This window comes from Caulobacter sp. GW821-FHT12A07 (assembly GCF_058807655.1).
On the sequence record NZ_JBXAQX010000017.1, the window covers coordinates 1 to 57,671 of the forward strand.

At 68.6% G+C, this 57,671-nt stretch carries 42 protein-coding genes and 1 tRNA gene (1 of these 43 running past the window's edge); 11 read left to right on the forward strand and 32 right to left on the reverse strand.

All coding sequences use genetic code 11. The features are described 5' to 3' along the window. The 4 genes from AC1RRS_RS23930 to rpsL all read right to left on the reverse strand — a co-directional run. Window positions 1–76, reverse strand: a 76-nt coding sequence (locus AC1RRS_RS23930) for a hypothetical protein (RefSeq protein ID WP_334349513.1), incomplete at its 3' end; no start/stop codon positions are given. Window positions 77–194: 118 nt separating this feature from the next. After that, window positions 195–2,273: an elongation factor G gene (gene fusA, locus AC1RRS_RS23935; protein WP_110121625.1), complete on the reverse strand. Its 2,079-nt coding sequence runs from the start codon at window positions 2,271–2,273 to the stop codon at window positions 195–197. Between the two features lie 114 nt (window positions 2,274–2,387). Continuing rightward, entirely contained in the window at window positions 2,388–2,861 is a 474-nt protein-coding gene (gene rpsG, locus AC1RRS_RS23940; protein ID WP_007661568.1) for a 30S ribosomal protein S7, read from the reverse strand. Between the two features lie 13 nt (window positions 2,862–2,874). Next, complete coding sequence (rpsL, locus tag AC1RRS_RS23945; RefSeq protein ID WP_058350131.1) at window positions 2,875–3,246, reverse strand: 30S ribosomal protein S12; 372 nt, start codon at window positions 3,244–3,246, stop codon at window positions 2,875–2,877. A gap of 343 nt (window positions 3,247–3,589) precedes the next feature. Between rpsL and AC1RRS_RS23950 the strand changes: the two genes are divergently transcribed. Beyond that, window positions 3,590–4,324 carry a hypothetical protein gene (locus AC1RRS_RS23950; protein ID WP_492857386.1) on the forward strand — a complete coding sequence of 245 codons (735 nt, stop codon included), beginning with the start codon at window positions 3,590–3,592 and terminating at the stop codon, window positions 4,322–4,324. A 17-nt stretch (window positions 4,325–4,341) separates the two neighbouring features. Here AC1RRS_RS23950 and AC1RRS_RS23955 read toward each other — a convergent pair whose 3' ends face one another. The 5 genes from AC1RRS_RS23955 to rpoB form a co-directional block, all read right to left on the reverse strand. Further along, the gene (locus AC1RRS_RS23955; RefSeq protein WP_492857387.1) at window positions 4,342–6,336 is read right to left on the reverse strand and encodes an alpha/beta hydrolase family protein; all 1,995 of its coding nucleotides are present in this window, start codon (window positions 6,334–6,336) and stop codon (window positions 4,342–4,344) included. Window positions 6,337–6,457: 121 nt separating this feature from the next. Continuing rightward, a complete protein-coding gene (locus AC1RRS_RS23960; protein ID WP_492857388.1) occupies window positions 6,458–8,254 on the reverse strand; it encodes a methyl-accepting chemotaxis protein in 1,797 nt (598 codons plus the stop codon). A 117-nt stretch (window positions 8,255–8,371) separates the two neighbouring features. After that, window positions 8,372–8,893 (reverse strand): hypothetical protein, encoded by a 522-nt coding sequence (locus AC1RRS_RS23965; RefSeq protein ID WP_492857389.1) that lies wholly within the window; start codon window positions 8,891–8,893, stop codon window positions 8,372–8,374. Between the two features lie 158 nt (window positions 8,894–9,051). Beyond that, window positions 9,052–13,242 (reverse strand): DNA-directed RNA polymerase subunit beta', encoded by a 4,191-nt coding sequence (gene rpoC / locus AC1RRS_RS23970; RefSeq protein ID WP_487292082.1) that lies wholly within the window; start codon window positions 13,240–13,242, stop codon window positions 9,052–9,054. Between the two features lie 98 nt (window positions 13,243–13,340). Further along, on the reverse strand, window positions 13,341–17,411 hold the full coding sequence (rpoB, locus tag AC1RRS_RS23975) for a DNA-directed RNA polymerase subunit beta (protein ID WP_110121629.1): 4,071 nt from the start codon (window positions 17,409–17,411) through the stop codon (window positions 13,341–13,343). A 354-nt stretch (window positions 17,412–17,765) separates the two neighbouring features. Between rpoB and AC1RRS_RS23980 the strand changes: the two genes are divergently transcribed. Continuing rightward, on the forward strand, window positions 17,766–19,496 hold the full coding sequence (locus AC1RRS_RS23980; RefSeq protein ID WP_492857390.1) for a tetratricopeptide repeat protein: 1,731 nt from the start codon (window positions 17,766–17,768) through the stop codon (window positions 19,494–19,496). Window positions 19,497–19,562: 66 nt separating this feature from the next. Further along, entirely contained in the window at window positions 19,563–20,093 is a 531-nt protein-coding gene (locus AC1RRS_RS23985; protein ID WP_492857391.1) for a YcxB family protein, read from the forward strand. 47 nt (window positions 20,094–20,140) lie between these two features. Here the strand turns inward: AC1RRS_RS23985 and AC1RRS_RS23990 are convergent, their stop codons facing one another. The 9 genes from AC1RRS_RS23990 to rplK form a co-directional block, all read right to left on the reverse strand. Further along, the gene (locus AC1RRS_RS23990; protein WP_492857392.1) at window positions 20,141–22,489 is read right to left on the reverse strand and encodes a glycoside hydrolase family 31 protein; all 2,349 of its coding nucleotides are present in this window, start codon (window positions 22,487–22,489) and stop codon (window positions 20,141–20,143) included. A 327-nt stretch (window positions 22,490–22,816) separates the two neighbouring features. Further along, window positions 22,817–23,197: a 50S ribosomal protein L7/L12 gene (rplL, locus tag AC1RRS_RS23995; protein WP_487292085.1), complete on the reverse strand. Its 381-nt coding sequence runs from the start codon at window positions 23,195–23,197 to the stop codon at window positions 22,817–22,819. 46 nt (window positions 23,198–23,243) lie between these two features. Then, a complete protein-coding gene (gene rplJ / locus AC1RRS_RS24000) occupies window positions 23,244–23,762 on the reverse strand; it encodes a 50S ribosomal protein L10 (RefSeq protein WP_110117853.1) in 519 nt (172 codons plus the stop codon). A 329-nt stretch (window positions 23,763–24,091) separates the two neighbouring features. Continuing rightward, on the reverse strand, window positions 24,092–24,409 hold the full coding sequence (locus tag AC1RRS_RS24005) for a hypothetical protein (RefSeq protein ID WP_492857393.1): 318 nt from the start codon (window positions 24,407–24,409) through the stop codon (window positions 24,092–24,094). 32 nt (window positions 24,410–24,441) lie between these two features. Further along, window positions 24,442–25,662: a BaiN/RdsA family NAD(P)/FAD-dependent oxidoreductase gene (locus AC1RRS_RS24010; RefSeq protein WP_492857394.1), complete on the reverse strand. Its 1,221-nt coding sequence runs from the start codon at window positions 25,660–25,662 to the stop codon at window positions 24,442–24,444. After that, window positions 25,659–26,054, reverse strand: coding sequence for a type II toxin-antitoxin system VapC family toxin (locus AC1RRS_RS24015; protein ID WP_492857395.1), 396 nt, complete (start codon window positions 26,052–26,054; stop codon window positions 25,659–25,661). Before AC1RRS_RS24015 ends, AC1RRS_RS24010 begins: the two co-directional genes overlap by 4 nt. Further along, window positions 26,054–26,293, reverse strand: a complete 240-nt coding sequence (locus AC1RRS_RS24020; protein ID WP_492857396.1) for a type II toxin-antitoxin system VapB family antitoxin — start codon at window positions 26,291–26,293, stop codon at window positions 26,054–26,056. The genes AC1RRS_RS24015 and AC1RRS_RS24020 overlap by 1 nt, the downstream gene beginning before the upstream one ends. Before the next feature lie 139 nt (window positions 26,294–26,432). Continuing rightward, a complete protein-coding gene (gene rplA, locus AC1RRS_RS24025) occupies window positions 26,433–27,122 on the reverse strand; it encodes a 50S ribosomal protein L1 (protein ID WP_110117857.1) in 690 nt (229 codons plus the stop codon). A gap of 4 nt (window positions 27,123–27,126) precedes the next feature. Beyond that, on the reverse strand, window positions 27,127–27,558 hold the full coding sequence (gene rplK / locus AC1RRS_RS24030; RefSeq protein ID WP_007661528.1) for a 50S ribosomal protein L11: 432 nt from the start codon (window positions 27,556–27,558) through the stop codon (window positions 27,127–27,129). Window positions 27,559–28,059: 501 nt separating this feature from the next. Here rplK and AC1RRS_RS24035 point away from each other — a divergent pair. Together AC1RRS_RS24035 and ggt are read left to right on the forward strand one after the other, a co-directional pair. Beyond that, on the forward strand, window positions 28,060–30,915 hold the full coding sequence (locus tag AC1RRS_RS24035) for a TonB-dependent receptor domain-containing protein (RefSeq protein ID WP_492857397.1): 2,856 nt from the start codon (window positions 28,060–28,062) through the stop codon (window positions 30,913–30,915). Window positions 30,916–31,070: 155 nt separating this feature from the next. Beyond that, window positions 31,071–32,768, forward strand: coding sequence for a gamma-glutamyltransferase (gene ggt, locus AC1RRS_RS24040; protein WP_492857398.1), 1,698 nt, complete (start codon window positions 31,071–31,073; stop codon window positions 32,766–32,768). Window positions 32,769–32,924: 156 nt separating this feature from the next. On the opposite strand, the gene nusG is transcribed toward ggt, so the two are convergent. From nusG to AC1RRS_RS24055, 3 genes are all read right to left on the reverse strand, one after another. Then, entirely contained in the window at window positions 32,925–33,482 is a 558-nt protein-coding gene (nusG, locus tag AC1RRS_RS24045) for a transcription termination/antitermination protein NusG (protein WP_110117861.1), read from the reverse strand. Window positions 33,483–33,496: 14 nt separating this feature from the next. Beyond that, complete coding sequence (gene secE, locus AC1RRS_RS24050; protein ID WP_110117862.1) at window positions 33,497–33,811, reverse strand: preprotein translocase subunit SecE; 315 nt, start codon at window positions 33,809–33,811, stop codon at window positions 33,497–33,499. Between the two features lie 63 nt (window positions 33,812–33,874). Beyond that, window positions 33,875–33,950, reverse strand: a tRNA-Trp gene (locus tag AC1RRS_RS24055). Window positions 33,951–34,207: 257 nt separating this feature from the next. On the opposite strand from AC1RRS_RS24055, the gene AC1RRS_RS24060 reads away from it, so the two are divergent. Then, a complete protein-coding gene (locus AC1RRS_RS24060; protein ID WP_492857399.1) occupies window positions 34,208–34,381 on the forward strand; it encodes a hypothetical protein in 174 nt (57 codons plus the stop codon). Between the two features lie 41 nt (window positions 34,382–34,422). Here the strand turns inward: AC1RRS_RS24060 and AC1RRS_RS24065 are convergent, their stop codons facing one another. Then, complete coding sequence (locus AC1RRS_RS24065) at window positions 34,423–34,800, reverse strand: hypothetical protein (protein WP_487292092.1); 378 nt, start codon at window positions 34,798–34,800, stop codon at window positions 34,423–34,425. Between the two features lie 304 nt (window positions 34,801–35,104). Here AC1RRS_RS24065 and AC1RRS_RS24070 point away from each other — a divergent pair, with 304 nt between their 5' ends. Next, the gene (locus AC1RRS_RS24070) at window positions 35,105–35,938 is read left to right on the forward strand and encodes a ferredoxin--NADP reductase (protein WP_492857400.1); all 834 of its coding nucleotides are present in this window, start codon (window positions 35,105–35,107) and stop codon (window positions 35,936–35,938) included. A 60-nt stretch (window positions 35,939–35,998) separates the two neighbouring features. Here AC1RRS_RS24070 and AC1RRS_RS24075 read toward each other — a convergent pair whose 3' ends face one another. Both AC1RRS_RS24075 and AC1RRS_RS24080 read right to left on the reverse strand, forming a co-directional pair. Beyond that, window positions 35,999–37,168 (reverse strand): serine hydrolase domain-containing protein, encoded by a 1,170-nt coding sequence (locus AC1RRS_RS24075; protein ID WP_492857401.1) that lies wholly within the window; start codon window positions 37,166–37,168, stop codon window positions 35,999–36,001. Window positions 37,169–37,242: 74 nt separating this feature from the next. Then, the gene (locus AC1RRS_RS24080) at window positions 37,243–38,460 is read right to left on the reverse strand and encodes an MFS transporter (protein ID WP_492857402.1); all 1,218 of its coding nucleotides are present in this window, start codon (window positions 38,458–38,460) and stop codon (window positions 37,243–37,245) included. A gap of 92 nt (window positions 38,461–38,552) precedes the next feature. Here AC1RRS_RS24080 and AC1RRS_RS24085 point away from each other — a divergent pair, with 92 nt between their 5' ends. From AC1RRS_RS24085 to AC1RRS_RS24095, 3 genes are all read left to right on the forward strand, one after another. After that, a complete protein-coding gene (locus tag AC1RRS_RS24085) occupies window positions 38,553–39,347 on the forward strand; it encodes an AraC family transcriptional regulator (RefSeq protein WP_492857403.1) in 795 nt (264 codons plus the stop codon). Between the two features lie 55 nt (window positions 39,348–39,402). Then, window positions 39,403–40,617, forward strand: a complete 1,215-nt coding sequence (locus AC1RRS_RS24090) for a molybdopterin molybdotransferase MoeA (protein WP_492857404.1) — start codon at window positions 39,403–39,405, stop codon at window positions 40,615–40,617. A gap of 87 nt (window positions 40,618–40,704) precedes the next feature. Continuing rightward, window positions 40,705–42,579 (forward strand): polysaccharide biosynthesis protein, encoded by a 1,875-nt coding sequence (locus tag AC1RRS_RS24095; protein ID WP_492857405.1) that lies wholly within the window; start codon window positions 40,705–40,707, stop codon window positions 42,577–42,579. Window positions 42,580–42,724: 145 nt separating this feature from the next. On the opposite strand, the gene AC1RRS_RS24100 is transcribed toward AC1RRS_RS24095, so the two are convergent. The 7 genes from AC1RRS_RS24100 to AC1RRS_RS24130 all read right to left on the reverse strand — a co-directional run bounded on the left by AC1RRS_RS24100 (window position 42,725) and on the right by AC1RRS_RS24130 (window position 52,908). Further along, complete coding sequence (locus AC1RRS_RS24100) at window positions 42,725–46,075, reverse strand: error-prone DNA polymerase (RefSeq protein WP_492857420.1); 3,351 nt, start codon at window positions 46,073–46,075, stop codon at window positions 42,725–42,727. Window positions 46,076–46,183: 108 nt separating this feature from the next. Next, window positions 46,184–47,857 (reverse strand): DUF6504 family protein, encoded by a 1,674-nt coding sequence (locus tag AC1RRS_RS24105; RefSeq protein ID WP_492857406.1) that lies wholly within the window; start codon window positions 47,855–47,857, stop codon window positions 46,184–46,186. Continuing rightward, window positions 47,769–48,545: an ImuA family protein gene (locus AC1RRS_RS24110; protein ID WP_492857407.1), complete on the reverse strand. Its 777-nt coding sequence runs from the start codon at window positions 48,543–48,545 to the stop codon at window positions 47,769–47,771. The genes AC1RRS_RS24105 and AC1RRS_RS24110 overlap by 89 nt, the downstream gene beginning before the upstream one ends. 85 nt (window positions 48,546–48,630) lie before the next feature. Further along, window positions 48,631–50,562, reverse strand: coding sequence for an HWE histidine kinase domain-containing protein (locus AC1RRS_RS24115; protein ID WP_492857408.1), 1,932 nt, complete (start codon window positions 50,560–50,562; stop codon window positions 48,631–48,633). A 103-nt stretch (window positions 50,563–50,665) separates the two neighbouring features. After that, window positions 50,666–51,370 carry a 2OG-Fe dioxygenase family protein gene (locus AC1RRS_RS24120; protein WP_492857409.1) on the reverse strand — a complete coding sequence of 235 codons (705 nt, stop codon included), beginning with the start codon at window positions 51,368–51,370 and terminating at the stop codon, window positions 50,666–50,668. Then, window positions 51,367–51,765: a group III truncated hemoglobin gene (locus AC1RRS_RS24125; protein WP_492857410.1), complete on the reverse strand. Its 399-nt coding sequence runs from the start codon at window positions 51,763–51,765 to the stop codon at window positions 51,367–51,369. The genes AC1RRS_RS24120 and AC1RRS_RS24125 overlap by 4 nt, the downstream gene beginning before the upstream one ends. A gap of 210 nt (window positions 51,766–51,975) precedes the next feature. Further along, the gene (locus AC1RRS_RS24130; protein ID WP_492857411.1) at window positions 51,976–52,908 is read right to left on the reverse strand and encodes a BON domain-containing protein; all 933 of its coding nucleotides are present in this window, start codon (window positions 52,906–52,908) and stop codon (window positions 51,976–51,978) included. A gap of 218 nt (window positions 52,909–53,126) precedes the next feature. On the opposite strand from AC1RRS_RS24130, the gene dnaG reads away from it, so the two are divergent. After that, the gene (gene dnaG / locus AC1RRS_RS24135; protein WP_492857412.1) at window positions 53,127–55,034 is read left to right on the forward strand and encodes a DNA primase; all 1,908 of its coding nucleotides are present in this window, start codon (window positions 53,127–53,129) and stop codon (window positions 55,032–55,034) included. A gap of 160 nt (window positions 55,035–55,194) precedes the next feature. Here the strand turns inward: dnaG and AC1RRS_RS24140 are convergent, their stop codons facing one another. After that, window positions 55,195–57,671: the 3' portion of a PAS domain S-box protein gene (locus AC1RRS_RS24140; RefSeq protein WP_492857413.1), read on the reverse strand. 307 nt of this gene lie beyond the right edge of the window; only the last 2,477 of its 2,784 coding nucleotides appear in the window; its start codon lies off the right edge, out of view; the stop codon is at window positions 55,195–55,197.

The window sequence follows — 57,671 nt, forward strand, 5'->3', positions numbered from 1 at the left end:
TCTTGCCATGGTCAACGTGACCGATGGTGCCGATGTTGCAGTGCGGCTTATTACGTTCGAACTTTTCCTTGGCCATCTTCTTAGCTCCAGGACCCCAGAGGGGCCGTTGGTTGAACTTCTGGGGTTTGGGCGGGCGGATCCCAAAAGGACCCGCCCTACTCTTCCGCTAAACGTGTCGTCCGGGGACGAAACGCTTAGGCGTACTTCTTGATCACTTCGTCGGCGACGTGCTGCGGCACCGGCTCGTAGTGATCGTAGACCATGCTGAACTGGGCGCGGCCTTGCGACATGCCCCGCAGGGTGTTCACGTAACCGAACATGTTGGCCAGCGGAACGAAGGCGTTCACGACCGTCGCGTTGCCGCGCATGTCTTGACCCTGGATCATGCCGCGACGGCTGTTCAGGTCGCCGATGACCGAACCCAGGTACTCTTCCGGGGTCACGACCTCGACCTTCATGATCGGCTCGAGCAGCTTGGGGCTGCCCTTTTCGCGCAGTTCCTTGAAGGCGGCGCGCGAGGCGATTTCGAAGGCCAGGACCGACGAGTCGACGTCGTGGTACTTGCCGTCCGTCAGGGTCGCCTTGAAGTCGATCAGCGGGAAGCCGGCCAGCAGGCCGTTGTCCTTGACCGATTCCAGGCCCTTCTGGACGCCCGGGATGTATTCCTTCGGCACGGCGCCGCCGACGATGGCGCTTTCGAAGATGAAGCCCGAACCCGGCTCGCCCGGCTCGAAGGTGATCATGACGCGGGCGAACTGGCCCGTACCACCGGTCTGCTTCTTGTGGGTGTAGTCGATGTCGACCTTGCGGCCCAGCGATTCACGATAGGCAACCTGCGGCGCGCCGATGTTGGCTTCGACCTTGTAGGTCCGCTTCAGGATGTCGATCTTGATGTCCAGGTGCAGTTCGCCCATGCCCTTCAGGATCGTCTGACCGCTTTCGAAGTCGGTCGAGACGGTGAAGGACGGATCTTCGGCGGCCAGCTTCTGCAGGGCGACGCCCAGCTTCTCCTGGTCGGCCTTCGACTTGGGCTCGACGGCGATTTCGATGACGGGCGCCGGGAATTCCATGCGCTCCAGGATCACCGGCGACTTCAGCGGATCGCACAGGGTGTCGCCCGTGCGGGTGTCCTTGAGGCCGGCCAGGGCGACGATGTCGCCGGCGTAGGCTTCCTTGATGTCTTCGCGGTTGTTGGAGTGCATGAGCAGCATGCGGCCGACCCGCTCGCGCTTGTCGCGCGTCGAGTTCAGCAGGCTCATGCCGGTTTCCATCTTGCCCGAGTACAGGCGGCAGAAGGTCAGCGAACCGACGAAGGGGTCGTCCATGATCTTGAACGCCAGAACCGACAGGGGCTCTTCGTCCGAGGCCTTGCGGGTGATTTCTTCTTCGGTCTTGAAGTCGATGCCCTTGGTCGGCGGGATGTCCAGCGGCGACGGCAGGTAGTCGACGACGGCGTCCAGCAGGGGCTGCACGCCCTTGTTCTTGAAGGCCGAGCCGCAGAGGATCGGGTAGAACGCGCCGTTCAGCACGGCCTTGCGGATGCACTTCTTGATGGTTTCTTCCGAGGGCTCTTCGCCGCCCAGATAGGCTTCCATCGCGTCGTCATCGAGCTCGACGGCGTTCTCGACCAGATAGGCGCGGGCTTCCACGGCCTTGTCCAGCAGGTCGGCCGGGATTTCTTCGTCGCGGTAGGTCGCGCCCAGGCCGTCGTTGTCCCAGACCACGGCCTTCATGCGGACCAGGTCCACGAGGCCCTTCAGGTTCGATTCCGAACCGATCGGGAATTGGATCGGCACGGCCTTGGCGCCGAGGCGGTCGCGGATCGACTCGACCGACTTGTCGAAGTCGGCGCCGATCTTGTCCATCTTGTTGACGAACACGATACGCGGCACGCGGTACTTGTCGGCCTGGCGCCAGACGGTTTCGGTCTGCGGCTCGACGCCGGCGTTACCGTCCAGCACCGTTACGGCGCCGTCGAGAACGCGCAGCGAGCGCTCGACTTCGATGGTGAAGTCGACGTGCCCGGGGGTGTCGATGATGTTGAGGCGCTTGTCGTTCCAGAAAGCGGTCGTCGCGGCCGACGTGATGGTGATGCCGCGCTCTTGCTCCTGCTCCATCCAGTCCATGGTGGCGGCGCCGTCGTGGACTTCGCCGATCTTGTGGGACTTACCGGTGTAATACAGGATCCGCTCGGTCGTCGTCGTCTTGCCCGCGTCGATGTGGGCCATGATGCCGAAGTTGCGGTAGTCTTCGATTTTATGCGTGCGGGGCATAGCGATCGCTCTGCGAAACGGGACGGCCCTGACGGACACGACCGGGATTTAAACGTGCGGCGCGGGCGGTTTATCGCAAACCGCCCGCGCCTGAAAGAGTGCTGGTAAGAAAGCTTACCAGCGGTAGTGCGAGAAGGCCCGGTTGGCTTCAGCCATCTTGTGGGTGTCTTCGCGCTTCTTCACCGCGGTGCCGCGGTTGTTGGAAGCGTCGAGGAGCTCACCAGCCAGCTTTTCGGTCATGGTGTTTTCGCCGCGCTTGCGAGCGGCGGTCACCAGCCAACGGATGGCCAGGGCGCGACGACGGTCCGGACGGACTTCCACCGGCACCTGATAGGTGGCGCCGCCGACGCGGCGCGACCGGACTTCGATCGCCGGGGCGACGTTGTCCAGGGCGGAGTGGAAGGTCTCAAGCGGACCTTGGTCCTTGCGCTTGTTTTCCAGGATGTCGAAAGCACCATAGATGATGTTTTCAGCGACGGCTTTTTTGCCCTCGTACATCACGTAGTTCATGAACTTCGTGACGATCAGGTCCCCAAACTTGGGATCCGGCAGGACTTGGCGTTTCTCGGCGCGACGGCGGCGGGACATCTTCTTCTATTCCTTACTTCGGACGCTTGGCGCCGTAGAGCGAACGACGCTGCTTACGATCCTTGACACCTTGGGTGTCGAGGACGCCGCGCAGGATGTGGTAGCGGACGCCGGGCAAGTCCTTGACGCGGCCGCCGCGGATGAGCACCACCGAGTGCTCCTGCAGGTTGTGGCCTTCGCCCGGGATGTAGCACACGGCTTCGATGCCGGTGGTCAGACGGACCTTGGCGACCTTACGCAGAGCCGAGTTCGGCTTCTTCGGGGTCGTCGTGTAGACGCGGGTGCAGACGCCGCGACGTTGGGGGCAGCCCTTCAGGGCGGGCACCTTGTTCCGGACCGGCTTCGGAGAGCGCGGCTTGCGGATGAGCTGGTTGACGGTAGGCATTAAGTCTCTGCTCTGATGGAAGCGTGTGCCTTTCGGCCGAGGCGCTTCAGGGTCCTTGTTGTTCTTCTTTCCGGCTTCAAGGCTCCGGTTGGAGACCCGATAAACACGAAACTCGCCGGGACGCGGAAAGCGTTCCGGCGGGCCTGCCGTCGGTTTATGGACGGACGCTCATCAGGACGGGCGCAAGACCCACCTCGAAAAGAGCGCGGAACCTACTCGCGAAGGCGCTCCACGTCAATCGCCGGCTTCCGCGTCGGTTAATGGAGCGTTTAGAGGGCCACGCTTTCGCCATAGGCGATCGCCAGCCTCGCTTCACAACCCGTCCTTGTTCGCCGAGTCATTCGTGGTCCAAGCCGCCGCGCCGTCCATAACACGCCTGCTGGATCAACGGAGCGAACCCAGGCGCGACAAGCGGTTCTGGGCGCTGGCCGGCGGGTCGGCGGCGCTGCACCTGCTGGTCCTGGCCTGGCTGGCCCTGCCGGTGCGGGCGGTGTTCCCCGACCTGGACGCGGTCTCGACGGTGACCATCGACCTGGTCGGTCCGACCCCGCGCGAGCGGCCCCGCGAGGCCGTCGAAACCCCGGCCGCGGCCCCCTCTTCCGCCCTCGCTTCGCCCCTGGCGAATCCGCGCGAGGCCCGGCGGCCGGCCCCGGCGGGAATCGCCCCCTCCCCCTTCGTGGCGGCGCCGGCGACCGACGCGCGCGGACGCGGGAACGCCGAGCATCCGGCGCCCCTGCCCGCCGCCCAGCCCGGCGGCGACGCCAGGACGGCCCTGCGCGGCAGCGGGACCGGCTGCGCCAACGCCCGCGCCGTCGGCCTCAACCGGCGCGAGGAGGAGCGCTGCGACGAGCGCTGGGGCGAGGCCGCCCGCAAGGCCCCGGAATACGCCGCCCCGATCGAGGCGGCCAAGCGCGCCGGCTTCGACCAGCAGGCCGCCCGGCAGGAGGCCGACAGGCGCTATCGGGAGTCGCCGATGGGCATGGGCGTCGACCATCGCAGCCGCGACGGCCTGGGCAAGATGAAGGAGATCCCCCTGGGCCTGCCGGGCACGGACGCCCTGGGCAGGCCCAGGAACTAGGCCAGGAACTAGCGCGATCAGCCGGCCGGCTTGACCGGCAGGTTCTGCGCCAGGAAGGCCTCGACCTCCTCCAGCATCTTCGTCCGCGTGGCCGAGGTGGAGAGGTAGTGGTCGTCGCCTTCGAGCACGACGCTCCGCACCGGACGGCCGGCGGCCGTCAGGGCGTCGCGCATGCGCTCGGACTGGGCCGGGGCGACGGTGGTGTCCTGGTCGCCCCAGACCAGCAGCACCGGCGGGGTGGCCTTGCTCACCTGACGGGCCGGCGAGACCGAGGTCAGGGCGGCGGGATCCTTGAAGGTCGTGCCCATCTGGCTGCGCCAGTAGCGCAGGCTGTCGGAGGCGCCGCCATAGGCAGTGACCGTTTCGCCCAGCATCTGCGGCAGGTCCGAGACGCCGTTGACCGACACCGCGCAGCGATAGGCGGTCGGATTCAGCGTGGCCCCGGCCAGGGCCGAATAGCCGCCGAAGCTGGCCCCGACGATGCAGACGCGGGCCGGATCGGCCACGCCGTCCTTGGCCAGCTGGGCGACGCCGTCCAGCAGGTCGGTCTGGATCTTGCCGCCCCACTCACGCTCGCCGGCCTTCTTGAAGGTCCTGCCGAAGCCGGCCGAGCCGCGGAACTGCGGCTGCAGCACCGCATAGCCGCGCGTGGCCAGGAACTGCGCCCACCAGTCGAAGTCGTAGTCGTCGCGCGAGGCCGGGCCGCCGTGCGGCAGGACGATCAGCGGCAGCTTGCCGCCTTCGGGCGGCGCGCCCGGCGGCAGGGTCAGATAGGCCGGGATCTCCAGGCCGTCGCGGGCCTTGTAGGTCAGCCAGCGGGTCTGGCCCAGCGGCGCGTCCTTGAGCTCGGGATAGGCCTCGCCGAGGGGAGAGATCTCCTTGCGGGCCTTGTCGAACAGGTACCAGACGGGCGGCGAGCCGGGCGAAGCGACGCGCGCCACGAAGCGCACGCGATCGCGCGACCAGCCGGTCAGCGACACGTCCTGACCCTTGAAGGCGCGGCTCAAGGCGCCGTGGACGGCGCCGACCTGCGGGTCCAGCCATTCGTAGCCCGGCCGCTCGCGGCCCGAGACGATCGCCACCGGCGTGGTCAGGGCCGGATCCCAGACAAGGCCGATGTCGGAGCCCAGGATCGGCTTGCCGCGCGGCTCGGTCACGCCGTCGGCCAGGCGGATACGCACGACCTGGCTTGCGCCATCGGGCGCGGCCTGCACCATGTAGACGGCGTCCTCGGCGTCGGAATAGCCGAGATAGGTGCGGATATCCTCCTCGCTGTCGGTGGCGACCAGCGTGCGCCAGTTCCTCTGGCCCTTGGCGCGCACCAGCAGCTTGAAGTCGTGCTGAAGCATGTCCTGGTCGATGCGCACGCGCGCCTCGCCGGCCCGGTCGACGTCCCAGGTGGTGGTGTCGGGCGAGCCGCGCTCGGCGATCTCGCCGCGGCCCTTGACCACGTCGGCGCGGAACAGGGTCTGGACCAGCGGATTGACCGCTTCCTTGCGGACCAGCCGGGTGCCGAGATTGCCCTCGGGCGTGGGGATGTAGTCGAGGCCCTGCACCAGGACCTTGGGCTTGTCGCCCTCGACGACGCCGAGCACGGGCTGGCTGATGGCGTAGGCCGAGGCGGTCTCGCCCTCGAGCAGGCTGCTGACGATCTTGCCCTTGGAGTCGACGACGAGGTTGCGCTCGAACCGGTAGGCGTTGCGCGCCCCGACGCGCTTCCAGATGGCGGTGCGGACCAGGGCGTAGTCCTCGCCGACCCAGCGCACGCCGACAGTCTGGATGTCGCCCAGGGCGAGGACGGCTTCGCCCGCCTGGTCGATGGTCGCGAAGCGGACAGTGCGCGCGGCCGGCGCGCCGCCGAGGATGGCCAGCTTGTCGCCGGCCGGCGACATCGACACCATCTGCACGGCCGGCAGCCGGCCGAAGGCCGAGGCGGGCGGCGTCTGAGCGCTCGCGGTCTGTCCCAGGGCCGCCAGAACCGCGGCCACGCCCCACACCATACGCTTCGTCATACGCCCCAACGCCCCGACAGAGATCACTCGCCCCCGGCGACACGCGCGGGAGCGATCGCACTCAGAGCGAGTAGCCGGAGTGCCGTCAAGCGCAAGGTGAAGCTTTATCGCCGCGCGGCGCTCAACCAGCCCGGCGGAACGACGCCGAGGCCGGCGTGGTGCGGAAGCGGGCGACCAGGCCCGACAGTTCGTCGGCGGCCGAGACGAGGTTGCGGCTGTCGCCGGCCGAGCGGCTGATCAGGGCGGCGTTGCGCTGGGCGCCCTGGTCCATCTGGTTGACGGCGGTGTTGACCTGCGAGAGGCCCGCCGACTGTTCCTGGGCGCCGGCGGCGATCTCGCTGACAATGCCGTCGATGGCCTCGACCTGGGCGACGATCTTCTGCAGGGCCTCGCCGGTGCGGCCGACCAGCTTGACCCCGGCTTCGACCTGACGGGCGGAGTCGGCGATGTGGACCTTGATCTCCTTGGCCGCCTCGGCCGAGCGCTGGGCCAGCGCGCGGACTTCCTGGGCGACGACGGCGAAGCCCTTGCCGGCGTCGCCGGCGCGGGCCGCTTCGACCCCGGCGTTGAGCGCCAGAAGGTTGGTCTGGAAGGCGATCTCGTCGATCACGCCGACGATCTGGCCGACCTGGCGCGACGAGGCCTCGACGCCGCCGATGGCCGCGATGGTGTCCTGGACCACCGAGCGCGAACGGCCGGCCTCGGCCTGGGCTTCGCGGACGGCCTCGTGGGCCCCGCGGGCGCCCTCGGCGGTGCGGCGGACGGTGACGGTGACTTCGTCCAGGGCCGCGGCGGTCTCTTCCAGGCTGGCGGCCTGCTGCTCGGTGCGGTCGGAGATGTCGGACGAGGCGTCGGCGATATTGCCGGCCCCGGTGTTGAGGGCGCCGACGGCGTCGACCACGGCGCTCATGGCCGTCTCCAGGCGCTCGACGGCCTGGTTGAAGTCGCGGCGCAGGCCTTCGTAGTCGTGGGCGAAGGGCTGATCGAGGCGGACGGTGAGGTCGCCGTTCGACAGGCGCTCCAGGCCCTGGGCCAGACTGTCGACGACCACGCCCTGCTCACGGGCGGCGCGAGCGTCGCGGGCCTGGGCGGCGGCGCGCTCGGCCTCGCTCTGGTCGCGGTGAGTGGCGGCGTCGGCCTCGATGCGCTGCTTGGCCTCGGCGTCGTCGCGGAAGGCGTGGACGGCGTCGGCCATCAGGCCGATGTCGTCGCGGCGGCCGGCGAACGGCAGGGCCACCGACAGGTCGCCCTTCATCAGCCGGGCCATGGCCTCGCGCAGGGTCTTCAGCGGCGACAGCTGGCGGCGCACGGTCAGGACCGAGGCGACGCCGCCGGCCAGACCCAGCACCAGGCCGGCCGCGCCCAGCCAGCCGAGCTGGCGATAGACGGGACCGAAATAGTCGGCCTTGGGCACGCCGACGAACATCACGCCGATCACCTGGCCCGAGGCGTCCTTGATCGGATCGTAGGCGACGAAATAGGCGCGCTTGAGGATCTGGGTCTCGCCGCGATAGGCCTCGCCGCGACCGAGCACGGCGTCATAGACCGGCCCCTTGGCCAGGGTGGTGCCGACCGCGCGCGAGCCGTCGGGCTTCTCGACATTGGTGGTGATGCGGGTGTCGCCCATGAACACGGTGGCCACGCCCCCGGCCAGGGCCTTGACCCGGTCGACGCCGGCCAGATCGCCGTTCAGGGCGTGGTCGCCGACGAACAGCTGGTCGCCCTCGCGGCGGAACGCCTGGCCCTGGCGGCCGATGACGTCCCAGGCCACGCGCATGCTGGTTTCCTGCTGGGCCACGGCCTGGCGCTTGGCGAAGCCGAGGGAGCTCCAGGCGACGACGCCCAGCAGGCCGGCCAGCAGGACGGCGAAGGCGGCGGCGATGGTCAGGCTGACCTTGGTGGAAATATCCGAGCGCATGGGGTCCGGGCGAAGGGAGGAATTTGCCCTGTTCTCGCCCGACCCGACTGAAATTTCATTTAACGCGCTGAAATAACGCGAGTCTTTTTACATTCCCGCGTTCTATTCGAGGTTGCGTCAGGCGGCCGGCGTGGCCTTGGCCGTCGGGGTGGTCAGGGCGCCGTTGCAATAGCGCTTCCAGGCCCGCCAGTAGCGCGGATCCAGATGGGCGCAGCCGGCCTGGGTGATCGCCACCTCGGCGTCGTACCAGTCGGTCTTCGGCTCATCCATGTACTTCAGAACCAGGGCCGGGCACTGCTTGCGGGCCTTGGGCGAGAGGTTGTCGCCGGCGCGGTGGATGATGTAGCCGGCCGCGCCCGGCGTCTTGACCGCGATCATGCCGGTCCAGGCCTGTTCGGGCTCGGCGGCGTCGACGCACAGGGCCTTGCCGCGCTCGGACTGGCTGATCACCGGATTGCGGAACATCACCATCTCGGGCCGCTCGAAGCTCTTGGAGATCTTGGCCGTGGTCTCGTCGACGAAGGCCTTGTCGGCGGCGGCGAAGTCGTCGGAGGGCTTGGGCTCGGGAACCGGCTTGGGCGCGCAGGCGGCCATGGACAGCGCCACGCACGCGGCGGCGACCCAAACACTGCGAACCATCGACGTCCCCCGACGCTGCGCCCGCCCCTGCCCTGGGGCTTACGGCAAAACAAAAGAGCGGCCGGGTTTCCCCGACCGCTCCTTGTCTAGCACAACCTGTAAGGTCGTCGACCCGCCGATTACTCGGCGTCCGGCAGCCCCCTAGTTTTCTCGGACGCCTATTCGGCGTCCGAGAGCGCGATTTCCGCCGGCAGCGGCTCCATCGCTTCTTCGCGCTGCTGGGCCAGCTGCTCGTCGCGCTTGGCGGCGACGCGCTGCAGGCTGCGCAGGTAGGAACCCGTACCAGCGGGGATCAGGCGACCCACGATGACGTTTTCCTTCAGGCCTTCCAGGGTGTCGGTCTTGCCGTGCACCGAGGCTTCGGTCAGGACGCGGGTCGTTTCCTGGAACGACGCGGCCGAGATGAAGCTCTTGGTCTGCAGCGAGGCCTTGGTGATGCCGAGCAACACCGGCTGGGTCACAGCCGGACGGCCGCCGCGGGCGATCGCCTTTTCCTGTTCCTTGTCGAAGTCCGGCTTATCGAGGTGGTCGCCCTTGATAAGGCCGGTGTCGCCGGGCTCGAGGATCTCGACCTTCTGCAGCATCTGACGAACGATCGTCTCGATGTGCTTATCGTTGATCGGCACGCCCTGCAGACGATAGACCTCCTGGATCTCGTCGACGAGGAAGTTGGCCAGGGCTTCGACGCCCAGGATGCGCAGGATGTCGTGCGGATCCGGGTTGCCGTCGATGATGTACTCGCCGCGCGTGATGAAGTCGCCATCATGCACCGCGATGTGCTTGCCCTTCGGGATCAGGAACTCGACCGCTTCGCCCTGGTTGCCGTCTGCGTCGACTTCCGGGGTGATCTTGATGCGGCGCTTGTTCTTGTAATCCTTGCCGAATTCGACACGGCCGTCCATTTCCGCGATGACCGCGCAGTCCTTCGGACGGCGGGCTTCGAAGAGTTCGGCGACGCGCGGCAGACCACCGGTGATGTCCCGGGTCTTGGCGCCTTCGGTCGGGATACGGGCGATGACCTCACCCGGCTTCACTTCGTCGCCGTCGGCCACCGAGAGAATGGCGCCGACCGACAGGAGGTAGCGAGCCTCGCCGCCGTTCGACAGACGCTTGTACGAGCCGTCCTCGGCCAGCACGCCCATGGCCGGACGCAGGTCCGAACCGCGGGCCGACGCGCGCCAGTCGGCGATGACGCGCTGGGCGATGCCCGTCGCTTCGTCGACTTCTTCGCGGACCGAGAAACCGTCCACCAGGTCTTCGGCGCGGATGCGGCCGCCGACTTCGGTGATGATCGGCGTGGTGTAGGGGTCCCAGTCGGCCAGGCGCTGGCCGCGCTTGACGGTGTCGCCGTCCTTGATCTTCAGGCGAGCGCCGTAAGGCGGCTTGTAGTTTTCGCGTTCCTTGCCGTCGACCAGCACGCTCACGGCCGTGTTGCGGCTCATGACGACCAGCTGGCCGTCCGACCCGATCACGGTGGCGCCGGTCACGCGGACCACGCCGTCGTTGCTGCTTTCGAAGAACGACTGCTCGGCCACCTGGGCCGTGCCGCCGATGTGGAACGTACGCATGGTCAGCTGCGTGCCCGGCTCACCGATCGACTGGGCGGCGATGACGCCGACAGCTTCACCGATGTTGACCGGGGTGCCGCGGGCCAGGTCGCGGCCGTAGCAGGCGCCGCAGACGCCGATCTTGGCTTCGCAGGTCAGGACCGAGCGGACCTTCACCGACTGGACAGCCGCCGCCTCGATGGCGTCGGCCATGTTCTCGTCGATATAGGTGTCGGCCGGAGCGACCAGCTCGCCGGTCGCCGGATCCTTGACGTCCTCGGCCGTGAAGCGGCCCAGGACGCGGGTGCCCAGCGAGACCAGCACGTCGCCGCCTTCGACCACGGCGCGCAGGGTGATGCCCTTCGTGGTGCCGCAGTCTTCCTCGACGATGATGCAGTCCTGCGCGACGTCGACCAGACGACGGGTCAGGTAACCCGAGTTGGCGGTCTTCAGCGCGGTGTCGGCCAGACCCTTACGGGCGCCGTGGGTGGAGTTGAAGTACTCCTGAACGGTCAGGCCTTCCTTGAAGTTCGAGACGATCGGGGTCTCGATGATCTCGCCGGAGGGCTTGGCCATCAGGCCGCGCATGCCGCCCAGCTGCTTCATCTGGGCTTGCGAACCACGGGCGCCGGAGTGGGCCATCATGTAGATGGCGTTGATTTCCTTCTCGCGGCCGTTCTCGTCCTTATGCTTGGTCTGCAGCTCGGCCATCATCTCGTCGGCGACGCGATCGGTGGCCTTGGCCCAGGCGTCGACGACCTTGTTGTACTTCTCACCCTTGGTGATCAGACCGTCGGCGTACTGCTGCTCATATTCCTCGGCCAGGGCGCGCGTCTCGGCGACGATCGCTTCCTTGCGCTTCGGAATGATGATGTCGTCCTTGCCGAACGAGATGCCGGCCTTGGCGGCTTCCTTGAAGCCCAGGCCCATGACCTGGTCGGCGAAGATCACCGTCGCCTTCTGACCGCAGTGGCGGTAGACGATGTCGATGAGGTTGCCGATTTCCTTCTTGGTCAGCGCCTTCTCGATCAGTCGGTGACCGATCGCGGGGTGGCGCGGCAGCAGGGCGGCGATCTTCATACGGCCCGGGGTGGTGTCGATCACGCGGCGGCGAGCCACGCCATCGGCTTCCACTTCGGTGAAGCGCGACTTGATCTTGGCGTGCAGCGACACGACGCCGGCGTCCATGGCCGCTTCGATTTCGCCGAGATCCGAGAAGATCTTGCCTTCGCCCGGCTCACCTTCGCGAGCGACCGACAGGTAGTACAGACCCAGGACGATGTCCTGCGACGGCACGATGATCGGGCGACCGTTGGCGGGCGACAGGATGTTGTTGGTCGACATCATCAGGACGCGCGCTTCCAGCTGAGCTTCCAGGCTCAGCGGGACGTGCACGGCCATCTGGTCGCCGTCGAAGTCGGCGTTGAACGCGGCGCAGACCAGCGGGTGCAGCTGGATGGCCTTGCCCTCGATCAGCTTCGGCTCGAACGCCTGGATGCCCAGACGGTGGAGCGTCGGGGCGCGGTTCAGCAGCACCGGGTGTTCGCGGATCACCTCTTCGAGGATGTCCCACACCTGGGGCTGTTCGCGCTCGACCATGCGCTTGGACTGCTTGACGGTGCCCGACAGGCCCTTGGCGTCCAGGCGCGCGTAGATGAACGGCTTGAACAGCTCGAGCGCCATCTTCTTGGGCAGACCGCACTCGTGCAGCTTCAGATCCGGACCCACGACGATGACCGAACGGCCCGAGTAGTCGACGCGCTTGCCGAGCAGGTTCTGACGGAAGCGGCCTTGCTTGCCCTTCAGCATGTCGGCCAGCGACTTCAGCGGGCGCTTGTTGGCGCCCGTGATGACGCGACCGCGACGGCCGTTGTCGAACAGGGCGTCGACCGACTCCTGCAGCATCCGCTTTTCGTTGCGGATGATGATGTCGGGCGCGCGCAGCTCGATCAGACGCTTCAGGCGGTTGTTACGGTTGATGACCCGGCGATAGAGGTCGTTCAGGTCGGACGTGGCGAAGCGGCCGCCGTCCAGCGGCACCAGCGGACGCAGTTCCGGCGGAATGACCGGAACGACCGTCAGCACCATCCACTCGGGACGGTTGCCCGACTCCTGGAAGGCTTCCAGGATCTTCAGGCGCTTGCTGAACTTCTTCTGCTTCATGTCCGACACGGTGCCGGCCAGTTCCTCGCGCAGACGCTCGGCCTCTTTTTCGAGGTCGATGGCCTTCAGCAGGTTCTGGACGGCCTCGGCGCCGATCTCGGCGGTGAAGCTGTCGTCGCCGTACTCGTCCTGAGCGCGGATGTAGTCATCTTCCGACAGCAGCTGGTGCTGCTTCAGCGGGGTCAGGCCCGGCTCGGTGATGATGTAGTATTCGAAGTACAGGACGCGCTCGATGTCCTTCAGCGGCATGTCGAGCATCATGGCGATGCGCGAGGGCAGCGACTTCAGGAACCAGATGTGAGCGACCGGCGAGGCCAGCTCGATGTGGCCCATGCGCTCACGGCGAACGCGGGCGAGGGTGACTTCCACGCCGCACTTTTCGCAGATGATGCCCTTGTACTTCATGCGCTTGTACTTGCCGCACAGGCATTCGTAGTCCTTGGTCGGGCCAAAGATACGGGCGCAGAACAGGCCGTCACGCTCGGGCTTGAACGTGCGGTAGTTGATGGTCTCGGGCTTCTTGATCTCGCCGAACGACCACGAGCGGATCTTTTCCGGCGAGGCGAGCGAGATGCGGATCTGGTCGAAGGTCGGCGTGGCCTGGACCGGATTGAAGATGTTCAGGACTTCCTGGTTCATCTTGGTTCCTTCTGCGGGACTACCCGCGAAAATTCTAAGTCAGAGAGCGGCTGAAGAGGGCCCCTCCCCTGCGATCACGCAGAGGAGGGAGATCCGGATCAGCTGTTCTCCAGCTCGACGTTCAGGCCGAGCGAGCGCATTTCCTTGACCAGCACGTTGAAGCTTTCCGGGATACCGGCTTCGAACGTGTCGTCGCCGCGGACGATCGACTCGTAGACCTTGGTCCGGCCGGCCACGTCGTCGGACTTCACCGTCAGCATTTCCTGCAGGGTGTAGGCCGCGCCGTAGGCTTCCAGAGCCCACACTTCCATTTCCCCGAAGCGCTGACCGCCGAACTGGGCCTTGCCGCCCAGCGGCTGCTGGGTGACCAGCGAGTACGGACCGATCGAACGGGCGTGGATCTTGTCGTCGACCAGGTGGTGCAGCTTCAGCATGTAGATGTAGCCGACCGTGACCGGACGCTTGAACTGCTCGCCGGTGGTGCCGTCGAACAGGATCGACTGACCCGACGCGTTGACGCCGGCCATTTCGAGATGGCTCTCGATGTCCTCGATGCGGGCGCCGTCGAACACCGGGGTGGCGATCGGAACGCCCTTGCCCAGGTTCTTGGCCAGCTCGACCAGGTCTTCCTCGGTGTCCGGCAGCTCTTCGTCCGGGCCGTAGACGTCACGCAGACGTTGGACCAGGGCGTCCTTCTGACCGCCGTGCTGCCAGTCCTCGAGCAGACCGGTGATCTGCTTGCCGAGGTTGGCGCAGGCCCAGCCCAGGTGGGTTTCGAAGATCTGACCGACGTTCATGCGCGAAGGCACGCCCAGCGGGTTCAGCACGAGGTCCACGTGGGTGCCGTCGGCGAGGAACGGCATGTCCTCGATCGGCAGGATGCGCGAGATGACGCCCTTGTTGCCGTGACGGCCGGCCATCTTGTCGCCCGGCTGAAGCTTGCGCTTCACGGCCACGAAGACCTTGACCATCTTCATGACGCCCGGGGGCAGTTCGTCGCCGCGCTGCAGCTTGTCGACCTTGTCTTCGAAACGACGGTCGAGGCGCTTGCGGTTCTCGTCGAACAGACGGCGCAGGCTTTCCAGTTCGCCCATCGCCTTCTCGTCGTCGAGCGCGATCTGCCACCACAGGCCCGAGGCCACCGAGGCCAGGCCTTCAGCGGTGATCTCGCCGCGCGACAGGCCCTTGGGACCCGACAGCGCGTTCTTGCCGATCAGCAGGTCCTTCAGGCGACCCGAGATGTTGCGGTTCAGGATCGCGAACTCATCGTCGCGGTCCTTGCCCAGACGGTCGATTTCCGAGCGTTCGATCGCCAGGGCGCGTTCGTCCTTGTCGACGCCGTGACGGTTGAACACGCGCACGTCGACGATCGTGCCGGCGACGCCCGGGGGCAGGCGCAGGCTGGTGTCGCGGACGTCGGAAGCCTTCTCGCCGAAGATGGCGCGCAGCAGCTTTTCTTCCGGAGTCATCGGGCTTTCACCCTTCGGCGTGACCTTGCCGACCAGGATGTCGCCCGGCTGGACTTCGGCGCCGATGGCCACGATGCCGGCTTCGTCGAGGTTGCGCAGGGCTTCCTCGCCGACGTTCGGGATGTCGCGGGTGATTTCTTCCGGACCGAGCTTGGTGTCGCGGGCCATGACTTCGAATTCCTCGATGTGGATCGAGGTGAAGACGTCGTCACGGACGATGCGCTCGGAGATCAGGATGGAGTCTTCGAAGTTGTAGCCGTTCCAGGGCATGAACGCGACGAGCGCGTTGCGGCCCAGGGCCAGTTCGCCCAGCTCCGTCGACGGACCGTCGGCGATGATGTCGCCGGCGCTGATCTTGTCGCCCACGCGGACCAGCGGACGCTGGTTGATGCAGGTCGACTGGTTCGAGCGCTGGAACTTCGACATCCGGTAGATGTCGACGCCCGAGCGGGCCGCGTCGGTCTCTTCGGTGGCGCGCACGACGATACGGGTGCCGTCGATCTGCTCGACGACGCCGGTGCGCTTGGCGATGACCACGGCGCCCGAGTCACGAGCCACGACCGCTTCCATGCCGGTGCCCACGAGCGGGGCGTCCGACTGGACGAGCGGCACGGCCTGACGCTGCATGTTCGAGCCCATGAGGGCGCGGTTGGCGTCGTCGTTTTCCAGGAACGGGATCAGGGCGGCGGCCACCGACACGACTTGGCGCGGCGACACGTCCATCAGGTCCACCGTCTCCTTTTGCAGGAGGGTCGGTTCGCCGTTGATGCGGCCCGGAACCAGGTCTTCGAGGATCTCGCCTTCGACGACCTTGATGTTCGACTGGGCGATGACGTGCTTGGATTCCTCCATCGCCGACATGTAGACGACTTCGTCCATCGGCTTGCCGTCCTTCACGCGACGGTACGGGCTCTCGATGAAGCCGTACTTGTTCACGCGGGCGTGGGTGGCGAGCGAGTTGATCAGACCGATGTTCGGGCCTTCCGGCGTTTCAATCGGGCAGATCCGGCCGTAGTGGGTCGGGTGAACGTCGCGGACTTCGAAGCCGGCGCGTTCGCGGGTCAGACCGCCCGGGCCGAGGGCCGAGAGACGACGCTTGTGGGTGATTTCCGACAGCGGGTTCGTCTGGTCCATGAACTGCGACAGCTGCGAGGAGCCGAAGAATTCGCGGACGGCGGCGGCCGCCGGCTTAGCGTTGATCAGGTCGTGCGGCATGACGGTGTCGATATCGACCGACGACATGCGTTCCTTGATCGCCCGTTCCATGCGGAGCAGGCCGACGCGGTATTGGTTTTCCAGCAGTTCGCCGACCGAACGCACCCGGCGGTTGCCGAGGTTGTCGATGTCGTCGATTTCGCCGCGGCCGTCGCGCAGGCCGACCAGCAGCTTCAGCACGGCCAGGACGTCTTCCTTGCGCAGGACGCGGACTTCGTCCGAGACTTCCTGCTCGAGGCGCATGTTCATCTTCACGCGGCCCACCGACGACAGGTCGTAGCGCTCGGCGTCGAAGAACAGCGACTTGAACATCGCTTCGGCGGCTTCAACCGTCGGCGGCTCGCCCGGACGCATGACGCGGTAGATGTCGAACAGCGCGTCTTCGCGGACGGCGTTCTTGTCGACGCGCAGGGTGTTGCGCATGTAGGCGCCGACCGTGACGTGGTCGATGTCGAGCACGTCGATGGTGTCGAAGCCTTGGTCGGCCAGGGCCTGGATCGTCGGGACGTCCAGCTCGTCGCCGGCTTCGGCGTAGATCTCGCCGGTCTCGAAGTTGACGGCGTCGCGGGCCAGGTAGCGGCCGGTCAGGGCTTCCGGACCAAGCAGCAGGGTCTTCAGACCGGCGTCGGCGAACTTCTTGGCGTTGCGGGCGCTGATCTTGGTGCCGGCCGGAGCGATTTCCTCACCCGTGTCGGCGTCGACCAGGGCGACTTCCGGCTTCACGCCGCGCCAGCGCTCGGCCTTGTACGGGGTGGCCCAGCCGCCCGCGCGCTTTTCGAACGGGACGACGTCATAGAACGTGGTCAGGATCTCTTCGCCGTCCATGCCCAGGGCATAGAGGAAGGTCGTGGCCGGCAGCTTGCGGCGACGGTCGATGCGGACGTAGACGATGTCCTTGGCGTCGAACTCGAAGTCGAGCCACGAGCCGCGGTACGGGATCACGCGGGCGGCGAACAGCAGCTTGCCCGAGGCGTGGGTCTTGCCCTTGTCGTGGTCGAAGAACACACCCGGCGAGCGGTGCATCTGCGAGACGATGACGCGCTCGGTGCCGTTGACGATGAAGGTGCCCTTGTCGGTCATGAGCGGGATGTCGCCCATGTAGACGTCCTGCTCCTTGATATCCTTGACGGACCGGGCGCCGGTTTCTTCTTCGGTTTCGAACACGATCAGGCGCAGCTTGACCTTCAGCGGCGCGGCGAAGGTCATGTCGCGCTGAATGCACTCTTCAACGTCGTACTTCGGCTCTTCGAACTCGTACGAGACGTATTCGAGCACGGCGCGCTCGTTGAAGTCCTTGATCGGGAACACCGACTTGAAGACCGCTTCGACGCCTTCGTCGCGACGCTGGCCCGGACGGACCTCGCGCTGAAGGAACTGCTCGTAGGAGGAGCGCTGAACCTCGATGAGATTCGGCATCTGCACAGCTTCGGGGATGCGGCCGAACGACTTCCGGATCCGCTTCTTGCCGGTGAAGGATTGCGCCATGTTTTTTCCCTGCGGCGCGGACGGAATCCGCGCGTGAATTCGAATGCCTCGGCGTCCACCCTCGCCGCTCCCCTGGTCGGAGAGCGTCGGACGCTGGAATTCCCCTAGCGAGCGACCGGGACCGGAAGCTCGATGGGCGCCCCTTCGCGCGGATCGGAGGGCGGCTGATCGCGCCTCGGGGCGTTGAAGAGCGGACGTGCGTGGACGCACTCCGCCGAAATGTCTTCGTGAACGGGCGGATATAGGGGATCGAAACGCGGATGGAAAGGGGGAAATAGCGCCCCATTCGACGGCGTCGCTTCGTTTCAGCAGGGATACGCCCGCTCAGCCCCCTTCCGGGGACGAAGGATCGCCATGCCCGCCGCCGCCCAGCCGTCCCTCAGGCGCCCCTCCCCGCCCGACGCCTCGACCACCCTGGTCTCGCCGATGCAGCGGATCGCCGACCGGATCGACGAAGTTTCGCCGGTTCCGCGCAAGCTGATGATCGCCGCCAGTTCCGACCTCGCGGCCGGCGATTTCCAGGCCGCCGAGAAGAAGGCCATGGCCGCGGCCCCGCACGGCGGGCCGCTGGCCCTGCGGCTGCTGGGCCTGGTCTACGAGCGCGCCGGCCAGCTGCCCAAGGCCTTCACCGCCTATCAGGCCGCCCACAAGCTGTGGCCGGACGACGCCGACGGCGTGCGCGACCTAGCGCGGCTGGCCCGGCGCCTGGGCCAGCCGGGCATGGCGGCCGAACTGCTGCTGCGGGTGCGCGCCGCCGCGCCTGGCGACCTGGCCGACGCCCAGGACCTGGCCTCGGCCCTACGGGACCTCGACCGCTTCGACGACGCCCTGCAAGTGGTGCGCGAGGCCATGGCCCTGGCGCCGGAGGATCCAAACCTCTGGAGCCTGCTGGGCTCGATCGCCACCCAGCGCGGCGACGACGGGGACGCCCAGGTGTTTCACGACGAGGCCGCGCGCCTGGGTCCGCGCGAGGTGCCGGTGCTGGCCAACGCCGCCATCGCCCGCCTCGACGTCGGCGACGCGGCCGGCGCCCTGGCCGCCTGCGACGCGGCCCTGGCCGCCGCCCCGACCCCGCCCCAGGCCGCCTCGGTGCGCATGACCCGGGCCTTCGCCCAGCTGTGCCTGGGCGACCTGGCCGGCGGCTGGGCCGACTACGCCGCCCGGCTGGCGCTGGAACGCCGGGAATCCATGGCCTTCGACATTCCCGGCGAGCGCTGGACGCCGGCCCGGCCGCTGCGCGGCCTCTCCCTGCTGCTGGTCGGCGAGCAGGGCCTGGGCGACGAGGTGCTGTTCGGCTCGATGCTGCCCGACCTTCTGACCGCCCTTGGCCCCGCCGGCCGCCTGACCCTGGCGGTGGAGCCGCGCCTGGTTTCGCTGTTCGCCCGCGCCTTCCCCGGCGTGCGGGTGACGCCGCATGTCGGCACGAGCCTGGCCGGCCGCGTGACCCGCGGCGTCCCGGACGCCAGCGATCACGAGACCTGGGCGCCGATGGGCGCCCTGCTGCCGCTGCTGCGGCCGACGACCGACCGTTTCGCCCCGCGCGCCTTCCTGTCGCCCGATCCGGACCGGCTGGCGCACTGGCAGGACTGGCTGGCGAGCCTGGGTCCTGGCCGCAAGGTCGGCTTCATGTGGCGCAGCCGGCTGATGGGCGGGCTTCGCAACCGCCGCTTCGCCCCGTTCGAGGCCTGGACGCCGGTGCTGCGCATGCCGGGCGCGGTGTTCGTCAATCTGCAGTACGGCGAGCCCGGGCCGGAATTGGCCCGCGCCGCCGCGGCGGGGCTGGAGATCCACCAGCCGCCGGGCCAGGACCTGATGCAGGACCTGGAGGGCGTCACCGCCCTGGCCTGCGCGCTCGATATGATGATCGGTCCGATGACCGCGACCAGCAACCTGGCGGCCGCCTGCGGCGTCGAGACCTGGATCCTCGCCTCCAACCCACTCTGGCCGTTGCTGGGGACGGGCGGCTGCCCCTGGTACCCCAACGTGCGGGCCTTTGCGCCGGAGGGGGCGGATGACTGGGGGCCGAGGCTGGAAGAAGTGGCGGGGGCGCTGGCGGAGCGGGTGGAAGAAGCACCGGCGGCCTGAGGCCGGCTTGGCCTCGAGCGGATTTCGGTTTAGCCCTGCAACCTTGGGTCAAGCTTGAGCGCCGGCATGCACACCGCCACCTACCAGTTCACCGCCGCCGATCTCGCCGACGCCCGAGGTTACGCCTATCGGAGCCTTCCGGGCGTGAAGGCCTTCCGAGCCGTGCCCTTCCTGATAACGGGCTACGCCCTGCTGATGATCGCCAGATATGCGCTCCAGGAGCGCTGGAGCGGCGTCATGCTTCACACGCCTCTGTTCTGCGTTGGCCTGGTGCTGCTGGCCTTGAGGTGGCTGGGCGATCGGTGGGTGCTGCCCCTGTCAGCGCGCCAACAGATCGCGCGGGACAAGAGCCTGCAGGACGAAACCGTCATTTCCTGGGGCCCCGAACAGATCACCTTCCAGAACATCCGCAGCCAGTCTCAATGGGCCTGGGGCGACTTCTATCGCTGGCAGGAGGCCCCTGGCGGCCTGCTCCTCTGGCGAAGCGACCGCCTCTACAGCTATGTCCCCAAGCGCGTCCTCACCGGGGACCAGATTGCGGAGCTTCGCGCCATCCTGACCGGCGCGTTGGGCGCGGCCGGCAAGCGGCGGAAATAGCCGGCCAAGAAAAAAGGGAGGACGTTTCCGCCTCCCCTCTTCGTCTCTTACTTCACCACCTGGACCGCGGCCTGGGCCTGGGCCGCCAGGGCCTTGTCGCCCGTGGCGGTGAGTTTGCCGGCCTTGTCGTCCCAGCGCAGCTTGACCGTCTTGCCGACGCCCTTCTCGTAGGCGTTGGTGACGCCGTCGTCGTCATAGAGCGAGAACTCGGCGTCGCGGCCCGGCCAGACCTTCACGGCGCTGATGGCCTGGGGCTGGCTGGTGTTGAGGATCGGCGCGCCCATCGGCACGATCGAACCGGCGCGGACGAACAGCGGGATGGTGTCGATCGGGGCCTTCACGCGGATCGTCTGGCCGCCCGTGTACTTCTGATTGGTCCAGTAGTCGTACCAGTCGGCGCCGGCCGGCAGGTAGACGTCGCGCTCGGTGACGCCCTGGTCGGTGACCGGAGCCACCAGGAAGGCCGGGCCGAACATGTACTGGTCGCCGATGTCAGCCACCTTGGGGTCGTTCGGGAAGTCCATGAACAGGCCGCGCATGAAGGGCGCGCCGGTGTCGTAGGTCGTCTTGCCCATCGAGTAGAGGTACGGCATCAGCGCGTAGCGCAGGCGGACGTACTTGGTCAGGACGGTTTCGGCCTCCTTGCCGAACGACCACAGCTCGGTCTCCTTGCGCATGCCGTGCACGCGCAGGGTCGGGGTGAAGACGCCGTACTGGAACCAGCGGGTGAAAAGCTCGGGATAGTCGTTGTTCTGGCCGACCACGGCGCGGGCGTCGGACGGGTCGAGCAGCGGCGGCTTGGTCGCCGTCGTGGTCTGCGGCAGCCACTGCCAGCCGCCGATGTCGTTGCCCCAGTAGGCCAGACCCGAAGCGGTGAAGTTCAGGCCGGTCGGCACCTGGCGCTTGAGCACTTCCCAGGTCGGCGAGATGTCGGACGACCAGAACAGCGAGCCGTTGCGCTGGGCGCCGGTGTAGGCGGCGCGGGCCAGGATCAGGTTGCGCTTGTCAGGACGATCGCGGCGCGAGCCGTCGGCGGCCAGCTGGGTGTGCATCAGCGGGAAGGCGTTGCGGACGCGGTCGCCCGTGCCGGCGTGGAAGTAGTAGCCCGAGGGCACCAGGTCAGGCTCGGTCTCGTCCAGCCACAGCCAGTCGAAGCCCTGCGAGAGGATGTTGTCGCGGATCTTGCCCCAGAACCAGTCGCGGGCCTCGGGGTTGGTGGTGTCGATCAGGGCGCCGGTGCGATCGCTGCGGAACGGCAGGCCATCGACGACCTTGCCGTCGGCGTCCTTCAGGAAATAGCCCTTGTCGGCCATGTAGTTGAAGTAGCGGCCTTCCTGCTCGAAGCGGGGCCACACGCTGATGATGGTCTGCACGCCGCGTTCATGCAGCGTCTTGTTCATGCCCTTGGGGTCGGGGAAAGCGGTCGGATCGATGTCGATCTGGCCCATCCGCGTCCAGTGGAACCAGTCCAGCACCATGATGTCGAGCGGCAGGCCGCGCTTCTGGTAGCCGTCGGCCACGGCCATGAACTCGGCCTGGGTCTCGTAGCGGGCCTTGGACTGGATGTAGCCGAAGGCGGCCTTGGGCGGCAGCGGGGTGACGCCGGTCAGGGCGCGGTAGCCCGCGTAGATCTCGTCGGTGGTCTTGCCGGTGATGACGAAGAACGACACCCGCTCGCCGACGTTGGACTGCCACAGGGTGCGGCCGTTGACGCCCGGATAGATCTTGGTGGCCGACGGGTTGTCCCAGAGGATGCCGTAGCCCTTGGACGTCACCAGGAAGGGCACGCAGACGGTCTCGCCGTGCGGGGCGTCGTAGTCGTGCTTGCAGTCGATGGTGCGGCCGCGCAGGTCGAGCGCGCCTTCCGACTCCTGGTTCTGGCCCAGGCCGTAGAAGTGCTCGTCGGCCGTGGTCGAGAAGGTGGCGCCGGCGCGGTAGGTCTTCTCGCCGCTGACGACGTGGGGCGACAGCTCCCAGCCGTTCATATCGACCAGAGAGGTCCCGTCGGCCTTGCGCACCTTGATCGAGACCGGCGGCAGCGACGGCGCGAAATAGCGCTCCTGCAGGCTGGGCGCGCCGGGCCACGGCTGGGCGACGACTTCCAGCGACAGCTCCGAAGAGGTGAAGACGTCGGCGCCGGCCTTCTGATCGTGGCGCCAGCCCTTGTCGCTGGGCGCGCCGTTGATCCCGTAGCCGGGGGCGGCCTTGGCCAAGTCCTTGTCCTGGCTGATGGTCACGCGGATGACGTTGGGGGCGTAGGTCTCGACCGAGACATAGGAGCCGTTGCGGTCGACCGTGGTGGTCGGGGCCGCGACGGCGAGGCCGGCGGCCATGCTCAGGGCCAGGCCAGACGCCACGCCAAGGGCGCGTCGACGCGCTCCGTTCAGCCAAGCCATGCGATTTCCTCCACTAAGTTACCGCTATCATTCCCTGGTGCTGGCGTAGTGGCGGGCGCGGCGAAGGTCAAGGCAAGGGTGTGATTGATGGGAGGAATGGGCGGCGGTCCTTCTCCCCTTGCGGGAGAAGGTGGCGGCCGAAGGCCGTCGGATGAGGGGTCGCGCGGGCGGTTCTGAGAGACCCCTCACCCGACCTCGCTCCGCGAGGCCACCCTCTCCCGCAAGGGGAGAGGGGCTTAGAAACGAAAACGGGCCCGGAGGTTTCCCTCCGGGCCCGTCTCGTAAGGTCATGAAGACCAGATCCGCGTCAGGCGACGCGGAACCGGATTACTTCACTTGGACCTTGGCGCCGGCTTCGGTCAGCTTCTTGGCGACTTCGTCGGCCTGCTGCTTCGAAACGTTTTCGACGACGTTCTGCGGAACGCCTTCGACCAGGTCCTTGGCTTCCTTCAGGCCGAGGTCCGGACGGACGCCGCGGACTTCCTTGATGACGTTGATCTTCTTGTCGCCACCGTCCAGCAGGACGACGGTGAATTCGGTTTGCTCTTCAGCGGCTTCAACCGGAGCGGCCGGACCACCAGCGGCGGCGACGGCGACCGGAGCGGCGGCCGAGACGCCCCACTTTTCTTCCAGCAGCTTCGAGAGTTCAGCGGCTTCCAGCACCGACAGGGTGGACAGTTCTTCGACCAGCTTTTCGAGCTTCGACATGTGTCAGTTCCTTAGAGAGATTGGGATAGATTTGCGGGGATGACCGTTACGCGGCGTCTTTGGTCGCGTAGGCGTTGAAAACGCGAGCCAGCTGGGCAGCCGGGGCCTGCAGGACGCCAGCGATCTTGGTCGCCGGAGCCTGGATGAGGCCGATGAGCTTGCCACGCAGTTCGTCCAGCGACGGCAGGGTCGCCAGAGCACGCACGCCGGCTTCGTCGAGCACGTTGGTCTGGTCCAGAACGCCACCGACAATCTTGAGCTTGTCGTTTTCTTTGGCGAACTGCACCGCGATCTTCGCGGCCGAGACGGCGTCCGGGCCGAAGGCGATGGCGACCGGACCGGTGAAGAGCGTGTCGCCCTTTTCACCGAGCTTGCCGTCGAGAGCCTTCAGAGCCAGGGTGTTCTTCACAACCTTGATCGCGGCGCCTTCCTTGCGGAGGCGAAGACGAAGGTCGGTCATTTCCGCAACGGTCAGACCCGTATAGTGGGTCACGACGACAGCGCCGGCATCGGCGAAGACGCTTTTCAGCGACTCGATCGATTCCTGCTTTTGAGCGCGGTCCATTGCGGTCTCCTACTCAGTTGCAGGCGGCCGGACCATTCCGGCAGCCAGATGCTCGTCCCATGCGGAATTGCTCCCGCGCGCGAGTTGCATCAGCCTGTTCCAAGGAAAGTCGGCCGCGCACCTGACTCGGACTGACGTCACGAGGAAGGCGGTCTTGGCGTCTCTATCCCTGTCTCCCGACGGCGAGGAAGGGCTCTTCCTCGATTATGGCGCTGGTGACCCCGCGCCCCGCAGTTCTCAAACAGGTTCGCCGCCGAACCGGAGTCCAGCGGAGAGGCGGGCCGTATAGACGAAGAGTCGGCGGATATCAACAGGGAGAAGCGACTTCGCTAACGCGTCAGCCGCTTCAATCCATCCAGCGCGAGACCCGACAGCGGGGCGGCCGTGTCGATCACAAGCCGCGAGCCGACCTGGGGCGTCTCGTATCGTAGAGTGATTTCCAGTCGCCGATCACCATCCAGCCTCAAGCGGCTCAATCCGCCATAGCTGCCGTAGAACTGATCCTGCAGCTCGACGTAGTGGTCCTCGCCGAAGAAATCGATGGCGGTCTCGGCGCCGGCTTCCGGCAGGGAGATCAGAAGATAGCCCGCCTTGGATCCCTTCAGGTCGAACGCGATCTGGACGACGCCGTTCTCGATTGAAGCCACTTCCCCGGAACTTCTCACGCGCATGGCTGCTCCTAGATCAATCGCGCCAGCGCCTGCTTGGCCGCTGCTACGCCCGAGGCGAAACAGGCCTGCAGCAGGTAGCCGCCGGTGGGGGCTTCCCAATCGAGCATCTCGCCGGCCAGGAAGACGTCAGGCCGCGACCGCAGCGCCAGACCGTCCAGGCTGTCGAAGGTCACGCCGCCGGCGGCCGAGATCGCCCGGTCCAGCGGCCGGGCGGCCGTCAAGCGGATCGGCGCGGCCTTGATCGCCGCCGCCAGGCGCGACGGCTCGGACGGCAGGTCCAGGCCATGGGCCTCGCGCAGCAGGTTCACCTCGACCGGCGACAGCTTCAGGGCCTTGCGCAGGTGGTTGGCCAGGGACTGGCCGCCGCGCGCGCCGGAGAGGCGCCGCTCCAGGGTCTCGGCCGGCAGGTCGGGACGCAGGTCGATGGTCAGCACCGCCGCGCCGTCGCGGGCGATCGCCTCGCGCGGGGCCGAGCCCAGGGCGTAGACCGCTCCGCCCTCCAAGCCGTAGCCGGCGACCATGGCGTCGCCCCGCGCTTGGCGGCCGTCGCAGGTCAGGCGGACGTTCTTCAGCGGCTCGCCGGCGAAGCGGTCGCGGAAGATCTCGCTCCAAGAAACCTCGAACCCGCAGTTGGCCGGGGCGAAGGGCGCGACCTGAGCCCCCTGCCCTTCCAACGTCTTCGTCCATGCCGCGTCTGAGCCGAGCTTGGGCCAGCTGGCGCCGCCCAAGGCCAGGATCGTGGCGCGCGGCCGCCAGGCTTCGCGGCCGTCCGGACCGTCGATCAGCAGGGCGCAGTCCTCGCTCCAGCCCGCCCAGGCCGACCGGGTCTGCAAGGAGACGCCCAGGCTCTCCAGCCGGGCCAGCCAGGCGCGCAGCAGCGGCGAGGCCTTCATCGCCTTGGGGAACACACGCCCGCTGGCGCCGACGAAGGTCTCCTGGCCGAGGTCCCGGGCCCATGCAACGAGATCGGCCGGCGTAAAAGCCTCGAGCATCGGTCGCAGCACCGCCTCGCGCGGGCCATAGCGGGCGGCGAAGCGCTCGAAGTCTTCCGAATGGGTGAGGTTCAGGCCGCCACGGCCGGCCATCAGGAACTTGCGGCCGAAGGTCGGCATCTTCTCGAACACCACGACCGAGCGGCCGGCCTGCGCCAGGCGCTGGGCGGCGATCAGCCCGGCGGGCCCGCCGCCGACCACGGCGACGTCGATGATCCTGGAAGAGTCAGCGGTCACGCGGCCTCGATGTCGGTCAGGGAAAAGTCGCCGCCCTTGTAGAGCAGCGGCACGCGATGAACCTTGGCGCAGGCGTAGGCGAAACAGTCGCCCATGTTCAGCTTGGCGGGATGGACGCCCTTGCCGAAGCGGGCGTGGGCTTCGAGCGCGAGAAGGCCTTCGGGCGCGCCGATCTCGACGATCCGAACATTCAGGCTCGCCTGGAAGCTGAACAACCGCGCGCTGGCTTCGCTCACCCCGTCCTCGGTTTCCCGCACGAGGGCGCGGACCGTTTCCCAGTTGGCGATCGAAGACGTCAGGATGGTGTCGGCGGCGACCAAGGCCGCGACCAGCCGATCCCGTTCCGGCTCATTCAGCGAAACGGCCGTCCAGGCCGAGGCGTCGACGAACATCAGTCGCCGTTGATCATGTCGAAGAACGCCTTGTCCGCCTTGAGGCCCGTCCGAGGCACGGCGTCGAACTCGGCCAGGATGGCTTCGACCTTCGCCAGCTTTTCCGCCTGCGCCTTCTCACGCGCGGCCAGGGCCTCGGTGGCGGCCAGCTTCACGGCCTCGGTGATGCCCACGTGCGCCTTCTCGGCCAGCTGGCGGACCAGGGCGTCGGTTTCGGGGTCGCGGATATGAAAGGCCATGGATCACCTCCATCTAGCCTGAGGATAACATCGGCTAGCCGGCCTCACAACGAACCCCAACGAAACGAGGCCCCAAACGCAAGACGGGCGCTGGATCGCTCCAGCGCCCGTCTCCGAAGTCAAAGGCTTCGATCGGCGGTTAGGCGGTGATCGAGGCGATGTCGACCTTCACGCCCGGACCCATCGTCGAGGACAGGCCGACCTTCTTGACGAAGACGCCCTTGGCGCCTGACGGCTTGGCCTTGTTCAGGGCGTCGATCAGAGCCTTGACGTTGACCAGCAGGGCTTCGTCGGTGAACGAGGCCTTGCCGATGCCGGCGTGAACGATACCGGCCTTTTCGACGCGGAACTCGACGGCGCCGCCCTTGGCGTCCTTCACGGCTTGACCGACGTTCGGGGTCACGGTGCCGACCTTCGGGTTCGGCATCAGGCCGCGCGGGCCCAGCACCTTACCGAGACGACCGACCAGGGCCATCATGTCCGGGGTGGCGATGACGCGGTCGAAGTCCATGAAGCCGTTCTGGATCTTTTCGACCAGGTCTTCGGCGCCAACCACTTCGGCGCCGGCCGCGGTGGCTTCGGCGGCCTTGGCGTCCTTGGCGAAGACGGCGACGCGGACGTCACGGCCGGTGCCCGACGGCAGTTGAACGACGCCACGGACCTGCTGGTCGGCGTGACGCGGATCGACGCCGAGGTTCACCGAGATTTCGATGGTCTCGTCGAACTTGGCCTTGGCGTTGGCCTTGACCAGGGCGATGGCGTCGGCGACGGCCAGGGTGGCGTCACGGTCGCCGGTCCAGGCCTTGATGCGCTTGGGTTGCTTAGCCATTGGATTAGGCCTCCACGATCTTCAGGCCCATGGCCTTGGCGGAGCCTTCGATGATCTTGGCGGCAGCCTCGAGATCGTTGGCGTTCAGATCCTTCATCTTCTTTTCGGCGATTTCGCGCAGTTGGGTGCGCGTCACTTCGCCGACGGTCTCACGACCGGTCAGCTTCGCGCCGGACTTCAGGCCGGTGATCTGCTTCAGGTAGTGGGTCGCCGGGGGCGTCTTGGTGACGAAGGTGAACGACTTGTCCTGGTAGACCGTGATGACGGTCGGCAGGGGGGTGCCCTTTTCGACGTTCTCGGTGCGCGCGTTGAACTCCTTACAGAAGCCCATGATGTTGACGCCGCGCTGACCCAGAGCCGGGCCGATGGGGGGCGAAGGCGTGGCCGAGCCAGCCTTCACCTGGAGCTTGATGTAGCCCAGGATCTTCTTAGCCATACTATCCTCTCATGAGGGCCGGAGCCCTCGCTGGTGAGCCGTGGTGCGGGCTTGGCGGCCCTTCCACGGATTTGGCTCGTCATATTCGAGCGAATAACGACGAACACGCCCCGGGACGGGGTCCTGGAGCGAGGCGGCGCATGTAGCAGGCGCGTCGAACGGAGTCCAGCGCGGCGGCCCCGTATACGATCTTCCCCGCCCTGTTGCCGCCATGCCACGCCGGTTTCGGCCACGCCGGGGCCGCAATTCAACCGGAGCGACCCGCCAGTAAACAAGAACGACACTACATCGTCACAAATTCATCAATCCATGCCAATAACGGCGCAATGTGAGCACACTCGTTCTCATCACAACGATATCAGGCAACATATTCGCCCCATTCCATGAATTTCCGCCGAAATTCAGAAAAGAAACGACGCCATTCGTCTTCCGTATCGCGAACCTTGTTTCGCAGAACACCGTCATCGCGACAAGCGATTTGGCGAATACTGGGGACTATGAATGGCTAGAAACACCTATCTTCTGAGCGCGTCGGCGCTCGTCATCGCCGTGACCGCAGCGCCGATCCTGGCGCAGGCCCAGACGAACGACGAGCCGGCCGCCGTCGAGGAAGTCGTCGTCACCGGTTCGCGCATCGCGCGCCGCGACTACGTCTCCAACAGCCCGATCATGACCATGGGCCAGGAGCAGATCGAGAAGACCGGTTCGGTCACGGTCGACACCCTGCTCAACCAGATGCCCCAGTTCGTGCCGTCGGTGTCGTCGACCTCGAACAACCCGTCGAACGGCGGCCAGGCCAACATCGACCTGCGCGGCCTCGGCACCGCCCGCACCATGGTGCTGATCGACGGCCACCGCGTCGTTCCGTCGAACTCGGACGGCACGGTCGACGTCAACATCGTCCCCGCGGCCCTGATCCAGAACATCGAAGTGATCTCGGGCGGCGCCTCGGCGACCTACGGCTCGGACGCCATGGCCGGCGTCGTCAACTTCAAGCTCAACAACAAGTTCGAAGGCCTGATGGTCGACGGCCAGTACGGCCTGACCCAGCGCGGCGACGGCAAGGAAGGCACGCTGAGCGTCACCGGCGGCACCAAGTTCGCCGACGGCCGCGGCCACGTCACCGCCTCGTTCGGCTACACCAAGCGCGGCGCCGTGTTCAACTCGGCCCGCGACTTCTCGAAGGTCAGCGGCCTGTCGAGCACCACGCCCTACGGCAGCTACGTCGTCGACGCCACCAACGCGCCGTCGCAAAGCGCCGTCGACTCGGTGTTCGCCCAGTACGGCGTCTCGACCGGCACGGTCAGCAGCGCGAGCTCGCGCTACGGCTTCAACAACGACGGCACGCTGTTCACCAACGGCGTCAACTACACCGGCTCGACCGCGCTCGACAGCTCGACCCTGACCTCGAGCAACTACTACAACACCGGCGCGCTGAACCTGCTGCAGCTGCCGATGAGCCGCTACTCGTTCTACACGGCCGGCACCTTCGAGCTGACCGACAACATCGAGCTCTACGGCTCGGTCAACTACAGCCACTACCGCTCGCGCACCCAGCTGGCCCCGTCCCCGGGCACCGGCTTCACCGTGCCGGTGACCAACCCGTTCATCACCGACGACCTGGCCACCCTGCTGGCCAGCCGCGCCGATCCGGACGCCGACTTCACCCTGAACAAGCGCTTCACCGACGTCGGTCCGCGCATCTCGACCACCACCTTCGACGTCGTCCAGGCGGCTGGCGGCGCCCGTGGCCAGACCGGGATCAAGGACTGGAGCTACGACGTCTACACCTCGTTTGGTCAGTCCAAGCAGAAGGAAAAGCAGTCGGGCAACGTCAGCCGCTCGGCGGTCGAGGAACTGCTCGACGCCTCGGACGGCGGCGCCAGCCTCTGCGAGGGCGGCTACGACCCGTTCGGCAACAACGAGATCTCGTCCGAGTGCAAGTCGTACATCTCGCGCACGACCCACAACACCACGACGGCCCAGCAGGCGATCGTCGAAGCCAACTTCAGCGGCGGCCTCTTCGACCTGCCGGCCGGCGAACTGCGCGGCGCCTTCGGCGCGGACTACAAGTGGGACAGCTACAAGTACTCGCCTGACGCCCTGCTGCTCAGCGGCGACGTCGTCGGCTTCAACGCCGCCGGCGCGGTCGACGCTTCGACCCACGTCTCGGAAGTCTATGGCGAACTGCTCGTGCCGGTCCTGAAGGACCTGCCGTTCATCAAGTCGATGAACCTCGACCTTGGCTACCGCTACTCGAACTACGCCACGGTCGGCGGCGTCGACGCCTACAAGATCGACGGCGACTGGGAAATCGTCGACGGCTTCCGCCTGCGCGGCGGCTACAACCGCGCCGTCCGGGCCCCGAGCCTGGGCGAGCTGTACTCGCCGCAGAACCAGGGCTTCTACTCGCTGAGCGAAGACCCCTGCTCGGCCGACAGCAGCTACCGCACCAACAGCGCCACCGCCGCCACCGTGCGTAGCACCTGCCTGGCGCAAGGCGTGCCGTCGTCGATCATCGACAGCTACAGCTACAGCAGCAGCCAGGTCGAAGGCACCAGCGGCGGCAACCCGGACCTGACCGAGGAAACCGCCGACACCTACAACTTCGGCTTCGTCTGGACCCCGCGCTTCGAGAACCCGCTGTTCGAGAAGTTCTCGGTCTCGGTCGACTACTATTCGATCGACGTGAAGAACGCGATCGGCACCATCGACGTCTCGACGGCGCTGGAGAAGTGCTACACGGGCGGCAGCAGCGCCAGCTACTACTGCAACCTGTTCACCCGCTCGAGCACCACGGGTGAAATCACCAACGTCACCCTGACCAACCTGAACCTGGCCGAGTACAAGACCTCGGGCGTCGACTTCCAGCTCGACTGGGGCTTCGGCCTCGGCGCGGTGGGCCTCGACGACAGCCTGGGCTCGATCAAGATCAACGTGGTGGGCAACTACCTCGAGAGCTTCAAGATCCAGAGCCTGCCGGGCGAAGCGTTCGAAGAGCTGAAGGGCACGATCGGCAACACCCAGATCAGCGGCACCGCCGTCTCGCACCCCGAATGGAAGTACGCCACCTCGGTGGACTACGCCTTCGGCCCGTTCTCGGTCGGCGCGCGCTGGCGGCACATCGGCGACATGGTCGACGCCTACTATCCGGACGAGAAGATCGGCGCCGTCGACTACTTCGACCTGAACGGCAGCTGGGCGATCAACGACACCTACTCGCTGCGCGGCGGGGTCACCAACCTCACCGACAAGCAGCCGCCCTACTTCTCCTCCTACGTCCAGGCCAACACCGACCCGTCGACCTACGACGTGCTCGGCCGCCGCTTCTACGTGGGCTTCAAGGCGAAGTTCTAAGAACGGCCTGATCTAGGCTGAACTTGGGGGCGGATCTCTTCGGGGATCCGCCCTTTTTCTTTTGGGGGGAGACGCCCGGATCCACGCATCGCGTGCTGGTGACAAGCCTGGCGAATGCTCTAGCCTCCTGGCGGGATCACAGGGGGAAACCGAGCGTGCATCTGTTCACCAGGATCGGGCTCGTCTTGGCGGCGGTCCTCGCCCTCGCGGCGCCGCCAAGCCTCGCCGCGGCCAAGCCCCGGCCCGTCGCGGCTCGGGCTCTGACCGCCGGAGCCGTCGCTTCGCCCGACAGCTACGGAGCCCTGGCCGCCGAGGAAATCCTGCGCAAGGGCGGCAACGCGGTCGATGCGGCCGTGGCCACGGCCTTCGCCCTGGCGGTGACCTATCCGGAAGCCGGCAATCTGGGCGGCGGCGGGTTCATGACCCTTTATGTCGACGGCAAGCCCTACTTCCTCGACTACCGCGAGACCGCCCCGGCCGGGGCCGCCGCCGGCATGTACCTGAACGCCGAGGGCGAGGCGGTGGCCGCCCGCAGCCAGTTCGGAAACCTGGCGGCCGCAACGCCAGGCACGGTGCGCGGCATGGCCATGGCCCACAAGCGGTTTGGCCGGCTGTCGTGGGCGCAGGTGCTGGCCCCGGCGATCCGCTACGCCCACGAGGGCTTCCTGGTCACGCCGCAGCTGATCGGCAACCTCGAGGACGCTGAAGGATCGTTCGTCGGCGTCACCAATTTCCACGCGCGATTCGGCGGCCTGAAGGCCGGCGCGACATTCCGCCAGCCCGAGTTGGCCGCCACCCTGGAGCGCATCGCCAAAGGCGGAGACGCCGAGTTCTACACGGGCAAGACCGCCGACCTGCTGGTCGCCCAGATGGCGCGCGGTCCGGAGAAGGGGCTGATCACCAAGGCCGATCTGGCCGCCTACAAGGCCGTCTGGCGCGAGCCGATCCAGGCCGACTGGCGCGGCTTTCGCGTGATCACCGCCCCGCCGCCCAGCTCCGGCGGGATCGCCCTGCTGCAGCTGCTGATGATGAAGCAGGACGCCGCCCCGCTTTTCGCGGGCGTGGCGCTGAACAGCCCGCAATATGTCCACCTGGTCGCCGAGATGGAGAAGCGGGTGTTCGCCGACCGGGCCGAATATCTGGGCGACCCGGACTTCTGGAAGGTTCCGGTTTCGAACCTGATCGATCCTGCCTATGTCGCCCGTCGCGCGCGGGAGATCGATCCGGCCAAGCCCTCGCCCACGCCCTCGGTCAAGCCGGGGCTGGAAAAGCCGCAGACCACCCACTTCTCGATCGTGGACCGCTGGGGCAACGCCGTCTCCAACACCTATACGCTGAACGGCTGGTTCGGCTCGGGCGTCGTGGTCGAGGGCGCGGGCTTCCTGCTCAACGACGAGATGGACGACTTCTCGGCCAAGCCGGGCGCGCCCAACATGTTCGGGGTGGTGGGCGGCGACGCCAACGCCATCGCGCCCGGCAAGCGGCCGCTGTCGTCGATGACCCCGACCATACTGACGCGCGACGGCAAGGTGGCCATGGTGATCGGCACGCCCGGCGGCTCGAGGATCTTCACCTCGGTGTTCCAGGTGCTGGCCAATGTCTACGACTACGGGCTGCCGTTGGATCAGGCGCAGAAGCAGTTGCGCTTCCACCATCAGCTTCTGCCCGAGAACGTGATCTTCTCCGAACCCTACGAACCCTTTCCGGCCGCGCTGACGACGGCGTTGGAGGCGCGGGGCTACAAGATCGAGACCGGGTTCGTCGGCGACATCGAGGCCATCCAGGCCATCGACGGCGCGCCGGTTCCGGCGGCCGATCCGCGGGCGCGCGGCGTGGGCAAGGTGGTTCCGTAGAAGACGTGGAATAGAGCCGCGCGCCTCTCGGCCTCCGGACGGAGCGTCGGCCTCTCTCTGGCGCGTCCGTTTCCGGTCGCCCCCCTTCCCCGGACAACAAAAAACCCCGCGTCGGCCGACGCGGGGTTCTTCGTATTGGCGCTGATCCGAAAGGGATCAGGCGATCTTTTCGACCTGGCTGTATTCCAGCTCGACCGGGGTGGCGCGGCCGAAGATCGAGACGGTGACCCGCAGGCGGGCCTTCTCTTCGTCGACCTGCTCGACCGAGCCGTTGAAGCTGGCGAACGGGCCGTCGATGACGCGGACGTTCTCGCCGACTTCGTACAGCACGACGGTCTTCGGCTTCTCGACGCCCTCTTCGATGGCGCCGACGATGCGCTGGACTTCCTTTTCGGAGACCGGCGTCGGCTTGGAGCCGCTGCCCAGGAAGCCCGTGACCTTCGGGGTGTTCTTGATCAGGTGATAGGCTTCGTCCGAGAGGTTCATCTTCACCAGGACGTAGCCCGGGAAGAACTTGCGCTCGGCGTTGACCTTGCGGCCACGGCGGATCTCGACGACGTCCTCGGTGGGCACCAGGATCTCGGAGAAGCTGTCTTCCAGGCCCTGGGCCTTGGCTTGCTCACGGATGCTCTCGGCCACCTTCTTCTCGAAGTTCGAGTAGGCGTGGACGATGTACCACTTGTGGTTCGGGTTCGAGGCGGTTTCGGTGCTCATGGTCTTCTTATGACTTATCCGGCCGCGAACTTCAGCAGCAGATTGGCGCCGGCCCCGAGGAGCCAGTCGACCAGGAGGAAGAACAGCGAGGCGACGATCACCATGATGAAGACCATCACCGAGGTGATCCAGGTCTCCTTGCGGGTCGTCCAGGTGATCTTGCGGGCCTCGGCGCGCACTTCACGGAAGAACTGCACCGGGTTGAAGGGCTTCTTGGGCGCCGCCGCGGCGGCGGCGGACGGAGCCTGACCGGCAGGGGCCAGCGCCGCAGCCGTACGGGCGGCGCGGTTCTTGATCGCTGACGGGCTGGATCCCGGTTTCCTGGCCATGGTTTCAGAGGCTCGCGTATCTGACAGGCCGGACCGAACGCCGGGCCGGCCGATGACATATAGTGGCAGGAGTGGAGGGACTCGAACCCCCGGCCCTCGGTTTTGGAGACCGATGCTCTACCAGCTGAGCTACACTCCTGCAGAAACTCCGGTCCTTGAAGTACCGGACCGCAGCCTAGGCGACGGTTCGGCCGGAGGGCCGCGAGCGGCGCCGCCGACGCTTCCCAGCGCCAGAGCGGCGTCGTGTAGCAGGGTCGTTTGCGCCGGGCAAGCGGATCAGGTCGCGTCAACCGCGCGTTATTGCGGAAGTCCCGGGTCTGACGGCGCCTTTTCACAGGTTTCTTGGCCCGGACACCCCTGTGACGCGCCAATGACGCGCCTGAGAAAGGATCCGCGATGGCCGAAATCGCCGGCGAACGCCCCTCCAACCATGAAGTCGAGCATGAGAATCAGCGGCCGAATCCCGGTGGCGACGGCAAGCCGCCTCGTCCGGCCACGGAACCCGTGGGCGCCGAGGACAGTGTGACCACGCCGAAGACGCGCACGGATCCAGGCTCCGGCGAAGGCTGAAGCGCAACCTCGCCGGAGCCGAACCCGTGGGTCGGCTTTCGTCAGCCGGCCTTCTTGGCCTCCGTCTCGCTCGCGGCGCTCGGCGCGGCCGCGGCGCATTGGACGTTCAGGTAGGACCATTTGACGTCGGTCAGCTCACGACCGCATTCGGTGTTCTTGCCTTGGTCACGTCCGCGCAGCGAAACGCCGACCCCCTTTCCGGGGTCTGGCGCCGGACTGGCGCTGGAGACGTCGTAATAGCCGCCGTTGGGGCCGCGCACGACGAGGCACTTGGTGTTTTCGACCGGCCGCACGCAGCCGCTCGCCGTCACCGACTTGCCTTCCAGAGTGACTTGCTGAGCCTTGGCGGCCTTGGTTTGGGCGCCGCCTTCACAACCCGCTACGCCTAACGCTAACAGACTGGCCGCCGCGGCGGCCATAACGAACCTCACCCGCATACGTTCCTCCGTATCGTTGGCTCCGCGAACGAAGCAAAAGGAACTCTGCGCCCCGTTTCGGCGACCGGCAATCACATTTTTGACACAGTCTGAAAAAGCGAACGGCGCTATTTTGAACGGTTCGTAGAATTTTTTCTCAAAGCCCCTTCAGACAGCAAAAGTTGACATCCGCTCTCAACTTCTCACATGAGACGCAGGTCGCCTTCAGGGCCGGAGCGACACCCGACTTTTCTTATGCGCGCTGCTGTTATTCAGACGGGCGCGAACAGGATCGAAACCACAGACCATGACGGCCGAGACCGCTACCGCCGCCCCTGCTCCCGCCAAGGAGTCCCCGCACAACCTCGAGACCGTTCTCTGGGTCAAGCACTGGACCGACCGGCTCTTCAGCTTCGCCATCACCCGTCCGGCCAGCTTCCGCTTCCGTTCGGGCGAGTTCGTGATGATCGGCCTGCCGCCCCGCGAAGAGCTGGGCGAGAAGAAGCCGATCCTGCGCGCCTATTCGATCGGCTCGCCCTCGTTCGCCGAGGAGTTGGAGTTCTTCTCGATCAAGGTGCCGGACGGCCCGCTGACCTCGCGCCTGCAGCAGATCAAGGCCGGCGACCAGGTCCTGCTCGGCAAGAAGCCGACCGGCACCCTGGTGCTGGACGCGGTGAAGCCGGGCAAGCGCCTGTTCCTGTTCGGCACCGGCACGGGCCTGGCGCCCTGGCTGTCGGTCGCCCGCGATCCGGACGCCTACAGCCGCTTCGAGAAGGTGATCGTCGCCCACGGCGTGCGCGAAGTGCAGGAACTGGCCTATCGCGACCTCTTCACCAGCGAGATCCACGACGATCCGCTGGTCGGCGACGAGGCCAAGGCCCAGCTCGTCTACTACCCGACCGTCACCCGCGAGCCGTTCGAGCGCCAGGGCCGGTTCACCGACCTGATCGAGAGCGGCAAGCTGTTCAGCGATCTGGGCCTGGAAGGCGGCAAGTTCGATCCCGAGCACGACCGCGCCATGCTGTGCGGCTCGATGGCCATGATCAAGGACACCGCCGCCCTGCTTGAGGCCCACGGCCTGGTCGAAGGCTCCAACGCCGAGCCCGGCGACTTCGTCATCGAGCGCGCCTTCGTCGGCTGATCCGGCGAGACCCTCGAAAGAATGAAAAGGCCAGCCGCGAGGCTGGCCTTTTTCTTTTGGCTAGGCCGTCCCGGTCGCCGCCCGCAGGGTCGGCTCGAAGGCGCCGACCGCGCCGTTGTCGGTGTTGGTCAGCAGCACCGCGTCCACCTGCTTCTCGGGGAAGTGCAGGACGATGCTGTTGAAGCCCGGCAGGCCGCCGCTGTGCCAGATCACCGGCGTGTCGAAGATGCGCGCCACCTCCAGGCCATAGCCGTAGTCGGCCTGCTGCACGAAGGCCGGCGGCTTGCCGGGGGTCATGCCCTTGGGCGTGAAGTGGGCCGAGCCGACGGGCGTTCCGTCCGTAGTCCGTGCGGCCGTGGTCATCTTCAGCACGCCCGCCGGCGAGACGACGCGACCGCCGAACAGGGCCTGGTTCCAGGCCAGCATGTCGCCGACCGTCGAGCGCAACCCGCCCTCGGCGACGGGCAGACCGCCGTCAGCGACCTTGCGGAAAGCCTTGGGCGCGCCGCCGTCCAGGCTGTAGCCGACCGCGCGACGCGGTACGGCGTCGGCATAGGCGTCCAGCGCCGTGGCGGTCAGACCGGCGCTGGCCAGGACGTTCTTGGCCAGGAAGTCGCCGTAGCTCCGCCCCGACACGCGCTCGATGATCGCGCCGAGCAGCACGTAGTTGCTGTTGGAATAGCCCCACAGCGCGCCCGGCTCGAAGTCGTAGAGCGGCGCCAGCCGGGCCATCAGCCGCCAGCGTTCGGGATCATGCCGCCAATCGCGTCCCGCATCGGCCGGCAGGCCGCCCAGGACGTAGTCGTGGATCCCCGCCGTGTGGGTCAGCAGCTGCTCGACGGTCGGCACGCGCCCGCAGGGTGAGGCGGGAAAGCCGGGGAAGAACCGGTCCACCGGCGCATCCAGCGCCAGGGCGCCGCGCTCGCTCAGCAGCACGACGGCCGCGGCGGTGAACTGCTTGGTGCAGGAGGCGATGCGGAAGACGGTGTCGGGGACGACCGGCGTCGCCGCTTCGATGTCCGCGACGCCGAGACCGAAGACGGTCGGCGGACTTCCGAACCGCCGCACGCCCAGGGCGAAGCCGGCGGTCTGGCCGTCCGCCACGCTCCTGGCGGCGATGAGGCGCAGGCGCTGCGCCAGATCGTCCTTGGCCGGCCCGGCCTTGGCGCCGTCGGCGCAGACCGCCGCCGACGCGGCCAGGAGCATCGCTTCGCGTCGCGTCTTCGTCATCGCTTCCCCCCAGATCGCGTAACGTCGGGCGGCAAGCTATGCGGGCGCCGGCGGCGGCGCAATTCGCCAAGCGTTCAGGTCTTCCTCGGATTGGGCAGGAAGGCGGCCAGCAGGCCCAGCACCGGCAGGACGGCGCAGAGCTTGTAGACCGTCTCGACGCCCTTCCAGTCGGCCACCTCGCCCAGCACCGCAGCCCCCAGGCCGCCCATGCCGAACGAGAAGCCGAAGAACAGGCCCGAGATCATGCCGATGCGTCCCGGGGCCAGCTCCTGGGCCAGGACGACGATGGCCGGGAAGGCCGAGGCCAGCAGCAGGCCGATGATCACCACCAGCGGACCGGTCCAGAACAGGCTGGCGTAGGGCAGGACCAGGGTGAAGGGCAGCACGCCCAGGATCGAGATCCAGATCACCGCCTTGCGGCCGAAGCGGTCGCCCACCGGACCGCCGGCGATCGTGCCCACGGCCACCGCCGCCAGGAAGGCGAAGAGGTGCATCTGGGCGTTCCCGACCGACAGGTGGAAGCGCTCCATCAGGTAGAAGGTGAAGTAGCTGGTCAGGCTGGCCATGTAGACGTACTTCGAGAAGATCAGCGCCAGCAGGATGGCGATGCCCTTGGCCGCCGCGCCCTTGGGCAGGTCGATCGAGACCTTGCGGCCGCTGCTTGCGGCAAGGCGCGCCAGGCCGTGGTGGCGCGCCCAGACGGCGACGTTCCACAGCACCGCTCCCGACAGCAGCGCCAGCAGGGCGAAGACGCCCAGGCTGGACTGGCCCCAGCGCACCACGACCAGGGCCGCGGCCAGCGGACCCAGGGCCTGGCCGGCGTTGCCGCCGACCTGGAACAGCGACTGGGCCAGGCCCGGCCGCTCGCCCGCCGCCATCCGCGCCACCCGCGAGGATTCCGGGTGGAACACCGACGAGCCGACGCCCAGCAGGCACGCGCCCAGCAGCACCAGCCCGTAGACGTGGGCGATCGACAGCACCACCAGCCCCGACAGCGAGAACAGGGTCCCGGCCGGCAGCACCATCGGATTGTGTCGGCGGTCGGCATGGAGCCCGACCAGCGGCTGCAGGATCGAGGCGGTGATCTGGTAGGCCAGGGTGACGAGGCCGATCTCGCCGAAGCTGAGGTGAAGGTCGGTCTTGAGGTTGGGATAGATGGCCGGCAGCAGCGACTGCATCATGTCGTTGAGCAGGTGGCAGCCGCTCACCGCCAGGATCACGCCGAACACGGTGGTCTGGGCCTTGTTGGCGGCTGGTTCTGCGACGGCGGATCGGATCGCTGTATCGGTCATTGAAGCTCTTCCCGTGAAGGTTCGACCGCGATAGGACCTGTGAAGGCGTCCCGCATTCCGCAGCGGGACTTTCACTTTCGCGAGTGGGACAGATGGCCAAGCCCTGGATCCATCCCGCCGACTACGATCACGCGCTGCGGCCGGTGGTCGCCACCGGCAACGAATACCCGCCGTCGTTCGAGCTGGACTGGCACCAGCACGGGCGCGGCCAGCTGCTCTACGCCGCCGCCGGCGTCGCCGTGGTCAGCACCCCGCACGGCGCCTGGATCGCGCCGCCGGAGCGCGCGGTGTGGACGCCGGCGGGCACGCCGCATTCGGTGCGGATGGTCGGGGCGGTCAGCACCCGCAGCGTGCTGCTGAATGATCGGGCCTCGGCCGTGCTGGGCGATCGCGGACGGGTGATCGGCGTCGCGCCGCTGCTGCGCCACCTGCTGATCGCCGCCTGCGACATCGCCGTGGACTATGACGAGGCCGGCCGCGACGGGATGGTCATGGACCTGCTGCTGGCCGAGCTGGCGCGGGCGCCGGTGATCCCGCTGGCCGTGCCCTTCCCCGCCGCCCCGGCCCTGGCCCGCCGCTGCCACGCCTTCCTCGAACGTCCGACGCCGCACGAGACCATCGACGACTGGTGCGGCGAGCTGGGCCTGGGCCGCCGGGCCTTCACCCGCGCCTTTCGCCGCGAGACGGGCATGAGCTTCGGCGCCTGGCGGCAGCAGGCCCTGCTGCTGGCCGCCCTGCCGCGTCTGGCGGCCGGCGAGCCGGTGACGACCATCGCGCTCGACCTCGGCTATGACAGCCCGGCGGCCTTCTCGACCATGTTCAAGCGCCTGCTGGGCATTCCGCCCAACCGCTACAAGCCCGGCGTCGCCACCCCAGGTTTCGATTGACCCGGCGGGCGCCGTGCGACAGCCATGCGGCGCTGCAGACAGAGACCGACGATCCGTGAGCCAAGCCCTGAAGAACCTGACCGTCGAGGAAGCCCGGAGCCGCATGCTGGACGGCGCCGTGCGCCTGGGCGTCGAGACCGTCGCCCTGCCCGATGCGATCGGCCGGGTGCTGGCGGCGCGGATCGTCGCCGACCGCCATCAACCGCCTTTCGACGCCTCGGCCATGGACGGCTGGGCGATCCGCCGGGCCGACTACGGCGTCGTCGACGCGTTCGCGATCGTCGGCGAGAGCGCGGCCGGCCGGGCCTATGCGGCGGCCCTGGAAGCCGGCCAGGCGGTGCGGATCTTCACCGGCGCGCCCGTGCCGGCCGGGGCCGACCTCGTCGTCATCCAGGAAGAGGCGGCCCGAGAGGGCGACATCGTGCGCTTCACGGCCGGCGATGATCCCAAGTCCAACATCCGCCCGGCCGGCGGCGACTTCCGGTCCGGCGACCGCCTGCTGGAGGCCGGGGCGCGGATCGATCCCTGGCGGCTGTCGCTGGCCGCCGCAGCCGGACGCGACCGGCTGGAGGTCGCCCGTCGGCCGAAGGTGGCGATCCTGGCCACCGGCGACGAACTGGTTCCGCCGGGCGGCGCGCCCGCCCCCGACCAGATCTTCGAGTCCGGCTCGTTCAGCCTGGCGGCGCTGATCACGGCCTGGGGCGGCGAGGCGGTGAAGCTGGCCCCCGCCGCCGATTCCGTCGAGGCGATCGCCGACGCCGTGCGCGGCGCGGCCGTCGACCTGGTGGTGACCATCGGCGGCGCCTCGGTGGGCGACTACGACCTGGTCAAGCCAGCGATGACGCAGTTGGGCCTGGACCTGCGGGTGCAGACCATCGCCGTGCGTCCGGGCAAGCCGACTTGGTTCGGCTTTCTCGCGGATGGCCGCCGGGTGCTGGGGCTGCCGGGCAATCCGGCCTCGGCCCTGGTCTGCGCCGAACTGTTCCTGCGCCCCCTGCTGGCGGCCCTGGCAGGCGCCGACGCCGCCCTGCCCTTCACGCTCGCCCGCCTGGCAGCGCCCCTGCCCGCCAACGGCCCACGCGAGCACTGGATGCGGGCCGCCCGCGCCGTCGACGCCGAGGGTCGGCTGGTGGTCACGCCCTTTCCCGACCAGGACTCGTCGCTGGTGGGCGTCTTCGCCCGGGCCGACGCCTTGCTGAGGCGCCCGGCCGGGTCCCCGCCGGCCGCCGCCGGCGACCTGGTGACCGTCCTGCCGCTCGCCCGCGCCTGAATCGACCCTGAATCGGCGACGAGGCGCGATGAGCGTGCTAAGCCGCACAGGTTGAACAGTTCCGACGCGTAGGGAGTTCGGGCATCGATGGGTCGCGCCGGCAAGATCGCAGCGCACGTGTTACTGGCCTTCCTGGCCCTGCTGATCGGACAGGTCCTGGCCGCGGGCCTCGACACCGACCGGCCCGGCCTGCTGGCCCACGCCGGCCTCTACGCCCTGTCGGCCCTGCTGGTGGAGCTGCTGTTCCAGCTGGAGCGCTCGCCCTGGCGCTTCGTGGCCGCCGCCGACCACCTGCGGATCGCCCGCTCGTCGGCGCTGACGGCCCTGACCTTCTCGCTGCTGGCGCACATCCTCCTGCCCAAGCTCGACGGCGGCGGTCGCACCATTCTGGCGGCCCTGGTCGTGCAGATCGGCCTGCTGGCCGCCCTGCGCGTGGGACGCCGCGCCCTGCACGACGGCGTGCTGGCCGACGCCCTGCTGCGCCTGCGCCCCGCGCCGGCCTCGCCCGGCCTGCCCCGCCTGCTGATCGTCGGCCAGGCGGCCGAGGCCGAAGCCTTCCTGCGCGCCCCCGACGGCCTGGCCCAGCGCTACGCCGTGGTCGGGGTGCTGACCCCCGAGGCCCGCGAGACCGGCGACGAGATCCGCGGGGTCTGCGTGCTGGGCGCGATCGGCCAGTTCGACCGGGTGATGCGCCAGCTGCGCGACGGCGGCCTGTCGCCGGCCGCGGTGCTGTTCCTGGCCGAAGCCCCGCTGGGCGCCTTCGGGGCCGAACGCCTGGGCCAGTTGAAGAGCCAGGGCGTGCGCCTGCTGCGCCGACAGGGCGTGGTCGAGATGGGCGACGGCCCCACCAACGGCGCCCTGCGCGAGATCAGCCTGGAAGAACTGCTCAGCCGTCCGCCGGTGCGGCTCGATCCCGCGCCGGTGCAGGCCCTGGTCAGCGGCCGGCGGGTGCTGGTCACCGGCGCCGGCGGCAGCATCGGCTCGGAGCTGTGCCGCCAGATCGCCGCCAGCGGGGCGGCCCACCTGACCCTGGTCGACGCCTCGGAGGCCAACCTCTTCCTGATCGACCGCGAACTGGCCGAGGCCTGGCCGCAGTTGCCGCGCCGCGAAGCCCTGTGCGACGTGCGCGACGCCGATCGCGTCTCGCGGCTGATGGCGTCCGAGCAGCCCGACATCGTCTTCCACGCCGCCGCCCTCAAGCACGTGCCGATGGTCGAGAGCCATCCGTGCGAGGGCGTGCGCACCAACGTGCTGGGCACCCGCAACGTCGCGGTCGCGGCCAAGGCCGCCGGCGCGTCCCACTTCGCCCTGATCTCGACCGACAAGGCCGTGGCCCCGGCCAGCGTCATGGGCGCCACCAAGCGCGCGGCCGAGGCGCTGGCCCGCCAGTTCGGCGGCGGCGGCAAGATGCGGGTCGGCGTCGTGCGGTTCGGCAACGTGCTGGGCTCGGCCGGGTCGGTGGTGCCGGTGTTCCGCCACCAGATCGCCCGCGGCGGGCCGGTGACCCTGACCGACGCCGAGGTCGAACGCTATTTCATGACCATTCCCGAGGCGGTGTCGCTGGTGCTGCGGGCCGTCGCCCAGTCGGCCGCCGAGAGCGCCCCGCCGGCCGGGGTGCTGACCCTGGAGATGGGCGAGCCGGTGAAGATCATCGACCTGGCCCGCCGGATGATCGAGCTGCAGGGCCTGGTTCCCGACAAGGACATCGAGATCCGCATCACCGGCCTGCGCCCCGGCGAGAAGCTCACCGAGGCCCTGGTCGACGTCAACGAGACCGCCGCCCCGAAAACCGACGGCGTGATCGAGGCGACGCCGCTCGTCCCGCCGCCGCGCATCGAGGACGCCGTGCTGGCGAACCTGGAAGCCTCGGCTCTGGCCGGCGACGAGTTCGGCGTGCGGACGCAGCTGTTCGCGCTGGTCGAGCGCCTGCGGGCGACGACGGTGGAGACGGCGAAGGTTTAGGGCTAAGGAACCTCCCCCTGTGGGGGAGGTGATCGCGAAGCGATCGGTGGGGGGAGTGGCTGGGACCTTCCAGCGTCCCGACCGCTGAAACCATCCCCCCACCGGCCTTCGGCCGCCTCCCCCACGGGGGGAGGTTCCTTTTAGATCAGTGAAAATCCCGGCTCCGCAGCAGTCGCCCGGACACCTTCTGCCTTACGCGCGGCGCCGGCGCGCCGGGTTCGTCGCGCAGGGTCGAGAGTTCGGCCGAGAGGTCGGTGAAGCCTTCGGCGACGATGTGGATGACGCCCTCGGCCGCCTGCACCCGGCCGTGCACGACCAGGAACGAGGCGGTCATCACCACGTTGCGGTCGGCCTCGAAGCGGTCCTTCCAGACGACGGCGTTGGCGACGCCCGTCTCGTCCTCCAGGGTCACGAACACCACGCCCTTGGCCGTGCCCGGCCGCTGGCGGATCAGGACGAGGCCGCCGACCGACACCTTCTGGCCGTTGCGGAATTTCGGCAGCTGGTCGGCGGTGACCGCGCCCAGCTTCGTCAGCATCGGCCGGTAGAAGCCGCACGGGTGGGCCTTCAGGGACAGGCTGGTGGTGCGGTAGTCCTCGGCCACCTCCTGCGGCTTGCCCATGGCCGGCAGCGACACCTGGTCCTCGAACAGCGGCAGGCCGGCCAGAAGCGGGGCCTGGACCGGCGCCTTGTGCTCGCCCTTCAGCCCCTTGACCGCCCACAGGGCGTCACGGCGCGCGAGCCCCGTGGAGGCGAAGGCGTCGGCCTCGGCCAGCAGCTCCAGCGCCCGCTGCGGCACGCCGCCCTGCGCGAACTCCGCCGGCGTGCGGGCGCCCTCGTCGCGGGCCTTCATCAGGGCCTTGGCGTCGATCTCCTTCAGGCCCTTGATCTGGCGCAGGCCCAGACGCAGCGCCTTCCAGCGGGGGCGGGTTTTCTCGCAGGACACTTTCCGCGGATCTCCCTTCCCCCTTGATGGGGGAAGGGTCGGGGATGGGGGTGACTGCGGCGCCGGCCGCGCCAGAAACGCTTCGCGTTCACCCCCATCCGACCCGCTTCGCGGGCCACCTTCCCCCATCAAGGGGGAAGGGCGCGGTTCTAATGTGCAGTCCCAGTCGCTGCGCATGACGTCCGGCGGCCGAACCTCGACCCCATGCTCGCGCGCGTCGCGCACCAGCTGGGATGGCTGGTAGAAACCCATCGGCTGGGAATTGATCAGGGCGGCGCAGAACACGTCCGGCCAGGCCCATTTGATCCAGGCCGAGACGTAGACCAGCTTGGCGAAGCTGGCCGCGTGGCTTTCCGGAAAGCCATAGTGGCCGAAGCCCTCGATCTGCTTGAAGCAGCGCTCGGCGAAGTCGCGCTGATAGCCACGCCGCACCATGCCCTCGACGAACTTTTCACGGTATTCGGCCGGCGTGCCGAGGTTGCGGAAGGTGGCCATGGCCTTGCGCAGGCCGTCGGCCTCGTCGGGCGTGAACTTGGCCGCCTCGATGGCCAGGCTCATGGCCTGCTCCTGGAACAGCGGCACGCCATAGGTGTTGCCGAGGATCTCCTCCAGTTCGTTTGCCGGGCCGTGTTCAGGCGAGGGCTTGGGCCAATCCACCTCCTCGATCTTGTTTCGCCGCTTCAGATAGGGATGGACCATGTCGCCCTGGATCGGCCCAGGCCGGACGATCGCCACCTCGATGACCAGGTCGTAGAACCGGCGCGGCTTCAGGCGCGGCAGCATCGACATCTGCGCCCGGCTCTCGACCTGGAAGACGCCGATGCTGTCGGCCACGCAGAGCATGTCGTAGACGCCGGCCACCTCCTTGGGCACGTCGGCCAGGTCGACGATCGGCTCGCCGTGATCGGCCCGCAGCATGCCGAAGGCCCGCTGGATCGCCGTCAGCATGCCCAGGGCCAGCACGTCGACCTTCATCAGGCCGAGGCTGTCGATGTCGTCCTTGTCCCACTCGATGAAGGTGCGGTCCTTCATGGCGGCGTTGCCGATCGGCACGGTCTCGTCGAGCCGCCGCTTGGTCAGGACGAAGCCGCCGACGTGCTGCGACAGGTGGCGGGGAAAGCCCATCAGTTCGGTGGCCAGGGCCACGGCGCGGGCGATCTCCGGGGCCTTGGGATCGAGGCCCGCGTTGGTCAGGTGTTCCTCGGGCAAGCCGTCGCCCCAGCTGCCCCAGACCGTGCCCGCCAGCAGCGAGGTGACGTCCTCGGTCAGGCCCAGGGCCTTGCCGACGTCGCGGATGGCGCTGCGCGGACGGTAGTGGATCACCGTGCCGCAGATGGCCGCATATTCCCGGCCATAGCGCTTGTAGACGTACTGCATCACCTCCTCGCGCCGCTCGTGCTCGAAGTCGACGTCGATGTCGGGCGGCTCGCCGCGGTTCTCGGAGATGAAGCGGGTGAACAGCAGGCGGTGTTCGGTGGGGTCGATGGCCGTCACCCCCAGGCAGTAGCAGACCGAGGAATTGGCGGCCGAGCCGCGCCCCTGGCACAGGATCCCCATCGACCGCGCCTCGCGCACGATGTCGTGCACGGTGATGAAGTAGTTGGGGTAGTCCATCTTGGCGATCAGCCGCAGCTCTTCGGTCAGCTGGGCCTGGACCTTCGGCGGCACGCCGCCGGGATAGCGCCAGGCCGCGCCCTGCCAGGTCAGGTCGGTCAGGTGCTGCATGGAGGTCTTGCCGGGCGGCACCGGTTCGTCGGGGTATTCTTCCTTGAGGTCGTCGAGGTCGAAGCCGATGCGCGCGACGATCTCGACGGTGCGGGCGATCGCCCTGGGCCAGCGCTCGAAAAGCCGCGCCATCTCGGCCGGGGTCTTGATGTGACGCTCGGCGTTGGCCTGCAGCCGGAAGCCGGCTTCCTGGATCGTGCAATGCTCGCGCACGCAGGTGATGACGTCCTGCAGCGGCCGCCGCTCGGGGCCGTGGTAGAGCACGTCGTTGGTGGCCACCATCGGCGCGCCGGCCGCTTCGCCCATGGCGTCCAGACGGGCCAGGCGCTTGAGGTCCTGGGCGGCGTAGGCGCGGCTGGCGGCCAGCCAGACACGGCCTCTCAGCGCGGCGGCGATGCGATGCAGGTCGGCCTCGAAGGCGGCGTCCAGCTTCTCCGGCGGCACGACCAGCACCAGCTGCCCCTCGGCGTGCGCGGCGAAGTCGGCCCAGGACAGGATGCACTCGCCCTTCCCCGCCCGCCGCTGGCCGAGCGTCAGCAGCCGGGTCAGCCGGGCGAAGGCCTCGCGGTCGGACGGGTAGCAGAGCAGGCTCGGCGTGCCGTCGGCGAATTCCAGCCGGCAGCCGGCCAGGGCCCGGACCTTCAGCTTCTTGGCCGCCGTCCAGGCGCGCACCACGCCCGCCAGGCTGTTGCGGTCGACCACCCCCACGGCGGTCAGGCCCAGGGCCTCGGCGGTCAGCATCAGCTCCTCGGCGCGGGAGGCCCCGTGCAGGAAGGAGAAGTTGGTGGTGGTCTGGAGCTCGGCGTAGGCGGTCATGGGGCGCAGGCCCCCTCCGGCCCTCCGGGCCACCTCCCCCAGAGGGGGAGGATCTGGTCAGCGCGGCGCAGATGCTCCCCCTCTGGGGGAGCTGTAGCGGAGCGACTGTGGGGGTGCTCACCCAAACAGGCCATGCAGCCACCATTTCGGCATGTCGCCGTCGCCATAGAGCCCCTGGCGGTAGATCCAGAACCGGCCGCCGGCCTCGTCCTCCACCCGGTAGTAGTCGCGGATCCTGCCCGGCCCCGCGGCGTCGAAGTCGCCGCGCCACCATTCCTGGCCGATGCGCTCGGGGCCTTCGGCGGCGCGCACGCGGTGCGGACGGCCGCGCCAGGTGAAGCGCAGGGGCGGGTCGTCGGGCAGCTTGGCGATCACCTCGATCGGTTCGGGCCGGCGGAAGAGGCGCGTCGGGCGCGGCAGGTCGGGGTTCCACGGCCGGGCTGCCGCCGCAGGAGCCAGGGGCGCGGCGCGGGCGACGGCGCGTTCGGGCACGTGGCTTTCGACCGGATCGGGCCGCCAGACCCGCCCTTCGCCCAGGCGGTTGACCAGGCGATCGACCAGCGGCGCCAGGGCCTCGGCCGCGTCGAGCTCGGCGTCGATGCGCGACTGCCCCTGGGCCAGGGCCTCGACGGCGAAGGCGTGGACGGTGATCACGTCGATGCCGAAGCCCGGATCGACCCGGTCGAGCTTGGGGGCGACCAGCTTGGCCAGCCGCCTGGCGTCGCGGCCAGGACGCGCCAAGCCCACCGGCACGGGAAAGGCCTTGCCGTCCAGGCGGTGGAACACGACCTCGAAGCGCTTGGCCCCGCGCCCCTCGCCCTCCAGCCGCTTGCAGATCAGGGCCAGTACGTCGGCGGCGACGCGGGCCAGGTCGTCGGGCGCGCTGATCGGCTCGAAGAAGGCCAGGCGTTCGAACCACGGGCTGGCCGGACGCCGGAAAACGAGGGCCTCGCCCGCCGCGCCCAGGGCCTGGTCGAGGCGCTGGGTGAAGGCCAGGCCGAAGCGCTTGGCCATCTGGGCGCGCGGCAGGCCGTAGAGCTGGCCGACACGGTGCAGGCCAAGGCGCGGCAACTGGGCCTGCGCGGCCTCGTCCAGCCGCAGGGCGGCCACCGGCAGGCGAGCCAGCGCCTCAGCCTGGCCGCCGGGCGGGACCACCGCCTCGCCTTGGCCATGGCGGGCCTCTCCATAGCGGGCCAGGGCCCAGGCCGCGCCGGCGGTGTCGGCGATCGCCGCGCGGGCCGGCACGCCCCAGCGGGCGAGGCGATCGAGCAGGTCGGCCAGCATGGCGCCCTCCCCGCCCCACAGGTGGTCGGTCCCGGTGATGTCGAGCAGCAGGCCGTCGTCGCCGTCGACCGCCACGGCCGGCGAGAAGCGAACGCACCAGTCGCAGAGGCTCTCCAGCGCCCGGCGGTCGGCCTCCGGGTCGTGGTCGGCGGTCTCCAGATGCGGAACCAGGGCCAGGGCGTCGGCGGCCTTCTGGCCGGCGGAGAGGCCCAGGGCCTGAGCGGCGTCGTTGATGGCGGCGAGGCGGCGGGTTCCGCGTTCGGAGACCAGCAGGGCGAAAGGGGGATCCTGTGGCGGTGAAGACCCCCTCCGGCCCTCCGGGCCACCTCCCCCAGGGGGGGAGGATCTTGGTCCGCGCTCGTTAGATGCTCCCCCTCTGGGGGAGCTGTCGGCGAAGCCGACTGAGGGGGCCTCCCCCTCACCCAGCTCTGAGAAGGCGTTCGGGTGGTGTCTCAGCCAGGTCGTGATCGGCCAGTTCGGACACCACACGGAAAGGATGCGGGCCATGGTCGGCCTCCGAATGTTCCAGGATCCACGCCCCCGGGCGTCCGCCCCGGCAGCGTTCCAGCGTCACGCGCCAGGCGGGCGGGCCAAGGCCCAGCCCATCAGGCGGCGCTCTCCCCGGCGATGGACCCACCCGCCAGCGGCTGAAGGCGGCCGAGCCGGTCGCGCCCTTGGCCGGTCCGCCATAGGGCCGGCGGTGCAGGACGAGGCCAAAGCCTCCCGCCCGCTCGCAAGCCAGTTGCAGCCGGCGACCGGCGACGAGGTCAGGCGCCTCGGCCTCGCCAATGGCGACGGCGACGCCCGGGGTGGCCAGGGCGTCCTCCAGCACCGAGAGCCCCTCGGCCTCGTCGCGGACCCGCACCAGCACCAGCCGCTCGACCGGAAAGCCCAGGTTCACCAGGCCCGGCACATAGAGGTCCGACCGCCGCAGCACCCAGACCACCGCCCCCTTGGCGGCCCGGGGCCGGGCCAGGAGCGCCGCGAAGGCCGCCGTGGCCGCCCCGCTCTCGCCCTCCAGGCCTTCGCCGACCACTTCGTGCCAGCCGCTCCTCGGCAGCCCCCCGCCGGGCAGATGGCCGTCGATGCGCGGATCGCCGAACGGCAGGACCGGAGTCGGAGTCCGAGTCCCCGCCTGAATGGCGGCGATCCGACCTCTGAGGGCCTCGATACGCGCCTCGCGCGAGCCAGGCATGGCGACCTCCGTTCCCATTTTGTTCTGATCTTTTGGGAGCCCTGAGTCAAGGCGCGGGGATGCGGCGGGATGTCTCGCGAGGGGCCTAGACCGGCTCCGCCCGCCGCCCCGCCAGGGCGCTGACCAGGGCCTCGGGCGCGGCCGGCTTGTGCAGCACGGGGCCGTCGTCGAGGCCGGGCTCCTGGTAGCCGGTCAAATAGACGAAGGGGATGTCCCGTTCGCTGAGGGCCTTGGCCACCGGCGTGACCATGCGGCCGCCGAGATTGACGTCGAGCACGGCCCTGTCGATCAGGCTGTTCTCGATCAGCTCCAGCGCCTCGTCGATGTCGCCGGCCGGGCCGACCACATGGGCACCGGCCAGGGCCAGGACCCGGGCCAGTTCCATGGCCACCAGGGCCTCGTCCTCGACCACCAGCACGCGCTGGTTTTGCAGACCGCCCTCCGACGCGGGCGACGGGGCGGCGGCGGAGCGTTCGAGACCGGCCGCCGCGGGCAAGGCGCCGCGCGTCAGCTCGAGCCGGCAATGCAGGCCCTCGGTCCGCCAGTCGTGCGAGACCCTGGCGCCCAGTTGCTTGCCGGCGTTCTGGATCAGGGTGGAGCCGAAGCCCCGGCGAACCGGCGCGACCGCCGGCGGCCCGCCGGTCTCGCACCAGTCGAGAACGAGGATCCCCGCCACCCAGTCCCAGCGCACCTCCAGCGTTCCACCGGGCGCCGAAAGAGCCCCGTACTTGCTGGCGTTGGTGGCCAGTTCGTGCACGACCAGGCCCAGCGACTGGGCGGCCTCGGCCCGGATCAGCACCGGCGGTCCGGAAAGGACGACGCGGGCCTCGTGCTCGAAGCCGTAGGCCTCCAGCTCCTGCTCCAGCAGCGCCCGCAGGTCGGCGCCGGTCCAGCGGGTGGTCGACAGCAGGCTGTGCGAGCGGGCCAGGGAGCCGATGCGGCCGCTGAGGGCGGTGACATACTGGCGCTTGTCCACGAAGGGGGTCAGCTGGACCAGCGACTGCACCACCGCCAGCACGTTCTTGGCCCGGTGATCGACCTCGCGGATCAGCAGACGCTCGGTCTCCTCGGCCTGGCGCAAGGCCGCCTCGCCCCGGGCGCGGGCGCTGGAGGCCCAGATCAGCTCGCCGACGTCGCCGACGAAGGCCACCTCGTCGGCGTTCCAGGTGCGGGGGTGTTCCTGGCAGACGAAGAGATAGGAAACCAGCCGCCCGGCCTTGATCAGCGGCACGGCCACGAAGCCCAGGATGTCGAGCGCGGCATAGGCCGGCAGGACGGCCGGGTGGCGGGTGCGAACATCCTCGCGGATATCGTCGATGACCACCTGCACCCCGGCCCGCAGGTCGTCGCTCATGGCCGGTCCGAAGTCGTCGAGCACGAACAGCGGCCCGACCAGGGGCTGCACGCCCTGCCCGCCCCATTCGCCGATGATCTGGGTGGAGACGGCGGCCAGATCGACCTCGGCGTAGCCGGCCCTCTGCACGCCCAGCTGAGCGGCCAGCACCTGGCAGGCGCGGTCGGCGATGGCGGAGACCTGCGTCTCCTCGCGCAGCTGGCGCCCCAGGTCGAGCATCAGCGCCCGGCGACGCTCGCGCACCAGCAGGCGGGCGAGCTCGGCCTCGGCCTTCTTGCGGGCGGAGATGTCGGTGACCAGCACATAGTAACCGAGCACGGCGCCGTCGGGGGTGATGTCGGGCACGTACTGCGCCTCGACATGGCGCACGCCCGCGCCCGCATAGGGCAGCTCGCCCTCGAAGGTCAGGCTGCGCCCTTCCAGGGCCGCGTCGACATGGCCGCGCACCCGCTCATAGGCGATCTCGCCCATCACCTCGACGAGAGAGCGGCCCTCGATGTCGGCGCGACGCACGCCGAACCAGGTCTCGTAGGCGCGGTTGACGAAGCGGTAGCGGCGGTCGGCGCCGACATAGCCGATCAGGATCGGGACCGCGTCGGCCATGGTCGCCGAAAAGGCGTCCCGACGGCCGGAGGCGGACAGCGAATGGGCGTCGTCGGTCATGAAGGGCGGCGCTCGTTTCGCGAAGGAGCGGAGGCTTGCACGCCCTCTCCCCCAGGTGGAGTGAGACAAACGGTCGCGCCCCCTCGACCTTTGTCGGACGCCTCTAATCCTCCCGTCGGAAGGTGACCACCAGCACGTCGCGGCGCGCCTCGCGTCCGGCTTCGAGGGGGCTGATCGCCGTAACCCCGTGCAGGACCCGATGGTCGTCGAGGAATACCGCGTCCCCCGGCTCCGTCAGGGTGAAGGAGCCCAGGGCGCGACCGTCCGGGGCGAAGATGTCGGTGACGCCGCTGGCCACATTGTGGCGCTCCACCAGCATGACGATCACCCAGTCGACGCCGTCGCGGTGCATGCCCTCGGGCGTCGGCTGGCCGGCCTCGCCGTCGTGGGCCTCGATGCGGAACTGGTGCAGTTCGACGTGCCAGGCCGCGGGCGGATCGGCGGTCAGGGGGTGGAAGAGCTCGAAGCCGGCCCTGAGCACGGCCGTGGTCACGGGGTGTTCGGCGATGGTCTGGGTCACCGGCTCGAACCACCGCTGCACGCCGCCGTTCAGGGTGTTGTAGTCGCGGCTCTGGTAGTGCGGCTGGTGCGGCTTGCGGGCGATCACGCCGTCGGCCGAGGCGGCGAAGGCCGCGAACCGCCGGCGGCGATAGCGCCCGCCGTCGGCCATGAAGCCATCGACGCCCAGGTCGTTCCAGCTGTCGGCGAACACGTCCCAGTCGGGCAGTCCGCCCAGGAGGTCGCGGGTCTGCGCGGCCGGCACGATGGCGAAGCCTTCAGCCTCGATCTGCTCGGGGATCGTGCTCACGCCGGGGCTCCCGGACGGAAGAAGAGACCCAGCTTAAGCGATCGGGCGATGCGCTCGGCCTTCTCGCCAATGATCGCCGCGCGCGGGGCGTCGAACAGCTCCACGCAGGTGGCGTGGAAGAGATTGAGCCAGGGGGTGAACATCCACTCCTGGAAGCCCTCGATCCGCTGGTGCACCGCCATGGGCGAGCCCTTGTAGCGGCCCGAGCCCTGCAGCACCGTCGCCCAGAAGTTCTTCAGCGTGGCCATGTGATGGGGCCAGGCGTCCTCGGCGATGACGTGGTTGAAGATCGGCCCCAGGCGCGGATGACGGCGGACCTTGGCGTAGAAGGTCTCGACCAGGGCGTCGATCTCGGCGTCGGTGAAGGCGGGCTGCGGGGCTTCGGACTCGGACATGGGGCCTAAATGGTCCCAAGCGGGCGGCCAGCCAAGCTAGGGATGATCACTTAGGGCTTCAAAGCGCTTCAGACACTCCAATCCGCGTTCCCCGCGAAGGCGGGGATCCAAGCTGACTCTGGGGGCGTGACGCGGCCGTGGATTACCCGCGGACTCGGCTTGGATCCCCGCCTGCGCGGGGATGCTCGGTATAGGGGGCGAGCCTGGGGCTTACGCCTTGCCCGTCACGCCCTGCTGGGGCGCGTTGCCCTGCAGGGACCAGTCGCCAGGCTTGGCTTCGACGCCGCGATCCAGGCGCAGGTTGTTCTGGACGTTGTCGACGCCCGAGACGCTTTCGGCCAGCAGTTCGGCCCGGCGCTTGTCGTCCCGGGCGTGGACCGTGCCGCTCAGCGTCACCTCGCCGTCCTTGACCGCGACCTCGATCGACGAGGCGTCCAGCCAGCCGTCGTCGGTCAGGCGGTCGCTGACGTCCTCGCGGATGCGTTCATCGGAGCGGCGATAGCCCTTGGGGCCGCGGCCGCGATGGTCGGCGCGCAGGGCCGCGTCGTGCTCGCGGCGGCGCTGGGCGTCGTGATCGCCCATCCAGGCCGAGACCTCGTCGCGGGCCCGGTCGAACCAGCCGCGATCGTCGTCGTAGCGGTCATGCGAATGACGGCCACGGGGTCCTTGCTCATGGCGCCCGGGCCCGTCCGTATAGTAGTTGCGCGCACGCTCGTGGCGGCGGTCGAAATAGGCGCGGTCGCCGTAGTCGGGCGCCTCGCCGCGATAACCGCCCCCGCCGTAGTCGGCCGTGGAGCCGCCGAAGTCGAAGCCGCCCACCTGGCCGTAGTCGCCCGGCGCGCGGTAGCCGCGGCCCGAGGCGTAGTCCGAGCCCGAGCGGATGGTCCCGTAGCCGATGTCGCCGCCCTGGCTGATGGCGCGGCGCAGTTCGGCCCGGCCAGACGAGCGGTGGCGGGGTTCGCCGTAGCTGCGCTGCTCACGGGCGGCGTAGCGGTCGCGCCAGTCGGGATCCTGAGCGTAGCGGTCCTGGCGGCGCCCATCGGCGCGCGAAGCGTCGTAGCCATAGCCGCGCTCGTCGTCGAAATCGCGTTCGCGGTCGATTTCGAAGCGGCCTTCACGGTCGTTCCAGCGGGACTCGGGCATGGGTGTTCTCCGTGGCTCTGTGTGGCGTGGGGACGCGTCGAGGCGATCCCCGCATCAGAACGGAGGGTCGTTGGGCCCGTTCCTAGTGCGACGCTTCTTTGATCCATGGCGACGCTAGCTGTGGATGGCAGGGGATAAGTCCAAAGCCGCTTGTGAGGTTGTCACCTCAGGAGGAGTGTCATCCCGCGCGCGCGACCTTATGTTGGGGCCATATCGCCATGCGCTTCGACGACCGCTTCCTTGAAGAACTGAAGTCCCGACTTCGCCCCTCCGACGTGGTCGGAAAGACGGTGAAGCTGCGGCGGCAGGGTCGCGAGTACGCGGGGCTGTCGCCCTTCACCAAGGAAAAGAGCCCGTCGTTCTTCGTCAACGACGACAAGGGCTTCTACCACTGCTTCTCCAGCGGCAAGCACGGCGACATCATCAGCTTCCTGCAGGAGACCGAGCGGCTGACCTTCAGCGAGGCGGTCGAGCGGCTGGCGGCCGAGGCCGGCATGAACCTGCCCGAACCCGACGCCCGCGCCGCCCAGGACGACCGCAAGCGCGCGGGGCTGGGCGACTGGATGGAGCTGGCGGCGGCCTGGTTCGAGGCCGAACTGCGTCGCCCCGTGGGCAAGGACGCCCGCGCCTATCTGGACCGCCGCGCCCTGCCCGAAGACCAGTGGAGCCGCTTCCGCATCGGCTTCGCCCCCAACGGCCGCACGGCGCTGAAGGACTATCTGATCGCCAAGGGCGCCAAGCCCGGCGACCTGGTGGAGGCCGGCCTGCTGATCGCGCCCGAGGACGGCGGCGCGCCCTACGACCGCTTCCGCGACCGGATCATCTTTCCGATCACCGACACCCGCGGCAAGGTCGTCTCGTTCGGCGGCCGGGCGATGGACCCCAACGCCCGCGCCAAATACCTGAACGGCCCGGAGACCAGCCTCTTCCACAAGAGCCGCGTGCTCTATGGCCTCTATGACGCCCGCAAGCTGCTGCACGCGGCCCAGGCGGCGGCGCCCACCGAGCAGACGCCGCTGCTGGTGGTCGAGGGCTATATGGACGTCGTGGCCTGCCAGCGGGCGAGCCTTGCGGCCGTGGCGGCCATGGGCACGGCCCTGACCGAGGAGCAGATGGAGGCGCTGTGGCGTCTGCATCCGGAGCCGACCCTGTGCTTCGACGGCGACAAGGCCGGCCAGCGGGCCGCCAGCCGGGCCATCGACCGCGCCCTTCCCCTGCTGAAGCCCGGCCGCTCGTTCCGCTTTTCGATCGTCAGCGGCGGCAAGGATCCCGACGACGTGCTGCGCGAGCAGGGGCCGGCGGCGCTGAAGGCCCAGGTCACCCAGACCACGCCCTTCGTCGAGGCGCTGTTCGTGCGCGAGCGCGACCTGGAGCCTCTCGATACGCCGGAACGCAAGGCGGGCCTCAAGCAGCGCCTGCGGGCGGCGGCGGGGACCATCGCCGACAAGGACCTGGCGTCGGCCTACAAGGACGACCTCTACGCCAAGCTCGACCTGCTGTTCCCCAAGCCGGCCTATGGCGGCGGCGGCGGCGGCCAGGGCGGTGATCGCCCGTTCACGCCGCGCAACGGCGGTGGCGGTGGAAACTGGCGCGGCCGTGATCGCGGTCCGCCGGATCCCGGCATCCGCGGCATCGCCCGAGAACAGATCGGCCGTCGGCTGAACCCCTTCCACGCGGCCGTGGCCATCGCCGCCGTCAATCATCCGGCCTGGGCGCGCCCCTATGACGAGGCGCTGGAGCGGATCGGTTTCGGCGAGGCGCGGCTGAAAGGCCTGGCCCACGAGATCTTCGAGGCGCTGATCGACGACATCGGCGACGAGACGCCCTTCCGCGACATCCTGGTGCGCAAGGGCCGCGCCGAGGAGCTGGCCGAGCTCGACCGCCTGGCCGCGACGCTGAACGCGCCGTTCCTCGACGCCAAGATGGAGCGCGAGCGGGCCCGCATCCTATGGGCGTCCTGCTACGAGGCCATCGTCGAGGTCGGCGACGCCGAACGGGCCCTGAGGGCCATGCGCGAGGAGCCCGTCACCGCCGCCAGCCTGACGGCCACCCGCGACCTGCGCGACCGCATCGCCGTCCTGGAACGCCAGATCAGCAACCTGGAATTCTGGCAGCCGGCGCACTGAAGAACCTCCCCCTATGGGGGAGGCGGCCGAAGGCCGGTGGGGGGACGTTTTCAGCCGCTTCGGCTGCGGACGGCTTGCAGTCACTCCCCCCACCGATCGCTTCGCGATCACCTCCCCCACAGGGGGAGGTTCCTTCCGGTTCGACCACCCGCTCCTGGAGCTAAGCCGCCCTGCGCTCGCGCTCCAGCGCGGCGGCGATGCCGCCCAGGAGCGCGCCGATCTCCAGGGGCTTGGCCAGGACGCCGTCGAAAAGGCCGTCGGAAAGCTTGGGATCGGCGTCAGCCGAGAAGGCCAGGATCGAGGCGTCGCGGCTGGGGCCGCCGCCCTCGCGGATGCGGCGCGCGGCGGTCTCGCCGTCCATCAGCGGCATGCGCAGGTCCATCAGGATGACGTCGAACGCTTGCAACGAGGCCGCGTCGATCGCCGCCTGACCGTCGGCGGCCTGGGCCAGTTCGACGTCGAAGCCCTCCAGCACCGCGCTGACCAGCTCGCGGTTGACCTGATTGTCGTCCACCACCAGCACCCGGCAACCGGCGGGAAGGTCCAAAGCCGGCGCGCCCAGGCGCTCGACGGCCTTGGGCGCTTCGGCCGCGGCGGCCGGCAGGCTGAACCAGAACCTGGCCCCCTGCCCCAGCGCGCTCTCGACGCCGATCTCGCCGCCCATGGCCTCGACCAGACCCTTGCAGATGGCCAGGCCCAGGCCCGTGCCGCCATGGCGGCGGGTGGACGAGCCGTCGATCTGCGAGAACCGCTTGAAGAGCTCGCCCAGGCGCTCGGCCGGCATGCCGGGACCGGTGTCCGACACCGTCACGACCAGGCGCCCGCCGACATGGACGGCGCGCAGCTCCACAGCCCCGGCGTCGGTGAACTTCATGGCGTTGCCCAGCAGGTTGAGCAGCACCTGGCGCACGCGGTCGGGGTCGAGCACGAGGCTGGCCGGCAAACTCTCCAGGCCGTCGGCCACCAGGGCCACGCCCTTGGCCTCGGCCTGCAGCGAGAACAGCGACAGGGCGTCGCCCAGCAGGGTGCGAGCGTCGCACGGCTCCAGGTCTATCTCGACCTGACCGGCCTCGAGCTTGGAGAAGTCGAGGATGTCGTTGACCGTCGACAGCAGGGCCTGGCCGGCGGCCAGGGTCTTGGCGACCCAGGCGCGGGTGGACGGCGCCAGTTCGGGCTGCGCCTCGATCATCCGCGAGAAGCCCAGCACCGCCGTCAGCGGCGTGCGCAGCTCGTGGCTCATGTTGGACAGGAACTCGGCCTTCACCCCGGCGGCGGCCTCGGCCTCGGCCCGGGCCTGCTGCAGCTGCGCCTCCAGGGCCTTGCGCGTGGTGACGTCGCGAACGACGTCCTGGATGCCGGTCAGGACGCCCGCCTCGTCGAAGAACAGGGTCGGCTGGCCTTCCAGCCAGACCCAATGCCCGTCCTTGGCCTGGCCGCGAAAGTGGAAGGGCTCGGCGACGACGCCGGGACCGCGAGCGATCAGGTCACGATAGTAGTCGACGAGCACGCCCTTGTCGTCGGGATGGGTCATGTCGATGACCCCCCGGCCGACCATCTCCTCGGGCTCGTAGCCCAGCACGCGCCGGCAGCTGGGCGTGATGTAGACGATCTCGCCGTCGGGCGAGAAGCGCGAGATCATGTCGATGGCGTTGTCGGCCAGCAGCCTGTAGCGGGCCTCGCTTTCGGCCAGGGCGATCTCGGCGGCCTTGTGGTCGGTGATGTCGCGGATCACGTCGGTGACGGCGCTCATCTGGCCGGTCAGCGGATCGCGGGCCAGGGTGGGCCGCGCCTCCATCCAGCGCACCGACCCGTCCTTGCAGAGGATGCGGTATTCGATGCGCCAGGCCGAAGGGCCGGTCGGCAGGTCGGCGAAGGCCGCCTGCACGCGCTCATGGTCGTCGGGGTGGATGAACTCGATGGCGCGGCGGCCGACGACCTCCTCCATCGTATAGCCGGTCACCACCTTCACCGCCGGCGAGACGTAGGTGAAGCGTCCCTCGCGATCCATCTTGGTGACCAGGTCGTTGGCGTTCTCGGTCAGCAGCCTGTAGCGCCTGGCGCTGCGCTCGACCGCGTGCAGGGCCTCGACATGGTCGGTGACGTCCTGCAGCAGGCCGATCAGGGCCACCGGCTGGCCGTCCGGCCCCTCCTCGCAGACCGCCTTCGCCGCCACGTGCCGCAGCGCGCCGTCGGGGCGCTGGAGCCGCAGCTGGAACTCGAAGCCGCTGCGCGTGTCGATCGCCCTCTGCAGGCAGTCGCGCACATGGTCGCGGTCTTCGGGGTGATAATAGGCGATGGCGTCGTCGACCTGCGGGTCGAAGCCCGAGCGCGGCAGGCCGTGGATCTCGTAGACGGCGTCGGACCAGGTCGTCAGGCCGGTCGCAAGGTCGTAGCGCCAGTGGCCGACCTTGGCCATGCTCTCGGCGATCTCCAGCAGGCGCTGCTTCTCGCGGGCCTCGCGATTGGCCTTGGTCAGCTCGAACTCGTCGACGACCACGCCGGCCAGCAGCTTCAGCCGCTCCAGTTCGGCGTCGGAGGGACGCGGGCGCGGCTTGTCGTCGATGACGCACAGGGTGCCGAGGTTGTCGCCGTCCTTCGTCGTCAGGGTTGCGCCGGCATAGAAGCGGATGTCGGGAT

Excerpts from the sequence above, each read along its gene's own strand:
- fusA (WP_110121625.1), bottom strand. The coding sequence starts at position 2,273 with ATGCCCCGCACGCATAAAATCGAAGACTACCGCAACTTCGGCATCATG.
- rpsG (WP_007661568.1), bottom strand. The coding sequence starts at position 2,861 with ATGTCCCGCCGCCGTCGCGCCGAGAAACGCCAAGTCCTGCCGGATCCC.
- rpsL (WP_058350131.1), bottom strand. The coding sequence starts at position 3,246 with ATGCCTACCGTCAACCAGCTCATCCGCAAGCCGCGCTCTCCGAAGCCG.
- AC1RRS_RS23955 (WP_492857387.1), bottom strand. The coding sequence starts at position 6,336 with ATGACGAAGCGTATGGTGTGGGGCGTGGCCGCGGTTCTGGCGGCCCTG.
- AC1RRS_RS23960 (WP_492857388.1), bottom strand. The coding sequence starts at position 8,254 with ATGCGCTCGGATATTTCCACCAAGGTCAGCCTGACCATCGCCGCCGCC.
- AC1RRS_RS23965 (WP_492857389.1), bottom strand. The coding sequence starts at position 8,893 with ATGGTTCGCAGTGTTTGGGTCGCCGCCGCGTGCGTGGCGCTGTCCATG.
- rpoC (WP_487292082.1), bottom strand. The coding sequence starts at position 13,242 with ATGAACCAGGAAGTCCTGAACATCTTCAATCCGGTCCAGGCCACGCCG.
- rpoB (WP_110121629.1), bottom strand. The coding sequence starts at position 17,411 with ATGGCGCAATCCTTCACCGGCAAGAAGCGGATCCGGAAGTCGTTCGGC.
- AC1RRS_RS23980 (WP_492857390.1), top strand. The coding sequence starts at position 17,766 with ATGCCCGCCGCCGCCCAGCCGTCCCTCAGGCGCCCCTCCCCGCCCGAC.
- AC1RRS_RS23985 (WP_492857391.1), top strand. The coding sequence starts at position 19,563 with ATGCACACCGCCACCTACCAGTTCACCGCCGCCGATCTCGCCGACGCC.
- AC1RRS_RS23990 (WP_492857392.1), bottom strand. The coding sequence starts at position 22,489 with ATGGCTTGGCTGAACGGAGCGCGTCGACGCGCCCTTGGCGTGGCGTCT.
- rplL (WP_487292085.1), bottom strand. The coding sequence starts at position 23,197 with ATGTCGAAGCTCGAAAAGCTGGTCGAAGAACTGTCCACCCTGTCGGTG.
- rplJ (WP_110117853.1), bottom strand. The coding sequence starts at position 23,762 with ATGGACCGCGCTCAAAAGCAGGAATCGATCGAGTCGCTGAAAAGCGTC.
- AC1RRS_RS24015 (WP_492857395.1), bottom strand. The coding sequence starts at position 26,054 with ATGTTCGTCGACGCCTCGGCCTGGACGGCCGTTTCGCTGAATGAGCCG.
- AC1RRS_RS24020 (WP_492857396.1), bottom strand. The coding sequence starts at position 26,293 with ATGGCCTTTCATATCCGCGACCCCGAAACCGACGCCCTGGTCCGCCAG.
- rplA (WP_110117857.1), bottom strand. The coding sequence starts at position 27,122 with ATGGCTAAGCAACCCAAGCGCATCAAGGCCTGGACCGGCGACCGTGAC.
- rplK (WP_007661528.1), bottom strand. The coding sequence starts at position 27,558 with ATGGCTAAGAAGATCCTGGGCTACATCAAGCTCCAGGTGAAGGCTGGC.
- AC1RRS_RS24035 (WP_492857397.1), top strand. The coding sequence starts at position 28,060 with ATGGCTAGAAACACCTATCTTCTGAGCGCGTCGGCGCTCGTCATCGCC.
- nusG (WP_110117861.1), bottom strand. The coding sequence starts at position 33,482 with ATGAGCACCGAAACCGCCTCGAACCCGAACCACAAGTGGTACATCGTC.
- secE (WP_110117862.1), bottom strand. The coding sequence starts at position 33,811 with ATGGCCAGGAAACCGGGATCCAGCCCGTCAGCGATCAAGAACCGCGCC.
- AC1RRS_RS24060 (WP_492857399.1), top strand. The coding sequence starts at position 34,208 with ATGGCCGAAATCGCCGGCGAACGCCCCTCCAACCATGAAGTCGAGCAT.
- AC1RRS_RS24065 (WP_487292092.1), bottom strand. The coding sequence starts at position 34,800 with ATGGCCGCCGCGGCGGCCAGTCTGTTAGCGTTAGGCGTAGCGGGTTGT.
- AC1RRS_RS24070 (WP_492857400.1), top strand. The coding sequence starts at position 35,105 with ATGACGGCCGAGACCGCTACCGCCGCCCCTGCTCCCGCCAAGGAGTCC.
- AC1RRS_RS24075 (WP_492857401.1), bottom strand. The coding sequence starts at position 37,168 with ATGACGAAGACGCGACGCGAAGCGATGCTCCTGGCCGCGTCGGCGGCG.
- AC1RRS_RS24080 (WP_492857402.1), bottom strand. The coding sequence starts at position 38,460 with ATGACCGATACAGCGATCCGATCCGCCGTCGCAGAACCAGCCGCCAAC.
- AC1RRS_RS24085 (WP_492857403.1), top strand. The coding sequence starts at position 38,553 with ATGGCCAAGCCCTGGATCCATCCCGCCGACTACGATCACGCGCTGCGG.
- AC1RRS_RS24095 (WP_492857405.1), top strand. The coding sequence starts at position 40,705 with ATGGGTCGCGCCGGCAAGATCGCAGCGCACGTGTTACTGGCCTTCCTG.
- AC1RRS_RS24105 (WP_492857406.1), bottom strand. The coding sequence starts at position 47,857 with ATGGCCCGCATCCTTTCCGTGTGGTGTCCGAACTGGCCGATCACGACC.
- AC1RRS_RS24110 (WP_492857407.1), bottom strand. The coding sequence starts at position 48,545 with ATGCCTGGCTCGCGCGAGGCGCGTATCGAGGCCCTCAGAGGTCGGATC.
- AC1RRS_RS24115 (WP_492857408.1), bottom strand. The coding sequence starts at position 50,562 with ATGACCGACGACGCCCATTCGCTGTCCGCCTCCGGCCGTCGGGACGCC.
- AC1RRS_RS24125 (WP_492857410.1), bottom strand. The coding sequence starts at position 51,765 with ATGTCCGAGTCCGAAGCCCCGCAGCCCGCCTTCACCGACGCCGAGATC.
- AC1RRS_RS24130 (WP_492857411.1), bottom strand. The coding sequence starts at position 52,908 with ATGCCCGAGTCCCGCTGGAACGACCGTGAAGGCCGCTTCGAAATCGAC.
- dnaG (WP_492857412.1), top strand. The coding sequence starts at position 53,127 with ATGCGCTTCGACGACCGCTTCCTTGAAGAACTGAAGTCCCGACTTCGC.